The 55,951-nt window shown below is 64.7% G+C and carries 56 protein-coding genes (1 of these 56 running past the window's edge); 35 read left to right on the top strand and 21 right to left on the bottom strand.

What is annotated here, in order from left to right:
* Positions 1–38 precede the first annotated feature (38 nt).
* Entirely contained in the window at positions 39–2,522 is a 2,484-nt protein-coding gene (locus G522_RS0109000; RefSeq protein ID WP_026790757.1) for a beta-mannosidase, read from the top strand.
* Positions 2,523–2,617: 95 nt separating this feature from the next.
* Here G522_RS0109000 and G522_RS0108995 read toward each other — a convergent pair whose 3' ends face one another.
* The 4 genes from G522_RS0108995 to G522_RS26210 all read right to left on the bottom strand — a co-directional run bounded on the left by G522_RS0108995 (position 2,618) and on the right by G522_RS26210 (position 8,115).
* Positions 2,618–3,496 carry a 3-hydroxybutyryl-CoA dehydrogenase gene (locus G522_RS0108995; RefSeq protein WP_026790756.1) on the bottom strand — a complete coding sequence of 293 codons (879 nt, stop codon included), beginning with the start codon at positions 3,494–3,496 and terminating at the stop codon, positions 2,618–2,620.
* A gap of 73 nt (positions 3,497–3,569) precedes the next feature.
* Entirely contained in the window at positions 3,570–4,508 is a 939-nt protein-coding gene (locus G522_RS0108990; RefSeq protein WP_026790755.1) for an electron transfer flavoprotein subunit alpha/FixB family protein, read from the bottom strand.
* Between the two features lie 15 nt (positions 4,509–4,523).
* A complete protein-coding gene (locus tag G522_RS0108985; RefSeq protein ID WP_026790754.1) occupies positions 4,524–5,273 on the bottom strand; it encodes an electron transfer flavoprotein subunit beta/FixA family protein in 750 nt (249 codons plus the stop codon).
* A gap of 415 nt (positions 5,274–5,688) precedes the next feature.
* The gene (locus tag G522_RS26210) at positions 5,689–8,115 is read right to left on the bottom strand and encodes a TIGR02302 family protein (RefSeq protein WP_084633088.1); all 2,427 of its coding nucleotides are present in this window, start codon (positions 8,113–8,115) and stop codon (positions 5,689–5,691) included.
* Positions 8,116–8,319: 204 nt separating this feature from the next.
* Between G522_RS26210 and G522_RS26205 the strand changes: the two genes are divergently transcribed.
* The 3 genes from G522_RS26205 to G522_RS0108965 all read left to right on the top strand — a co-directional run bounded on the left by G522_RS26205 (position 8,320) and on the right by G522_RS0108965 (position 11,261).
* Positions 8,320–9,477 (top strand): D-alanyl-D-alanine carboxypeptidase family protein, encoded by a 1,158-nt coding sequence (locus G522_RS26205; protein WP_051228467.1) that lies wholly within the window; start codon positions 8,320–8,322, stop codon positions 9,475–9,477.
* A 14-nt stretch (positions 9,478–9,491) separates the two neighbouring features.
* Positions 9,492–10,688 carry a CobW family GTP-binding protein gene (locus G522_RS0108970; protein WP_026790753.1) on the top strand — a complete coding sequence of 399 codons (1,197 nt, stop codon included), beginning with the start codon at positions 9,492–9,494 and terminating at the stop codon, positions 10,686–10,688.
* 318 nt (positions 10,689–11,006) lie between these two features.
* Complete coding sequence (locus tag G522_RS0108965) at positions 11,007–11,261, top strand: hypothetical protein (protein WP_026790752.1); 255 nt, start codon at positions 11,007–11,009, stop codon at positions 11,259–11,261.
* Between the two features lie 17 nt (positions 11,262–11,278).
* Here G522_RS0108965 and tlpA read toward each other — a convergent pair whose 3' ends face one another.
* On the bottom strand, positions 11,279–11,914 hold the full coding sequence (gene tlpA, locus G522_RS0108960; RefSeq protein WP_026790751.1) for a thiol:disulfide interchange protein TlpA: 636 nt from the start codon (positions 11,912–11,914) through the stop codon (positions 11,279–11,281).
* Between the two features lie 30 nt (positions 11,915–11,944).
* Between tlpA and argH the strand changes: the two genes are divergently transcribed.
* From argH to G522_RS26200, 13 genes are all read left to right on the top strand, one after another.
* On the top strand, positions 11,945–13,324 hold the full coding sequence (argH, locus tag G522_RS0108955) for an argininosuccinate lyase (protein WP_026790750.1): 1,380 nt from the start codon (positions 11,945–11,947) through the stop codon (positions 13,322–13,324).
* A gap of 33 nt (positions 13,325–13,357) precedes the next feature.
* Positions 13,358–13,555, top strand: coding sequence for an LPS translocon maturation chaperone LptM (gene lptM, locus G522_RS0108950; RefSeq protein WP_036838615.1), 198 nt, complete (start codon positions 13,358–13,360; stop codon positions 13,553–13,555).
* Between the two features lie 10 nt (positions 13,556–13,565).
* Entirely contained in the window at positions 13,566–14,834 is a 1,269-nt protein-coding gene (lysA, locus tag G522_RS0108945) for a diaminopimelate decarboxylase (RefSeq protein ID WP_026790748.1), read from the top strand.
* Between the two features lie 95 nt (positions 14,835–14,929).
* Positions 14,930–15,799: an urease accessory protein UreD gene (locus G522_RS0108940; protein ID WP_051228466.1), complete on the top strand. Its 870-nt coding sequence runs from the start codon at positions 14,930–14,932 to the stop codon at positions 15,797–15,799.
* A 14-nt stretch (positions 15,800–15,813) separates the two neighbouring features.
* Positions 15,814–16,116 (top strand): urease subunit gamma, encoded by a 303-nt coding sequence (locus G522_RS0108935; RefSeq protein WP_026790746.1) that lies wholly within the window; start codon positions 15,814–15,816, stop codon positions 16,114–16,116.
* 4 nt (positions 16,117–16,120) lie between these two features.
* Entirely contained in the window at positions 16,121–16,372 is a 252-nt protein-coding gene (locus tag G522_RS0108930) for a DUF1272 domain-containing protein (protein WP_026790745.1), read from the top strand.
* Positions 16,373–16,383: 11 nt separating this feature from the next.
* The gene (locus tag G522_RS0108925) at positions 16,384–16,689 is read left to right on the top strand and encodes an urease subunit beta (RefSeq protein ID WP_026790744.1); all 306 of its coding nucleotides are present in this window, start codon (positions 16,384–16,386) and stop codon (positions 16,687–16,689) included.
* A 77-nt stretch (positions 16,690–16,766) separates the two neighbouring features.
* The gene (ureC, locus tag G522_RS0108920; protein ID WP_026790743.1) at positions 16,767–18,482 is read left to right on the top strand and encodes an urease subunit alpha; all 1,716 of its coding nucleotides are present in this window, start codon (positions 16,767–16,769) and stop codon (positions 18,480–18,482) included.
* Between the two features lie 79 nt (positions 18,483–18,561).
* Positions 18,562–19,788 (top strand): MFS transporter, encoded by a 1,227-nt coding sequence (locus G522_RS0108915; RefSeq protein WP_026790742.1) that lies wholly within the window; start codon positions 18,562–18,564, stop codon positions 19,786–19,788.
* Positions 19,785–20,420 (top strand): urease accessory protein UreE, encoded by a 636-nt coding sequence (locus G522_RS0108910; protein ID WP_026790741.1) that lies wholly within the window; start codon positions 19,785–19,787, stop codon positions 20,418–20,420. The genes G522_RS0108915 and G522_RS0108910 overlap by 4 nt, the downstream gene beginning before the upstream one ends.
* Entirely contained in the window at positions 20,413–21,108 is a 696-nt protein-coding gene (locus G522_RS0108905; protein ID WP_036838613.1) for an urease accessory protein UreF, read from the top strand. The genes G522_RS0108910 and G522_RS0108905 overlap by 8 nt, the downstream gene beginning before the upstream one ends.
* Positions 21,105–21,725 carry an urease accessory protein UreG gene (gene ureG, locus G522_RS0108900; protein ID WP_026790739.1) on the top strand — a complete coding sequence of 207 codons (621 nt, stop codon included), beginning with the start codon at positions 21,105–21,107 and terminating at the stop codon, positions 21,723–21,725. The genes G522_RS0108905 and ureG overlap by 4 nt, the downstream gene beginning before the upstream one ends.
* A 135-nt stretch (positions 21,726–21,860) precedes the next feature.
* Positions 21,861–23,552, top strand: a complete 1,692-nt coding sequence (locus G522_RS26200; protein ID WP_051228465.1) for a methyl-accepting chemotaxis protein — start codon at positions 21,861–21,863, stop codon at positions 23,550–23,552.
* Positions 23,553–23,641: 89 nt separating this feature from the next.
* On the opposite strand, the gene G522_RS0108890 is transcribed toward G522_RS26200, so the two are convergent.
* Both G522_RS0108890 and G522_RS29510 read right to left on the bottom strand, forming a co-directional pair.
* Entirely contained in the window at positions 23,642–23,860 is a 219-nt protein-coding gene (locus G522_RS0108890) for a SlyX family protein (protein ID WP_026790738.1), read from the bottom strand.
* 12 nt (positions 23,861–23,872) lie between these two features.
* Positions 23,873–24,289 (bottom strand): YbhB/YbcL family Raf kinase inhibitor-like protein, encoded by a 417-nt coding sequence (locus G522_RS29510; protein WP_245586625.1) that lies wholly within the window; start codon positions 24,287–24,289, stop codon positions 23,873–23,875.
* Positions 24,290–24,461: 172 nt separating this feature from the next.
* Here G522_RS29510 and G522_RS0108880 point away from each other — a divergent pair, with 172 nt between their 5' ends.
* The 3 genes from G522_RS0108880 (at position 24,462) to G522_RS0108870 (ending at position 27,550) form a co-directional block, all read left to right on the top strand.
* Positions 24,462–25,406, top strand: coding sequence for an AEC family transporter (locus G522_RS0108880; RefSeq protein WP_026790736.1), 945 nt, complete (start codon positions 24,462–24,464; stop codon positions 25,404–25,406).
* A gap of 99 nt (positions 25,407–25,505) precedes the next feature.
* Positions 25,506–26,612 carry a histidinol-phosphate transaminase gene (gene hisC, locus G522_RS0108875; RefSeq protein ID WP_026790735.1) on the top strand — a complete coding sequence of 369 codons (1,107 nt, stop codon included), beginning with the start codon at positions 25,506–25,508 and terminating at the stop codon, positions 26,610–26,612.
* Entirely contained in the window at positions 26,609–27,550 is a 942-nt protein-coding gene (locus G522_RS0108870; RefSeq protein ID WP_026790734.1) for a prephenate/arogenate dehydrogenase family protein, read from the top strand. The genes hisC and G522_RS0108870 overlap by 4 nt, the downstream gene beginning before the upstream one ends.
* On the opposite strand, the gene G522_RS29505 is transcribed toward G522_RS0108870, so the two are convergent.
* Positions 27,542–28,540, bottom strand: coding sequence for a DUF2125 domain-containing protein (locus tag G522_RS29505; protein ID WP_026790733.1), 999 nt, complete (start codon positions 28,538–28,540; stop codon positions 27,542–27,544). The genes G522_RS0108870 and G522_RS29505 overlap by 9 nt on opposite strands.
* A gap of 153 nt (positions 28,541–28,693) precedes the next feature.
* On the opposite strand from G522_RS29505, the gene G522_RS30005 reads away from it, so the two are divergent.
* Positions 28,694–29,236: a gamma-glutamylcyclotransferase gene (locus G522_RS30005; RefSeq protein ID WP_026790732.1), complete on the top strand. Its 543-nt coding sequence runs from the start codon at positions 28,694–28,696 to the stop codon at positions 29,234–29,236.
* Positions 29,237–29,254: 18 nt separating this feature from the next.
* On the opposite strand, the gene G522_RS0108855 is transcribed toward G522_RS30005, so the two are convergent.
* The 4 genes from G522_RS0108855 to ftsE all read right to left on the bottom strand — a co-directional run bounded on the left by G522_RS0108855 (position 29,255) and on the right by ftsE (position 32,512).
* Positions 29,255–30,049, bottom strand: coding sequence for a lysophospholipid acyltransferase family protein (locus G522_RS0108855; RefSeq protein WP_026790731.1), 795 nt, complete (start codon positions 30,047–30,049; stop codon positions 29,255–29,257).
* A gap of 81 nt (positions 30,050–30,130) precedes the next feature.
* A complete protein-coding gene (locus G522_RS26195; RefSeq protein WP_051228464.1) occupies positions 30,131–30,829 on the bottom strand; it encodes a YdcF family protein in 699 nt (232 codons plus the stop codon).
* Between the two features lie 61 nt (positions 30,830–30,890).
* On the bottom strand, positions 30,891–31,856 hold the full coding sequence (locus G522_RS0108845; protein ID WP_051228463.1) for a cell division protein FtsX: 966 nt from the start codon (positions 31,854–31,856) through the stop codon (positions 30,891–30,893).
* A complete protein-coding gene (gene ftsE, locus G522_RS0108840; protein ID WP_026790729.1) occupies positions 31,853–32,512 on the bottom strand; it encodes a cell division ATP-binding protein FtsE in 660 nt (219 codons plus the stop codon). The genes G522_RS0108845 and ftsE overlap by 4 nt, the downstream gene beginning before the upstream one ends.
* Positions 32,513–32,781: 269 nt before the next feature.
* On the opposite strand from ftsE, the gene G522_RS0108835 reads away from it, so the two are divergent.
* From G522_RS0108835 to G522_RS0108825, 3 genes are all read left to right on the top strand, one after another.
* On the top strand, positions 32,782–33,804 hold the full coding sequence (locus G522_RS0108835; protein ID WP_026790728.1) for a zinc-ribbon domain-containing protein: 1,023 nt from the start codon (positions 32,782–32,784) through the stop codon (positions 33,802–33,804).
* A 108-nt stretch (positions 33,805–33,912) separates the two neighbouring features.
* Positions 33,913–34,443, top strand: a complete 531-nt coding sequence (gene hpt, locus G522_RS0108830) for a hypoxanthine phosphoribosyltransferase (RefSeq protein WP_026790727.1) — start codon at positions 33,913–33,915, stop codon at positions 34,441–34,443.
* 85 nt (positions 34,444–34,528) lie between these two features.
* Complete coding sequence (locus G522_RS0108825) at positions 34,529–34,918, top strand: response regulator (protein ID WP_026790726.1); 390 nt, start codon at positions 34,529–34,531, stop codon at positions 34,916–34,918.
* Between the two features lie 85 nt (positions 34,919–35,003).
* Here the strand turns inward: G522_RS0108825 and G522_RS0108820 are convergent, their stop codons facing one another.
* From G522_RS0108820 to G522_RS0108810, 3 genes are all read right to left on the bottom strand, one after another.
* Positions 35,004–35,585, bottom strand: coding sequence for a cob(I)yrinic acid a,c-diamide adenosyltransferase (locus G522_RS0108820; RefSeq protein WP_026790725.1), 582 nt, complete (start codon positions 35,583–35,585; stop codon positions 35,004–35,006).
* Positions 35,586–35,674: 89 nt separating this feature from the next.
* On the bottom strand, positions 35,675–36,343 hold the full coding sequence (locus tag G522_RS0108815; protein WP_026790724.1) for an alpha/beta hydrolase: 669 nt from the start codon (positions 36,341–36,343) through the stop codon (positions 35,675–35,677).
* Between the two features lie 23 nt (positions 36,344–36,366).
* A complete protein-coding gene (locus tag G522_RS0108810) occupies positions 36,367–37,008 on the bottom strand; it encodes a DNA-3-methyladenine glycosylase family protein (RefSeq protein WP_026790723.1) in 642 nt (213 codons plus the stop codon).
* 105 nt (positions 37,009–37,113) lie between these two features.
* Between G522_RS0108810 and gluQRS the strand changes: the two genes are divergently transcribed.
* From gluQRS to metW, 5 genes are all read left to right on the top strand, one after another.
* Positions 37,114–38,013, top strand: coding sequence for a tRNA glutamyl-Q(34) synthetase GluQRS (gluQRS, locus tag G522_RS0108805; RefSeq protein ID WP_026790722.1), 900 nt, complete (start codon positions 37,114–37,116; stop codon positions 38,011–38,013).
* A gap of 66 nt (positions 38,014–38,079) precedes the next feature.
* Positions 38,080–39,192 (top strand): saccharopine dehydrogenase NADP-binding domain-containing protein, encoded by a 1,113-nt coding sequence (locus G522_RS0108800; RefSeq protein ID WP_026790721.1) that lies wholly within the window; start codon positions 38,080–38,082, stop codon positions 39,190–39,192.
* Positions 39,193–39,327: 135 nt separating this feature from the next.
* The gene (locus G522_RS28930; protein ID WP_051228462.1) at positions 39,328–39,753 is read left to right on the top strand and encodes a hypothetical protein; all 426 of its coding nucleotides are present in this window, start codon (positions 39,328–39,330) and stop codon (positions 39,751–39,753) included.
* Between the two features lie 137 nt (positions 39,754–39,890).
* Positions 39,891–41,102: a homoserine O-acetyltransferase MetX gene (metX, locus tag G522_RS0108790; RefSeq protein ID WP_051228488.1), complete on the top strand. Its 1,212-nt coding sequence runs from the start codon at positions 39,891–39,893 to the stop codon at positions 41,100–41,102.
* On the top strand, positions 41,099–41,734 hold the full coding sequence (metW, locus tag G522_RS0108785; protein ID WP_026790719.1) for a methionine biosynthesis protein MetW: 636 nt from the start codon (positions 41,099–41,101) through the stop codon (positions 41,732–41,734). The genes metX and metW overlap by 4 nt, the downstream gene beginning before the upstream one ends.
* A gap of 5 nt (positions 41,735–41,739) precedes the next feature.
* Here metW and G522_RS0108780 read toward each other — a convergent pair whose 3' ends face one another.
* Complete coding sequence (locus G522_RS0108780; RefSeq protein WP_026790718.1) at positions 41,740–42,498, bottom strand: class I SAM-dependent methyltransferase; 759 nt, start codon at positions 42,496–42,498, stop codon at positions 41,740–41,742.
* Positions 42,499–42,603: 105 nt separating this feature from the next.
* Here G522_RS0108780 and gloB point away from each other — a divergent pair, with 105 nt between their 5' ends.
* The gene (gene gloB / locus G522_RS0108775; RefSeq protein ID WP_026790717.1) at positions 42,604–43,374 is read left to right on the top strand and encodes a hydroxyacylglutathione hydrolase; all 771 of its coding nucleotides are present in this window, start codon (positions 42,604–42,606) and stop codon (positions 43,372–43,374) included.
* On the opposite strand, the gene yddG is transcribed toward gloB, so the two are convergent.
* Positions 43,367–44,266 (bottom strand): aromatic amino acid exporter YddG, encoded by a 900-nt coding sequence (yddG, locus tag G522_RS0108770; protein WP_026790716.1) that lies wholly within the window; start codon positions 44,264–44,266, stop codon positions 43,367–43,369. The two genes, gloB and yddG, sit on opposite strands and share 8 nt — an antisense overlap.
* A gap of 149 nt (positions 44,267–44,415) precedes the next feature.
* Here yddG and G522_RS26185 point away from each other — a divergent pair, with 149 nt between their 5' ends.
* Positions 44,416–46,551, top strand: a complete 2,136-nt coding sequence (locus tag G522_RS26185; protein ID WP_051228461.1) for a putative bifunctional diguanylate cyclase/phosphodiesterase — start codon at positions 44,416–44,418, stop codon at positions 46,549–46,551.
* Positions 46,552–46,565: 14 nt separating this feature from the next.
* Here the strand turns inward: G522_RS26185 and G522_RS0108760 are convergent, their stop codons facing one another.
* Positions 46,566–47,123, bottom strand: coding sequence for an HNH endonuclease (locus G522_RS0108760; RefSeq protein WP_026790715.1), 558 nt, complete (start codon positions 47,121–47,123; stop codon positions 46,566–46,568).
* A gap of 175 nt (positions 47,124–47,298) precedes the next feature.
* Positions 47,299–48,156: an SDR family NAD(P)-dependent oxidoreductase gene (locus tag G522_RS0108755; protein WP_036838609.1), complete on the bottom strand. Its 858-nt coding sequence runs from the start codon at positions 48,154–48,156 to the stop codon at positions 47,299–47,301.
* 102 nt (positions 48,157–48,258) lie between these two features.
* Between G522_RS0108755 and G522_RS26180 the strand changes: the two genes are divergently transcribed.
* Entirely contained in the window at positions 48,259–48,780 is a 522-nt protein-coding gene (locus G522_RS26180; RefSeq protein ID WP_245586624.1) for a Fur family transcriptional regulator, read from the top strand.
* 13 nt (positions 48,781–48,793) lie between these two features.
* Complete coding sequence (ispG, locus tag G522_RS0108745) at positions 48,794–50,050, top strand: flavodoxin-dependent (E)-4-hydroxy-3-methylbut-2-enyl-diphosphate synthase (protein ID WP_026790713.1); 1,257 nt, start codon at positions 48,794–48,796, stop codon at positions 50,048–50,050.
* A 9-nt stretch (positions 50,051–50,059) separates the two neighbouring features.
* Here the strand turns inward: ispG and G522_RS0108740 are convergent, their stop codons facing one another.
* Complete coding sequence (locus G522_RS0108740; RefSeq protein ID WP_026790712.1) at positions 50,060–50,986, bottom strand: polyprenyl synthetase family protein; 927 nt, start codon at positions 50,984–50,986, stop codon at positions 50,060–50,062.
* Positions 50,987–51,062: 76 nt separating this feature from the next.
* On the bottom strand, positions 51,063–51,566 hold the full coding sequence (locus G522_RS0108735; RefSeq protein WP_051228459.1) for an Lrp/AsnC ligand binding domain-containing protein: 504 nt from the start codon (positions 51,564–51,566) through the stop codon (positions 51,063–51,065).
* A 174-nt stretch (positions 51,567–51,740) separates the two neighbouring features.
* Here G522_RS0108735 and putA point away from each other — a divergent pair, with 174 nt between their 5' ends.
* The gene (gene putA, locus G522_RS0108730; RefSeq protein ID WP_026790710.1) at positions 51,741–54,857 is read left to right on the top strand and encodes a bifunctional proline dehydrogenase/L-glutamate gamma-semialdehyde dehydrogenase PutA; all 3,117 of its coding nucleotides are present in this window, start codon (positions 51,741–51,743) and stop codon (positions 54,855–54,857) included.
* Positions 54,858–55,276: 419 nt separating this feature from the next.
* A protein-coding gene (locus G522_RS0108725) for a biosynthetic peptidoglycan transglycosylase (RefSeq protein ID WP_026790709.1) crosses the window boundary here: on the top strand, positions 55,277–55,951 show its 5' portion. The gene runs 69 nt beyond the window's last position; only the first 675 of its 744 coding nucleotides appear in the window; it begins with the start codon at positions 55,277–55,279; the stop codon falls past the right edge of the window.

Below are 55,951 nucleotides of genomic sequence, written 5' to 3'. Positions count from 1 at the left end.
CGGAGGAGCAGCGGCTTCCAGCATCATCGGGATATCCCATGGCCGATCTCGTCAATCGCGCGTCTGCGAAAGACCTTGCAGGAAATTGGACGCTTCACGCCGCGGATGAATCGATTTCCGTGCCGTTTGTGTTACCTGGTGACGCGTTGTCGGCGCTGATCGATGCCGGCGTACTTCCCGACCCTTACGTCGGAGAGAACGAACTGGTGGTGCGCTGGCCGGCCGAGCGCGACTGGGTCGCCCGCCGCACCTTCACCATGGACGCCGATGCGCTCGCCTACCCGTGGGCGATCTATGCCGACGGCCTCGATACCGTCGCCGAGATACGGCTCAACGGCCAGCTGGTGCTTACCGCCGCCAACATGTTCCGTCCGCACCGGGTGGAGGTTGGTGACGCGCTTCGCGAGGGCGACAACGACATCGAAATCCTCTTCCGGTCCAATATCAACGCGGCGATCGAGGCGGCTGCCAAGCAGCCCTATGAACAGCCCTATAGCGCGCAGATGCAGTCGAGCCCGCACATCAATCTTCTTCGCAAGGTACAGTGCCACGCCGGCTGGGACTGGAATATCGCCATGATGCCCTTCGGCCTCTATGGCGCCATTCGTCTCGAGCGTGCCGATCTGCCGACCGTGGCCTATATCCAGCATCGCCAGCGCCATGACGCGGTGACCGGTGCCGTCGATATCGACGTCGAAGTCAGAATCCAGGCGAAGGCGGCCGGTGAAGAGCTGCTGACGGTGGAGCTGGGCGACGAGAAGGTCAGTCTCCAGGTGGTATTCTCGATCGGTACCACCGTGGCCGTGACCACGCTGCATGTCGAGAATCCTCGCCTGTGGTGGCCGGTCGGCTCGGGCGCCCAGCCACTCTACGACCTGACCGTCACTTTCGGCGGCACCACCCATCATCAGAGCATCGGCCTCCGCCGTCTCGAGATGGTGACCAAGCGCGATGCCATCGGCGTGCCGCTCACGGTGCGTATCAACGGTCTCGATCTGTTCTGCCGCGGTGCCAACTGGATTCCTGGCGACGCTCTGCCGTCGCGCATCACGCCCGAGACGGTACGGCCGCTTCTGGAAGACGCGGTCGCTGTCGGCATGAATATGCTGCGCATCTGGGGCGGCGGCCAGTACGAACCCGACTGGTTCTACGATCTCTGCGACGAGCTGGGCATTCTGATCTGGCAGGACATGATGTTCGCCTGCGCCCTTTATCCGGCCGACAATGCCTTTCTTGCCGAGGTTGACAAGGAGATCGAGCATCAGGTGCGGCGCCTGTCCCATCATGCCTCGATCGCCTTGTACTGCGGAGACAACGAGGTGATCGGCGCCCTGACCTGGTTCGAAATCGCCCGGGCCAACCGCGACCGCTATCTCGTCGCCTACGACCGCCTGAGCCGAACCATCGAACTCGCCGCCCACCGCGCCGATCCCGATCGATTGTTCTGGCCGTCGTCGCCATCGAAGGGGCCGATGGACTTTGGCGACGCCTGGAAGGCCGAGGGCTCGGGCGACCAGCACATGTGGGACGTCTGGCACGCCGGCAAGTCGTTCGCGGCCTATCGCGGGGTGCGGCCGCGCTTCGCCTCGGAATTCGGCTTCCAGTCCTTCGTGTCGCTGTCGACGCTTCGCCGTTATATCGACGAGGAGGATCTCGACATCGCCTCGCCGTCCATGGAGCTGCATCAGAAGAACGCCGGCGGCAATGCGCGCATCGTCGAGACCATCTCGCGCTACTTCCGTTTCCCGAAGAACTTCGAGAACGTCGTCTATCTCAGCCAGGTTCAACAGGGCCTTGCCATGAAGACGGCCATCGACTTCTGGCGGTCGATCAAGCCGGAATGCATGGGCGCGCTCTATTGGCAGCTCAACGATACCTATCCGGTGGCTTCCTGGTCATCGATCGAATATGGCGGTCGCTGGAAACTGCTGCACTCGATGGCCAAGCACTTCTTCGCCCCGGTCAACGTGGTGGCAATCCCTTCGGCGGATACTTCTACCGTGGATCTCATCGGGATCAACGACACGCCGTCCGAAGTGGTGGTGGCGGGCAAAGCCTTCTGGCTGGCGGTCGACGGGTCCCGTCGCCCGGCCGGGGAGTTTATGAAGACCGTGCCGATCGATCGAGCGATTCCGCTGGTCTCCATTCCGGCCAATGGCAGTCCTGACGAGGTGCTCGCCTTCACCTGGAGCGACCCGGCCGGCGAGCATTTCGATCATCATGCCGTTTCGCCCCACAAGGCTCTGCGTCTGCGCGACCCGGGCCTCGTAGTCGAGGCGACAAAGCTCGGGGCAGGCGAGTGGAGCTTCACCATCACCGCCAAAGTGCCTGCCTTCTATGTGTCGCTGGAAGCGGAGCCTTACGGCGTCTTCTCCGACAACGCGGTCCTGGTGACGCCGGATGAGCCGGTCACAATCATCTGGACGTCGCGGTCGGGCGATGTCGATCCGGTCGACGGCCTTGTGGTGCACGATCTGCACTCTAGCTATCGGCCGGACGAAATCGTCATTCGCAGAGCGTGACCGGAAGCGTTTAAAAGAAAACCCTTGTCCTTCGAAAGGAAGGACAAGGGTTTGTGCTTTCCAAGCCTGATCGGTTTCCCGGTGTCGGGTTCGCGTCAGCGCGTCGGCACCGGCGTCGCACCGCGATAGTCGTAGAAGCCGCGCTGAGTCTTGCGGCCCAGCCAGCCGGCTTCGACATATTTCACCAGAAGCGGACAGGGGCGGTACTTGCTGTCGGCGAGGCCGTCGTGCAGCACCTGCATGATGGAGAGGCAGGTGTCGAGGCCAATGAAATCAGCGAGCTGCAACGGGCCCATCGGATGATTGGCGCCGAGCCGCATGGCGGTGTCGATGGAATCCACCGTGCCGACGCCCTCATAGAGCACGTAGATCGCCTCGTTGATCATCGGCAGCAGGATGCGGTTGACCATGAAGGCCGGGAAATCCTCGGATACGGCGACCGTTTTGCCGAGCTTGGCCACGAAAGCGCGTGCTGCCTCGAAGGTCTCGTCCTCGGTGGCGATGCCGCGCACCAGCTCGACGAGCTGCATCACCGGCACCGGGTTCATGAAATGGATGCCGATGAAGCGCTCGGGCCGGTCGGTCGACGCGGCGAGGCGAGTGATGGACACCGACGACGTGTTGGTGCCGATCATCGCGTCCGGCTTCAGCTCAGGACAGAGCTGGGACAGCGCCTTGCGCTTGATAGTCTCGTTCTCGGTCACTGCTTCGATGACGAGATCGGTGTCGGAAAAACCCTCAAGATCGTTAAAGAGCTTGATGCGGGACAGCGCCTCCCGGCGTTGCTCCTCGGTGATCTTCTTGGAGGCGACCTGACGGCCGAGGTTGGCGGAAACGACATTGAGGCAAGCCTCCAGCCGATCGCGCGCGATGTCGTAGAGCCCGACGTCGAGACCTGCGAGAGCACAGACATGCGCGATGCCGGAGCCCATCTGACCCGCGCCCATGACGCCGATCGACCTGATTTCAACCATTGAAGTCCTCGAGCCTCTCGGGGCGGCGCCGACCCCCGGCGCCCCCTTGTGACAAGTATCAGAACATTCTAGCTCAACCGAGGGCTTTCGTCAGCTCCGGCACGAGTTCGAACAGGTCGCCAACCAGGCCGTAGTCGGCCACCTGGAAGATCGGCGCCTCGGCGTCCTTGTTGATGGCGACGATCACTTTGGCGTCCTTCATGCCGGCAAGGTGCTGGATGGCACCGGAAATGCCGACGGCGACGTAAAGATCCGGCGACACGGCCTTGCCGGTCTGGCCAACCTGCCAGTCGTTGGGGGCGTAGCCGGCGTCCACCGCGGCGCGGCTGGCGCCGACAGCCGCACCGAGCCGGTCGGCCAGCGGCAGCAGAACCGCCTTGAACTGCTCTTCCGAGCCAAGTGCCCGGCCGCCCGACACCACCACCCGCGCCGAGGTCAGCTCGGGCCGGTCGGCGGTCGAGAAGGCATCGCCCACGAAGGTCGAAAGGCCGGGGTCGGCAGGAACGGCCACCGTTTCGATCGGGGCCGGCGCGCGATCCTCGGCGGGCGTTGCCCGGAAGGAAGCGGTGCGGACGGTGATGAGGCGGATCGGGTCGGCGGAGCGCACGGTGAGGAGCGCATTGCCGGCGTAGGTCGGCCGCTCGAAGGTATCGGGCGCCAGCACGGCGGTGATATCGGAGATCTGCATCACGTCGAGCAGGGCGGCGGCGCGTGGTAGGGCATTCTTGAAGGTCGATGTCGAGGGTGCCAGCACGGCCGAATAGGCCGGAGCGAGCGCGACGATAAGGGCTGCGAGCGGTTCGGCGAGGCCATGGCCGAGCGCCGGCGTTTCGGCGGTCAACACGCGGCCGACGCCCTTGAGCTTGGCCGCCTCGGTGGCCGCGCCGGCGACGCCATCACCGGCCACCAGTACATGGATATCGTCGCCGAAGGCCAGCGCCGCGGTCAGCGCCTTCAGGGTGGCGTCCTTGATCGAGGCCCCGTCGTGGGCAGCGAGGAGAAGAGTGGTCATATTCCCAAGCCTTTCTCAGAGCACGCCGGCTTCGGTCTTCAGGCGGTCGACCAGTTCGGCGACCGAGGCGAGGCGACGGCCAGCCGGCCGAACCGGTGGCTCCGCGGTCTTCAGCACCGTCAGACGGGGGGTGAGATCGACGCCATATTGGCTAGCCGACCTCAGATCGATCGGCTTCTTCTTGGCTTTCATGATGTTCGGCAGCGAGGCGTAGCGCGGCTCGTTGAGGCGGAGATCGGCGGTGATGATCGCTGGAAGCGCGAGGCGTACCGTCTGGAGACCGCCGTCGACTTCACGCGTCACTTCGATGCCACCATCGCCGAGAACGAGTTTGGAGGCGAATGTACCCTGCGGCCAGCCGAGCAGAGCAGCCAGCATCTGGCCGGTCTGGTTGCTGTCGTCATCGATGGCCTGCTTGCCGAGAATGACCAGGCCGGGCGCTTCCTCGGCGACGATCGCCTTCAGAAGCTTGGCGACGGCGAGCGGCTCGATAATGCCGTCCGCCTCAAGAACGATGCCGCGGTCGGCGCCCATGGCGAGCGCGGTGCGTACCGTCTCCTGCGATTCCTTAGGGCCGATCGACACGGCGACCACTTCGGTGGCGACACCCGCCTCGCGCAGCCGCAGAGCTTCCTCGACGGCGATCTCGTCGAATGGGTTCATCGACATCTTGACGTTGGCCAGATCGACGCCGGAACCGTCGGCCTTGACTCGGATGTTGACGTTGTAGTCGACCACCCGTTTCACGGGCACGAGAATCTTCATCGGGACCATCTCTCCGGACCAATGGGACGACGGTCGAAACGGCCCGTAACGGGCCAATTTCGAGCGCGAGGCGTGACCGTAGCGACCGCGTGCGCCGTCGTCAACGGCAGGCCAAGCTGGCTTTTTTGGGCCGCCTCAGTCGCCGGCGGTGGCTCCGCCGCTTTGGCTTTCGCGCTCCGCACCGGCGCCGCTTGGCGCCGGAAGTGGTTTTCTTTCCTCAGTCGCCGGCGGGCTTCCAGCCCTTGGCTTTCGCGCTCCGCGCGGGCGCCGCTTGGCGCCGGAAGTGGTTTTCCTGCCTCAGTCGCCGGTGGGCTTCCAGCCCTTGGCTTTCGCGCTCCGCGCGGGCGCCGCTTGGCGCCGGAAGCCGCTTGCGCGGCTTCGGGGGCGTTCCGCGTGTGCGCCCCCGGGAGATTGGTCAGAAGGGGGCGATCAGCCGGCGGAGATAGTCGAGTTCAAGCGCCGGCCGGCCGGGATCGGCATAGCGGCGGCGCAGCTCCTCGAGAAGCCGGCGCGCGCGCTGGACTTCGATTTCGCCAGGCACCTTGGTATCGCCGCCAAAGTCGGGGCCGCGCCGGCCAGTCGGCCGGCCAAGCGGATCGGTCCCACCCTCGCGCACGCCGGCGGTGCCCTGTCCCTGGCCGCGCATCATCTCACGGGCGCCACGCCTCAGGGCTTCAAGGGCGGTCCCCTGGTTGCCGACTGCCGATTCGGTGTCGCCAGCGCCGAGGTTGCGCCCGGCCTCCTGCATGGCACGGCCAGCGCCTTCGAGACCGTCTTTTCCCTCTTCTCCGCCGCCCTGTTTGGAAAGGCCGGACATCAGCTCCTCAAGGCGACGCGACAGCTCGGACTGCTGACGCTGGAGGTCGTTCAGTGCCTGCTGATCGCCGCTCTGATCGCCGAACTCCTCGCCGGTATAGCCGTCGGGCGATAATTTGTGGGTCCGGTTCTGCAACTCCTGCTGCCGGCGAATGATATCGGCCAGCGCGTCGAGCGTCGGGTTACTCGCGCTGCCGGCCTGCGGCTGGGCGAACTGCAGACCGGACAGGATATCGTCGAGCTGCGACAGCAGCTCATTGGCAGCGTCGCGTTCGCCGAGCTGGCCAAGCTCACGCATGCGATCGACGAGCTTTTTGAGGTCGTCGCCGGTAATCCGCTCGCCGCCCTTTTGGCCGAGATCGCCGAGGCGGGAGGGATCGCTGGCCGCAGCGGCGGCCATTCCCTTCAGGTATTCATCAAGGGCGGCTTTCAGCTCCTCGCTTAGACGGGCGATCTCCTCGGGCGAGGCGCCGTCGGCCAGCGCCTTCTTCAGGGCATCGCGGGCGGCGGCGAGCCGCTCCGCCGCAGGTGCGAGATCACCGGCTTCGATGGCCAGCGCCATCTGCCAGAGATAGTCGAGCACCGGTTTGAGTTCGGCATCGTCGCGGGCTGCAAGAATGGTGTTGCGGGCGACACGCAGGCCAATGATCTCTCCCGGCTTGTCGATGAAGGCGGCGCCAAGATCGCCCAAGGTCTCAAAGGTGGCGGCGACCGTCTTCGCCTTGCTGGCATCGGAGGCCAGCAATCTGCGTTGCTCGACGATGGCGGCGGCAAGCGGATTATGGAAAGGGCGGGCCGGCAGGTCGATCAGCAGCGGCGGCGTCTCGGTGACATGGCCGGCATCATCGCGAGCTTCGAGAACGAGGCGGACCCGGCCGCCGGCCAGCGGGTGAGTGGTAAGGTCGGAGGTGGTCGTGGCGCGCTCCTCGCCCCGGCGCGGCAAGGTCAACGCCAAGTCGGGCAGAGCAACGAGGGGCCGCGCGCCATCGGGACTCTCAGGCGACAGGGTGGCGCGCGCGGCGGCTACCCGGTAGTCGTCGCTCATTGCATAGGCGAGGCGGAGGGCACCACGCGCCGTTGCAGCGGGCTGCTCGACCAGGCGAATGATCGGTGGCGCATCGACCCGGACGGTGATCGGCAGTTCGATCGTCGACAAACCGCTGCCGGACAGCGTCAACTGGCCGGAGGCGGTGAGACGGTGTTCGTAGGCTGTCTGGCCCTGCGCCGGTGCCCGGCCGTCCAGAGCGACCGGCGGTTTTCCGTCGGCGGCGAAAGCGACCGCCGGTGAATCGACGCCGGCGAGCCGTATGGCAAGCGTCGTTCCGGCCGGCAACGTGACCGCCGCTTGGCTGGTCGCTGGAAGCACCGCGCCATTGGCTGTTGTCACCAAGGCGCGTGGCGTAAGACCGGTGTAAGGCGGCGGATTTGCCCAGACATCGACCCGAATGTCGGACGGCGCGACGGTTGGAAGCCGGAACACGGCGGTAACCGGCCCGATATGGTCGGAAGTGGCGAAGAAGCCGACGATGACCAGCAGGAACACCGCCGCGCGCAGGGCATGTGGGTCGGCGCGGTCGAGCCGTGGGGACGGCAGGGCCGGCTTCAGCGTGGCCAGACTCACCGCGAGGCGGCGGCGGTGCGCCCGCCAGAGTGCGTCGCCAAGGGTGTCGCCGGCGGTGGCCGGGCGATCGAGAAAGGCGCTGAGGGGGCGGTGCGGTACACCGAGTTCGAGCCGCTCGGCCGCCTGCCGCCGGTTGGGCCAGGGCGTTCTGAGGAGATAGATGATCGCCGCCAGGAAGCCAGCCGCGAACAGGCCGGTGGCCGTGAGCCGAAGGACAGCCGATAGGCGCTCGAAAATGCCGAGCCAGGCGAGCGACAGAAAGGCGCCAGCTGTCGAGAGCACCAATGCAAGACGCGGCCACAGACGCTCCCAGGCGAGCGACAGACCGGACAGCATCACAGCGCGCGCGGTGACGATCGGCAAATCATCTCCCCGATCTTCAGGCCGGTGTGGTCCCTCTGTCATTGAGCCTTTCCCTCGGCGATAACGGTGCCTGTGTCGTTCCGATCACTTTAGGGGGGAAATGGGTCGAAGATAAGAGCGTCGCCGCATTCTGGCCGCCTTCAGAAGACATTCGGGGAAAGCCGGTCGTCTCGCGCCTTTGCGGAGAACACGACCTTCGGCTAAGATCACACCCGTCTGTGGACGATGTTTTCCGGGAAGAAAGCCTTGCCGACGATTTCCGGCCCGTGTGGCCGTGCCCGCCGCCTTTTCCGCCTCGCCGCTGCGCTGCCGCTGTTTCTGAATCTGGCTGGCGGTGCCGTTGCTGCTCCTTACCTTGCCGTCGATCTCGCCACCGGCGCGGTGCTGGCCGAGAATCAGAGCTTCGACCCGTGGTATCCTGCTTCGCTTACCAAGCTGATGACCGTCTACGTGACGCTTTCCGCCATCAAGGCAGGTGAGATCCGGGGCGATTCGGGCGTGTTGATGACACCGGAAGCGACGCGCGAGCAACCTTCGAAGATGGGCTTCAAACCGGGAACGGTGCTGACCATCGATACGGCACTCCGTATCATCATGGTGAAGTCGGCCAATGATGTCGCCCTTGCGCTGGCCGAACGGGTCGGCGGCAGTCTTGAGGGCTTCGTGGCCCGCATGAACGGCGCGACGCGGTCGCTCGGCATGATCAACACCCGCTTTTCCAACGCCAATGGCCTGCCGGTTCCCAACCAGTGGACGACCGCTCGCGACTATGCACTGCTCGCCCGCGCCCTCCTCAAGGATTTTCCTGGCTACCGGGATCTCTATCGGACCACGGCCCTGTCGCTCGGCGGCAAGATCATTCAGAATCACAACAACCTGCTTGAGCGCTACCCCGGCGCCGATGGCATGAAAACCGGCTTCATCTGTTCATCCGGCTTCAATGTGGTGGCGACGGCGACGCGCAATGGTCGGCAGATCCTGACCATCGTCCTGGGCGGCAAGACGGCGCGGGAGCGCGACGAACTGGCGGCCAGCCTGCTCGAAGCATCATTCCGGACGCCTGCCACCGCAGCGTCGGTGACGCTCGACCGGCTGGCGCCGCGCGGACCGGTGGCTGGCACCGTTGCCGACGTGCGCGATCTTGCCTGTCCCAAGCGCAAGAAAGGCGCCAAGGTACCGGTCGGGGAAGATCTCGGCGATGGTGACGATCAGCCGGCGAGCTATCTGGTGCCCCGCTTCAAGGTGATGGACCCCGTTCCGATCAGCCTCGGTGGCGCCAGCGACATGCCTGACCCCGTGGAGCCGCCCGTCGTGGAAGCGCAGGACGTAAAGACACCTGCCGCAAAGGCAACCGCTACGGCGGCGCCACGGCCGCATCCCAAGCCCACCGCTAAAGCCAAGTAAAAAGGATTCGTGTCTTGCCGGAAGCCGACCGCGCGCGTGGGCCAAAGCCCGCCATTCCCGTCACCGTCGTTACCGGCTTTTTGGGAGCGGGAAAGACCACATTGCTCAACCGGCTGGTGCGCGACCCGGCACTGGCCGGAACCGGCTTCATCATCAACGAGTTCGGCGAGATCGGCATCGACCATCTTCTGGTCGAGGCGGCTGACGACGGCATCGTTGAGCTATCGTCGGGCTGCCTCTGCTGCACGGTGCGCGGCGAGCTGGTGACGACGCTGGAGAATTTCCTGCGTGGGCTCGACAACGGCCGCATCGATACGCTGAGCCGCATCGTCATCGAGACGACCGGCCTTGCCGATCCGGTGCCGGTACTCGCCACGCTCACCGCCCATCCCTACCTGTCGCTACGCTATTCGATCGACGGAGTGATCACCGTCGTCGACGCGGTCAACGGGGACCGGACGCTCAATGAGCACGAGGAGGCGGTCAAGCAGGTGGCGGTCGCCGACCGGCTGGTGATCACCAAGGCCGACCTTCCCGAGGGTGCGGCCCGGCTTCCCGCGTTGCGTCGCCGGCTCGCGGCGCTCAATCCGGGCGCACTGGTTGTCGATGCCGCCACGGCCGCGCCGGCCGATCTTATCGGCTGCGGCCTGTTTGACCCCGCCACCAAGACGGCCGATGTCCGGCGCTGGCTCAATGCCGAGGCGTTTGCCCAGGCGGGCGAACACCATCACGATCATGATTGCGACGGCGGAAGCTGCGACCATCCCAGCCACCACCACGATCATGATGGCCATCATCACCATCACGACGAGGAAAGCCGGCATGACGGCGTCAACGCCTTCTCGCTGGTTTCCGATGAAGCGCTACCGGCCGGCGCGCTTGAGATGTTTCTTGAACTGCTGCGGGCTGCCCATGGGCCGAAGCTTCTGCGCCTCAAGGGTGTGGTGAGGCTGGCCGAGGATCCGGAGCGGCCGCTGGTCGTTCACGCGGTGCAGGAATTGTTTCACCCGCCGGTTCGCCTTCCCGCTTGGCCGGACGCCGACCGGCGGACGCGGCTCGTCTTCATTACCCACGATCTCCAGGAAGACGAGGTGAAACGCCTGTTCGACGCCTTCGCCGGTGTCCTCGCTCCCGACACGCCCGATCGTCGCGCCATGACCGACAATCCCTTGGCGCTGTCAGGCTTTACGCCACCGTCGCAGCGCGCCTGATTGCGGCGCGCGGTATGCGTAGTTTCACGCAAAAACCAATGCGCCCCGAAAGCTGGGAGTTCCGCTTTTCAAGCTGTCGCGCAGGGAATTAACAATTTATCCACAATTTTGTTAAAGCGGTCTTCCTGTTAAAATTAACTATATGCTTGGTCTAACTGCTTTTTTTCATTGTTGTTTTCGGTGTGCATGAATGACGGAGAACTTGCACCGCTTCGCTGTTAATGCTCCGTTAACCATATTGGTTTGATCCTTGGAACCGGAGTGGTCGGGCGCTGTGGGGGGCGCTACGAACTCCCCGACCAAGGCGGGATTGAAAACGTGCTGACCACCCTTACCAAGCCGGAGTCGTTCCTGTTTTCCTGGATGGATGGAGACCACGCTGTGGTCGTCCGTATCGTCGAGGCCTCCCATCAGCGAGCCGTGGCTCGCTTCCAGGCGATGAGCACAACCGAGCGTCGCAAGGCCACCGTCAGCCGCCTCGAAGGGAGCGACGTTGACCAGCTCCAGCGCATCGGCGAGTGGTTTGAGCGCTTGCTGCCGCGCTTCGGCTTTGCCGGCCGCAGCCACGCCTGAGAGCTTTTCGCTTCGACTCAGTCCTTTTTCGTCGCGGCCTCGATCATGGCCAGCGCGGCGGGCGAATCCCATTCGGCAGGCCCAGCCAGCGAGGCGAGGGCGCAGCCGGTGCGGTCGACCACGAAAGTGGTGGGCAGGCCAAGCACCAATCCCTTCGACTTCAGCTGGTTGAAGGCCCGCATCTCCGGGTCGCGCAGATCGACGAGCGACGTGGCACCGATCTCCTTCAGGAAGCGGGCCGGTTTGTCGGGACCGCCGACATCGACGTTGAGCGCCACCACCTGGAAGTCGGCGCGCCCGCGCTTTTCCTGCAGCGCTTGGAGGTGCGGCATCTCGCTGCGGCAGGGCACACACCAGGTCGCCCACATATTGAGGACAAGCGTCTGCCCGGCGAACTCGGTCAGCCGGCGCTCGCCGCCATCCGGAGTTCGAAGGACAAGATCGGAAAAGTCGGCCGGCGCGTCGGCAGGCAGCAGGGCGGCAAGACCGCCGCTGGCGAATGGCTTCAACGCCGCTGCTTTTGCCGTTGCCGCCGCACAGCGACCACCGCTCTCGACAGCGCCCCTCTCCGTCACGTATACCGCAGCGAAGCTGGCGGCCACCGCAACGATCGCAATCGCGGCGAAGACGCGGCGGGAAGGCTTGAACGGCATCGACCGATCCTCGTTCCTGGAGTGTACCCAATGAGCAACCGCATGTGGGGCGGCCGGTTTTCGACTGGTCCGTCCGCGATCATGGAGGAGATCAACGCCTCCATCGATTTCGATCGGAAGCTCTACGCCCAGGATATCGCCGGCTCCAAGGCGCATGCCGAAATGCTCGCCGCCCGCGACATCATCTCCGCGGACGACGCCGGCAAGATCGCCGAAGGTCTTGACGCGATCAAGGCGGAAATCGACGGCGGCCATTTCACCTTCTCGCGAGCCCTCGAAGACATCCACATGAATGTGGAATCGCGCCTCAAGGAGCTGATCGGTGCGGCGGCCGGGCGCTTGCACACCGCTCGCTCGCGCAACGATCAGGTGGCGACCGACTTCCGCCTCTGGGTGCGCGATACGCTCGACCATGTCGACGGTCAGCTTGCCGATCTGATGCGGGCGCTTGTGAAGCGGGCCGGCGAACACGCCGATACGGTGATGCCGGGATTCACCCATCTTCAATCGGCGCAGCCGGTCACCTTCGGTCATCATCTGATGGCCTATGTCGAGATGCTCGCGCGCGATCGCGGCCGCGTGCAGGACGCGCGGCGACGGCTCAACGAATGTCCGCTCGGCGCCGCGGCGCTGGCTGGTACGTCGTTCCCGATCGATCGTCACATGACGGCGGCCAGCCTGGGTTTCGACCGCCCCACCGCCAATTCGCTCGACAGCGTCTCCGATCGTGACTTCGCGCTGGAGGCGATGGCGGCGGCATCGATCATCGCGGTGCATCTGTCGCGTCTTGCCGAGGAGATCGTTATCTGGTCGTCGGCACAGTTCGGCTTCGTGCGTCTGTCGGATGCCTTCTCGACGGGCTCGTCGATCATGCCGCAGAAGCGCAACCCCGACGCTGCTGAACTGGTCCGCGCCAAGTCCGGCCGCATCATCGGCGACATGAACGCGCTGTTGATCATCATGAAGGGCCTGCCGCTCGCCTATCAAAAGGACATGCAGGAAGACAAGGAACAGGCTTTCGACTGTTTCGAAAGCCTCTCCCTGGTGCTCGCGGCCATGACCGGCATGGTCGACGATCTCGTGCCCAACGTAGCGCGCATGGCGGCGGCGGCCGGCTCGGGCTTTTCCACCGCCACCGATCTTGCCGACTGGCTGGTGCGTGTGCTCGGCCTGCCGTTCCGCGACGCCCATCACGTGACCGGCCGTCTGGTGGCGATTGCCGCCGAACGCGGCATAGAACTGTCGGACATCCCGCTTTCCGACATGAAAACGGTGCATGACGGCATCAGCGAAGCGGTCTACGATGTGCTCACCGTCGAGAATTCCGTCCGCAGCCGCACGTCGCACGGCGGCACCGCGCCCGACAACGTGCGGGCGGAGGTGAAACGCTGGACGGCGCTCCTCGGCTGAGGATAACCTCTTCGAAGCAAACGGATCGAGGACATGATGGTGCTGCGTCTCGGGATGATAATGGTGATGGTCGGCCTCGCAGTGACCGGCTGCGGCCGGAAGGGCGCGCTCGAAACGCCCAAATCAACTGCGGAGACGGCGACCCCCGCGACCAACGATCCGGGTGCGGTGAAACCTGTCGCGGAGCCGGTAAAGCCCAGCAAGCCTTTCATCCTCGACGGTCTCATCTGAGGGGGTCCGGTTGCATCATTTCAGCTATCGCGGCGGCGTGCTCCACGCCGAGGACGTCGCAGTGCCCGCTATTGCCGCGGCGGTCGGAACGCCCGTCTATATCTATTCCTCAGCCACCATCGCACGTCATTTCCGGGTTTTCCGCGAGGCGCTCGGCGATGAGCGGTCGCTGGTCTGCTACGCGCTGAAGGCCAATTCCAATCAGGCGGTGATCGGCACCCTGGCCCGTCTCGGCGCCGGTGCAGATGTGGTATCCGAAGGCGAACTCCGCCGAGCCCGCGCCGCCGGCATCCCGGCCGACAAGATCGTGTTCTCCGGCGTTGCCAAGTCAGTGCGCGAAATCGAGTATGCGCTTGCCGAGGGCATCAAGTGCTTCAACGTCGAGAGCGAGCCGGAGCTGGAGCGCCTCTCCGCCGTGGCGACCCGCCTCGGCCGTATCGCGCCGGTGTCGCTGCGCATCAATCCCGACGTCGATGCCAAAACGCACGCCAAGATTTCCACCGGCAAGGCCGAGGACAAGTTCGGCATTCCCTGGAAAGAAGCGGTGCACGTCTATGCCCGTGCCGCCGCTTTGCCGGGTCTTCAAGTTGCTGGCATCGACATGCACATCGGTTCGCAGATCACCGATCTCGACCCCTTCGATGCCGCCTTCGGCCGGCTCGGCGAACTGGTGGCAGCCTTGCGTGCCGCCGGTCATACCATCCATCACGTCGATCTCGGCGGTGGCCTCGGCATTCCCTACAAGACCGACAATACGCCGCCGCCCCATCCGGCGGCTTACGTCGAAGTGGTGCGCCGACATACCCGGTCGCTCGGTTGCGAGGTGCTGATCGAGCCGGGCCGCTTCATCGTCGGCAACGCAGGTATCCTGGTCACCGAGGTTCAGTATGTGAAGCGTGGCAAGGCGAAGACCTTCGTCATCGTCGACGCGGCGATGAATGACTTGGTGCGGCCGACCCTTTACGACGCCTACCATGAGATCAAGCCGGTCGACGAGCGGCCGGCCGGCGCCGAGCAGGAGAAGGTCGATGTGGTCGGCCCGGTCTGCGAGAGCGGCGACTACCTGGCGCGCGACCGCAATCTGCCGGTGGCCCATCCGAACGAGCTGCTGGCGGTCTTCTCGGCCGGTGCCTATGGCGCGGTCCAGGCTGGTACCTATAATTCCCGTCTTCTGGTGCCGGAGGTGCTGGTGGATGGCGATTGCTGGGCGGTGGTGCGTCCGCGTCCGTCCTACGACGATCTGATCGGTCTCGATCGCCTGCCGGACTGGCTGATTTAGCGGCGTCATTTGCCCAAGTTTTGGGCTCGCCCGTTGGCGTGCCTTTTGCCACATTGCCCAGCAGCCGTGCCGTTGGAGCGGCCTTGGGGGCAAGCTTGGCCGACGTTTCGACCGCCGTGTCGCTTCAGAAGGAAATACCCCGGCTCGAGAGGGCCGAGGGCGTGGCGCGTGTCGCCTTTGCTCTGCGGCAGATCGGTGGACGTGAGGAAACGCGGCTTGCCGACCTTTTTCAGGACGGTTCCGCCAAGGTGCGGCTGCCGAAGGTCTATGATGGCTCGGGGCCGGCCGCCGTGTTTCTTAACAGTGCCGGCGGTGTCACCGGCGGCGATCATCTCACCTTCGAGGCGCATTTCGGCGCGGGAACCACGGCCACCGTCACCACCCAGGCGGCCGAGCGTATCTACCGCCGCTCCGGTGGTGTCGGCCGACTCGACAATCGGCTGGTCGTGGAGGCCGGAGCGAGTGCTCGCTGGCTGCCGCAGGAGACCATCGTTTTCGATGGTGCAGGTCTCCGACGCCGCTTCGACGTCGATCTCCTGGGCGACGCTCGCCTCATCGCCATTGAAAGCATCGTGCTCGGCCGCACCGCCATGGGCGAGGAAGTTACTGCCGTCGATCTGACCGACCATTGGTGCGTTCGGCGCGACGGCCGGCTCGTCTATGCCGACGCCTTGCGCCTTTGCGGCGACAGTCGTGCCATTCTGTCGGGCGGCGCCACCGGGCGTGGCGCTCGCGCTTTCGCCAGCGTTCTGGTGGCCGCACCGGAAGTGGCGTCCCAGCTTGACCGCATACGGGAGCTGATCACCACGCTGGTCGGAGATGGCATCGAAGCTGGTGCCTCCGCCTTCGATGGACTGATGTCCATACGCTGTCTTGCCCTTGACGGCCGCCGCCTGCGCGCCATTGTCGAACCCCTGATCGAAACCCTCACCGGCTGGCCGCTGCCGCGCGCCTGGTCGATCTGAGACGAGGAAGAATTATGAATCTGACGCCGCGCGAAAAGGACAAGCTGCTCGTCAGCCTCGCTGCCATGGTGGCCCGCAACCGTCTCGAACGAGGCGTCAAGCTCAACTATCCGGAGGCAGTGGCTCTCATCACCGACTACGTCGTCGAAGGCGCCCGCGATGGCCGGACGGTGGCCGAGCTGATGGCCGGCGGCGCCACGGTGCTGCGCCGCGAGCAGGTGATGGAGGGCATCGCCGAGATGATCCACGACGTGCAGGTGGAAGCGACCTTTCCCGACGGTACTAAGCTTGTCACCGTCCACGAACCGATCAGGTGAGGCCATGACGCTGGAACTTCGTCCCAATTGCGAGTGCTGCAACCGCGACCTGCCGCCGGCGGCGGAAGCCTATATCTGCTCCTTCGAGTGCACGTGGTGCCCCGATTGCGCGACGGGTGTTCTGAACGGTGTCTGCCCCAACTGCGGCGGCGAACTGGTCCGCCGGCCGGTACGCCCTGCCGAGAAGCTCGCCGCCAATCCGGCCTCCACCGTCCGCGTCTTCAAGGGCGAGCGCTGTTCGCCCCGCGCCGCCTGAAAGGAACGATCATGATCCCAGGTGAAGTCATCGCAGAAGCCGGCGATATCGAACTCAACGCCGGTCGCCAGACGCTGGTGCTGGAAGTGGCCAATTCCGGCGACCGTCCCGTACAGGTCGGCAGCCACTACCATTTTGCCGAAACCAATCCGGCCCTCGTCTTCGATCGCGACAAGGCGCGCGGCTACCGGCTCGATATTCCCGCCGGCACCGCCGTGCGCTTCGAGCCCGGCCAGAGCCGGTCGGTGACGCTGGTGCCCTATGCCGGAAAGCGCGAAGTCTACGGCTTCCGGCAGGCGGTAATGGGCAAGCTCTAGACATCCAATCGTGCCTCGTTCGGTCGTGACGGGGCCAGACACCCCAGTTTCAAGCTGTTCTCTTCAGGAGACTGACAATGCCCTACCGCATGTCCCGCGCCGCCTATGCCGACATGTTCGGTCCGACGGTTGGCGACAAGGTGCGCCTCGCCGATACCGAGCTGTTCGTCAAGGTGGAGAAGGATTTCACCATCTACGGCGAGGAGGTGAAGTTCGGCGGCGGCAAGGTGATCCGCGACGGCATGGGCCAGAGCCAGGCAAGCCGGGCCGAAGGGGCGGTCGACACCGTCATCACCAACGCGCTGATCATCGATCACTCGGGCATCTACAAGGCCGACGTCGGCATCACCGACGGCCGCATCTCCGGCATCGGCAAGGCCGGCAATCCGGATGTCCAGCCCGGTGTCACCATCATCGTCGGTCCGGGCACTGAGGCGATCGCCGGCGAGGGCAAGATCCTGACCGCCGGCGCGCTCGACACCCATATCCATTTCATCTGCCCGCAGCAGGTGGACGAGGCGCTCTACGCCGGCATCACCACCATGCTGGGTGGCGGTACCGGTCCGGCCACCGGCACGGCGGCCACCACCTGCACGCCGGGGCCCTGGCACCTCGCGCGGATGATCGAGGCGGCCGAAGGACTGCCGATGAACCTTGCCTTCTCGGGCAAGGGCAACGCCTCGCTGCCGGCGGCGCTCATCGAGCAGGTCAAGGCGGGTGCCTGCGGCCTGAAGCTGCACGAAGACTGGGGCACCACGCCGGCCGCCATCGACAATTGCCTGTCGGTCGCCGACGATTACGACGTTCAGGTGATGATCCACACCGACACGCTCAACGAGAGCGGCTTCGTCGAGGATACCATCGCCGCCTTCAAGGGCCGCACCATCCACGCCTACCACACCGAAGGCGCCGGTGGCGGCCATGCGCCCGACATCATCAAGGTGGCGGGCCTTCCCAACGTGCTGCCGTCGTCGACCAACCCAACGAGGCCCTATACGCGCAATACGCTCGACGAGCATCTGGACATGCTGATGGTCTGCCATCACCTCGATGGTTCGATCCCCGAGGATGTCGCCTTCGCCGAGAGCCGCATCCGCAAGGAGACCATCGCGGCCGAAGACATCCTGCACGACATGGGCGCCTTCTCGATCATTTCCTCGGACAGCCAGGCCATGGGCCGCATCGGCGAGGTGATCATCCGCACCTTCCAGACCGCGCACAAGATGAAGGTGCAACGCGGCGCCCTGCCGGAGGACGTCGGCACCGATGCCGACAATTTCCGCGTCAAGCGCTACATCGCCAAGGTGACCATCAACCCGGCCATCGCCCAGGGCCTCTCCAAGCACGTCGGCTCGGTAGAAGTGGGCAAGCTCGCCGATCTCGTCTTGTGGACGCCGGCCTTCTTCGGCGTGAAGCCGGATCTGGTGCTGAAAATGGGCACCATCGCCGCCGCCGCCATGGGCGACCCCAATGCCTCGATCCCGACACCGCAACCGGTGCACTACCGGCCGATGTTCGGCGCCTTCGGCAAGGCGATGACCCGCTCGTCGGTGACCTTCGTGTCGCGTTATGCCTATGAGAATGGCATCAAGGAGCGGCTCGGCCTCGACCGGCTGGTGCTGCCGGTCGAAAATACCCGCGGCGGCATCTCCAAGGCATCGCTGATCCACAACTCGGCAACGCCCAATATCGAAGTCGATCCCGAAACCTACGAGGTGCGGGCCGACGGCGAGTTGCTCACCTGCGAGCCTGCCGATGTTTTGCCGATGGCGCAGCGATATTTCCTGTTCTGAGGAGGAAAGGCGTCGCGTCGTCGGCACCTTTTCGCGCTAGAACGGCACGCGGTAATACCGCGATCCGGAAACCGTCCTCATGTCCGCCTTTGCCATTTCTCTGGTTCGCCTTCGCCTTGTCGGGGTGCTTGCTGTCACGCAGGTGATCGGCTGGGGTACCACCTTCGACATGCCGGGCGTGATGGCGAGGAAGATGGCGCCCGACGTCGGCCTCAGCATCGACATGACCTTCTTTGGTCTGACTCTGATGATGCTGGTGATCGGCCTCACGGGTCCGATGGTGGGCGAGGCGGTGCGGCGGATGGGCGCGGCGCGCGTGCTGGTCCTGGGTTCGGCGACGTCGACCACTGGCCTGGCGCTGCTCGCCGCCGCCGAGGGACCGATCGGTTATTTCATCGCCTGGACGATGATCGGGGCCGCCGGTTCATTGGCGCTGTCGGTACCGGCCTATGCGGCGGCCGTCGAGCGCGAAGGGGCGGCGGGGCGGCGGACCATCGGCGTGCTGATGATCTTCACCGGTGTTTCCTCGACCATCTTCTGGCCGATCCTCGACGCCATCGACGGCGTGGTCGGGTGGCGCATCACCCTCCTCGCCATGGCCGGTCTGCATCTCTTCGTTTGCCTGCCGCTGCACCTCTTTGCCTTGCCGCCAATCGGTGCGCCTTCGGTTGAGTTGGAGGCGAACCAGCGGCCAGCCATTCTTCTCGGCCCCGACGGCAAGGTGCGCGCCTTTCTCCACATCGGTGTCATCTCGGTCGCTTTTTCTTTCACCACCTTCGGTCTGGCCGCCGCCTATCTCGAACTGCTGCGCGGAGCGGGAGCTTCGGTGGAATACGCCCTGTGGCTCGGGACCATCAGGCCGGTGGTCAGCATCGCAGCCCGCGCGGCCGATCTGGTTCTAGATGGGCGCGCCGGTCCGCTCGCCACCACGGTTGCGGCGGCATTGCTCATGGGGAGTTCCTTTGCGCTGCTTCTTGCCGGTGTCGACGGCGTGTGGCTGTTACCGGCCTTTGTGACCATCTATGCCTTCGGCGCCGGTCTTTCGGCGATGGCACGCGCGGTGCTGCCGCTGGCCTTCTTCCCGCCCGATGAATTTGCCCGGCAATCTGGCCGTCTGGCGCTGCCTCAGAATATCGGCAATGCCGTGGCACCGGTGATCTTCGTTGCTTTCATCCACCAAGCCGGTGTTGCCGCCGCTGCGTTGCTCGGTCTCGCTCTGATGGCGGCGGCGCTTGCCTCGGCAGCGCTTTTGGCTAAGCTCATCCGTCCGTCACTTCCCTCGTCCGCCAGGACCCATATGCCATGATCACCGCCACTCGCATCCTTCCCGCCGGCACCTGGTCCGGTGCCCCGGCCGATACGCTGACCCTTGAGCGCGACGATCGCCACCGCCGCCGCCTCGTCATGCGGTGCATCGGCAAGACCGTGTTCCTGCTCGATCTCAAGGAGGCCGCCGTGATGAAGGACGGCGATGCTCTTGAGCTCGAGGATGGCCGGTTGATCCTCGTGCAGGCGGTGCCCGAGCGTCTGCTTGAGATCACCGCCGCCAGCCCGGCCGACCTCGTCCGTGTCGCCTGGCATCTCGGCAACCGGCATCTGCCGGCCCAGTTCCTCGGGGACCGGCTGCGCATCCGCTACGATCACGTCATCGAGGACATGCTGAAGGGGCTCGGCGCCACGGTAACGCCTGTGCTGGCCGCTTTCGACCCGGAGGGCGGCGCCTATGGTCATGGCGAGGTCCATGGGCACGATCATGATCACGATCATGGGGAGCATGAGCATACCCACGAGCACGGACCGGAACGTCATCACCACGACCATGGCGAGGCCGACGCTCACCATCACCACGAACACGCCCACGGCGATGATTGCGGCTGCGGCCATGATCATTCACACGAGCACGATCATGCCCACGGGCATGGCCATAAGCATGAATGAACTCCCGGTCGGGGCGGTGCTGTCTCGCTTGATGACTTGGTTGTCGCCAGCCTTCCCGGTTGGCGCCTTCACCTACAGCCATGGTCTCGAATGGGCCGTAGAGGACGGCACGGTCACGTCCCCGGCGGCGCTCACTGCCTGGCTGTCCGACATTCTTCGCCATGGCGCCGGCCGTAGCGACGCCATCCTGCTGGCTGCCGCCTTTCGCGCCGCCTCCGAAGATCGGGCGCAAGATCTTTTCGATATCGCCGAGCTTGCCTATGCGCTCCAGCCCTCTAGGGAGCGGCGCCTTGAAAGCGGTGCACAGGGACGTGCTTTTGTAACGGCCATCGCCGATACCTGGGGGGCGCCGATGCTCGTCGAACTCGCACAGCGCCTTTTGCCTCATCCGATCGCCTATCCGGTCGCGCTCGCCGTCGCTGCCGCCGATCACCGTCTGCCGCTTATCGAGACGGTCGAGGCCTATCTCACGGCCTTTGCCGCCAATCTCGTCTCGGCAGCGGTGCGCGCCGTGCCGCTGGGTCAGACCGACGGGCAGCGGGTGATCCGCGATCTTGCTCCCGTCATTTCCGCCGTCGCGGCCGATGCATTGATCGCCTCGCTCGATGATATCGGCGGGGCCTGCCTACGGGCCGACATTGCTTCCATGGCCCACGAAACCCAGTACACGAGGTTGTTCCGCTCATGACCAAGACAGCCAACGGTCCCCTGCGTATCGGTGTCGGTGGTCCGGTGGGGTCCGGCAAGACCGCGCTGATGGATGCGCTCTGCAAGGCCCTGCGCGACCGCTATCAGATCGCCGCCATCACCAACGATATCTATACCCGCGAGGATGCCGAATTCCTGACGCGGTCCGGCGCGTTGCCGCCTGAGCGGATCGCCGGCGTCGAGACCGGCGGTTGCCCCCACACGGCGATCCGCGAGGACGCGTCGATCAACCTGGCCGCCGTTGCCGACATGAACGAAAAATTCCCAGACCTTGATCTCATTCTCATCGAGTCGGGTGGTGACAACTTGGCCGCGACCTTCTCACCGGAGTTGGCCGACCTGACGATCTACGTCATCGACGTCTCGGCCGGCGACAAGATCCCGCGCAAGGGCGGGCCAGGCATCACCCGTTCCGATCTCCTGGTGATCAACAAGATCGATCTGGCTCCCTATGTCGGTGCCTCGCTCGAGGTCATGGATCGAGACGCCAGACTGATGCGCAAGGGACGGCCCTTCGTATTCACGGATGTTCGTCGTGGTCACAATGTTGCGGATGTCGTCCGCTTCATCGAAGAAGAGGGCGGCCTCGTCGGCTAACTTTACCCAGCGAGTTGGGTTTAGTTCTTTTTGGCAATAATTTCGCGCCCTGAACATGTTCTGTAAGTCAAAGTTAACGGCCGCCGCCTAAACGATCATTGTCCCAGTCTGTGGGAGAATACCGCCGAGGCGCGCATGATGTTCAGCATTCACTCCGTATCCGCCAAGATCGCCGCCATCGTTCTGTTGGCGATCGCCGGGCTCGCGACGATCGGTTACCTTGGCTACGCCGATCTCCGTTCGGAGCTACTGGGGCAGAAGAAATTCGAGCTCCAGGACCAGGTCGAGACGGCTCGGTCGATGATCGAGGGTTTTCGCGACCGCGCCGCCAAAGGTGAGATGAGCATCGCTGATGCTCAGGAGGCCGCCAAGGCGGTGCTGAGGCCGGTGCGTTTCGGTCCCGACAAGAATTATTTCTTCATCTACGACCAAAACGGCCAGAACATTCTCCTTCCGGGTAAGCCTGAACTCGAGGGCAAGAGCCTCATCGACATGAAGGACCCCAATGGCAAGATGATCGTGCGCGACCTGCTGGCGATCGCCAAGTCCGGCGGCGGCAATTACGAATACATGTGGGTGAAGCCCGGCGACAAGGAGCCGTCGGTGAAGCTCGCCTACGCCTCCGGTATCGAGGGCTGGAACTGGATGCTCGGCACCGGCTTCCACGTCGCCGACATCGAGGCGTCGCTTTCCGCCAGCACCCGCCGGATTGGCCTCATCACCCTCACCTCGCTCATCATGATCGGTACCCTGTCGTTCGTGGTGGCGCGCGGCATTGCCGGTCCGCTCTCCCGTCTGACCCGTTCGATGGATCGGCTGCAGGGCGGCGATCTCGACGCCGAGATCTCCGGTGCGGCGCGCAAGGATGAAATCGGGCTGATTGGCCGCGCCGTTGCCCGCTTCCGCGATCTGCAGCGCGAACGCATCGCCGCTGAAGCCGATGCCGAGGCAGCGCGCGCCGCGGCCATGGAAAGGGCACGGCGTGATGCGCTGACCGGTCTTGCCGATGGCTTCGACAAATCGTTCCGCGAGACTTCGTCGGGCATCGAAAGCACGGCAACCGGCTTCGAACGCGTCGCCTCGGATTTGCTCGCCGTGTCGGATCACACCCGTCGTCAGGCCGAAGCTTCGGCCGAAGCAGGCCGGCAGGCAAAGGACAATGTGCAGGCCGTGTCGAGCGCTGCCGAAGAGCTCTCGGCTTCAATCTCCGAGATCGTCGCTCAGGTCGACAAGGCTGCAGCCATCTCTAGCGGAGCCGTGCGTGAGACGGCCCGGGCCACCGAAGTGATCCGTGGCCTCGACGAAGCGTCGAGCGAGATCGGCAAGGTGGTGGCGCTGATTCAGGAAATCGCCGACCAGACCAACCTTCTCGCTCTCAATGCCACCATCGAGGCGGCGCGGGCTGGCGAGGCCGGCAAGGGTTTTGCGGTCGTGGCGTCCGAGGTGAAGCAGCTGGCTGCCCAGACCTCCAAGGCGACCGACGAGATTTCCCGCCGCATCGGCGTGATCCAGTCGGCCACCGGCGAGGCCGTGACGGCGACCAGCACGGTCGAGCAGTCGATCGAGCGCGTCAACGAGGTCGCCTCGTCGATCGCCGCGACGCTGGATCAGCAGAACGCCGCCGTATCCGAGATCACCCGGGCCATTTCGTCAACGCTTACCGCCGTGGGTAGTCTTGCGAGCGACATGACCCAGTTGATGGAGAATGCCGAGGCCTCCGACTCCAAGTCGCAGGAAGTGGCGGCGCAGGCCCGTCGAATGCTGGGTGATAGCAAGGCGCTTCAGGCCGAGGTCGACCGGCTGATGCACGAGATGCGCGCCGCCTGACAGCGGTCTCATTTGTAATGGAGTCTTCCGGTGACACCCACCGGAAGACTTTTTTATTGCGTGGACTGTCTTTAAGCCGCTGATTTGATTCAGTAGTGAGGCGGCGGTGGTTCGCGGCCCGGTGTTGCCCGCGCCGCCAGTTCCATTTCCTTGACCTCGTCGAGAAGGTTCGCCACCAGGCGTCTCATGGTCTCGATCTCCTTCCATTGGTCGGTGACGGCGGTATTGAGATCGTCGATCACCTGATCCTGATAGGCGATCTTTTCCTCAAGCGCATCGATCCGCGCTTCCATGGATTGCACAGTCATGTCTCGCCTCGGTCAGTGGGGAAAAGAGCGTGTGGCCGTTGCTTCGCCCAGCGTACGGCCGAAGGTGGTGCCACGGTCCCTGGCGGTCGCCGTCCACATGTAGCGATGCGGTCCGGCCGGTGGGCACGGCCCGAGGTAACGGAAAGCTCCGGCGGGAATGGTGTCATTGCCGGCATAAGGCACCGTACCGCCCCCATGACGGAAGTCTGGCGCGTTGAGATCGGTCATCTCGAAGGCGATCACACGCGTACCGGGGGGCACGTTGGCCAATTGAAATTCCGGACTCGCCACCACAGCGGGTCGGCCGCTGTCGCAGGGCGGGGTATCGCCCCAGGCGAAGGAGAGTTCGAAGGCGGCGGCAGGCAGGGTGAAGCCCACCAGCACGGCGGCAGTGGCAAGGCATCTCAGCATGGCGATCCTCTCGAACATGCGCGGGATTTTGTCACCGGAGGTCTCCGGAGGCAAGCGAGCGAACCGATCCGCATTGCTTCGGCCTTGCGGGCGGTGCGACTGGCAGAGTAGGCAGAAAGTCTATTCCCCGCCGATCTCCGCCGCGCCTTGCAGCCGTCGGCATTTCCTCGGCCAGCGTTGGTTGCCGCCCGTGATCGCCATTGCTCTCGACGTTCTGCCGATCTTTCTGCTGATCCTGATCGGCTATCTCCTCGTCCGCTTCAGGGTGATGAAGGCGGAGGTCGGTGACGGGCTTTCCGATTTCGTCTTCACCATTGCCATGCCGACGCTGCTGTTCAAGACCGTGGCGGTGGCGCATGTCCAGGGAAGTTCGCCCTGGACGATCTGGGTGGCCTATTTTTCGGGGGTCGCCGTCACCTGGACGGCTGGCCATTTGGCGATAACCCGCCTGTTCGGACGTGACGCACGCATCGGCGTACTGGCAGGCGTCAGCTCCGCCTTTGCCAACAACCTATTCATAGGCTTGCCGCTCGTCCAGCGCATCGTCGGCGATGATGGCGTCGTGGCGCTGTCCATTCTGCTCTGCGCCCATCTGCCGGTGATGATGATCGCCGGTACCGTATTGATGGAGCAGGCCGAACGGCAGACTGGCGGTCGTTCGGCCCAATCGATTACTGCCGTGCTCCAGCAGGTTGGCTGCAATCTCGTGCGCAATCCGCTGGTGGTCGGTCTGGTGCTCGGCTCGCTGTGGCGCACGACCGGCCTGCCGCTCACCGGCGTCGTTGGCACGGTGGTGAACGATATCGGCGATATCGCCGGTTCGGCGGCGCTGATCTCGCTCGGCATGGCGCTGATGAAATACGGCATCTCCGATGGCATCAGGCCGGCGCTCGTCACCTCGCTGTTCAAGCTGTTCCTTCTGCCGGCCTCCGTTTACGCGGCGAGCCGCCTGCTCGGCCTCGACGCGACCTGGACGGCGGCGCTGGTGCTGACCTCGTCGGTGCCGACCGGCATCAATGCCTGGCTGATCGCCAACCGCTTCGGCGTTGGTCACGGCCTTGCTTCGTCATCGATCACCATCACCACGGCTGTCGGTGTGGTGACGACGACTTTCTGGGCTTGGCTGTTGGGTTGAGAATTCGCCGAAACCCAGTCTGGCTTGATTCAGCTTTTCCTTTGCGCGTCCGCGATGTGTGCCGTATGACGGGCGCCGGTATTTTCGAGGCGTTGTCCCATGTCCGATACTTCTCTCGTCCCCGTCCCTCGTAGTGGCATTCTCGATATCGACCTCTACGTTCCCGGTGGATCGAAGGCGGCGCCGGGCAAAAAGCTCTACAAACTCTCTTCCAACGAGACGCCGCTGGGGCCGAGCCCCAAGGCGCTGGAAGCCTATGGGCAGGTGGCAGGCAAACTCGAACTCTATCCGGATGGATCGTCGACCGAACTGCGGCAGGCCATTGCCGAAACCCACGGCCTCAACATCGACCGCGTCATCTGCGGCAACGGTTCGGACGAACTCCTGCACCTCTTGGCCGAGTGCTATCTGTCGCCGGATGATGAGGCGATCTATTCCGAGCACGGTTTCCTCGTCTATCGCATCTCCATCCTGGCTGCCGGCGCGACGCCGGTTGTCGCCAAGGAGACCGCCTATACCACCGACGTCGACGCGATCCTTGCTGCGGTGACGCCGCGGACGCGCATGGTGTTCCTTGCCAACCCCAACAATCCCACCGGCACCTACATCCCGATGGCCGAGGTGCGGCGGCTGCACGCCGGTCTGCCCGGCAACGTTCTGTTGGTGCTCGATGCCGCCTATGCCGAATACGTCCGCCGCAACGATTACGAGAGCGGCGTCGAGCTGGTCGCCTCGGCCGACAACGTGGTAATGACGCGCACCTTCTCGAAGATCCATGGCCTCGCCGCGCTGCGCATCGGCTGGCTTTACGGCCCCAAGGCCGTCGTCGATGTGCTGGAGCGGGTGCGTGGGCCGTTCAACCTCAATGCGGCGGCCATCTCCGCCGGTGCCGCCGCCATGCGCGACCGCGCCTTCGTCGAGGCGGCGGTCGAGCACAATTTGCGTTGGAGCGCCTGGCTGACGGCCGAACTCGGCAAGCTCGGCCTGACGGTGACGCCGTCGGTTGCCAACTTCCTGCTGGTGCATTTCCCGGAGACGGGCAAGACGGCCGACGCCGCCGACAAGGCCCTGCTCGCCGAGGGCGTGGTGGTACGCAAGGTGGGCGGCTATGGCCTGCCCAATGCGCTCCGCATGACCGTGGGTTCGGAAGAGGCCTGCCGCCGGCTCGTCGAGGTACTGACGGTTTTCATGAAGGGGGCGGCATGACCGACACACTTTTTCCCCGCCTCGCCATCATCGGTATCGGCTTGATCGGCTCGTCTATCGCCCGGGCGGCCCGCCTCAATGGCCTCGTCGACAAGATCGCCATTTCCGATCTGTCGCCGGTCATCCTGAAGCGGGCCGAGGAACTTTCGCTCGGTGACAGTTATCACGCCGCTGCCGGCGATGCGGTAGCGGACGCCGATCTGGTGATCGCTTGTGTGCCGGTGGGTGCTGCCGAGGCGGTGGCTGAGGCCATTGCGCCGCGCCTCAAGCCCGGCGCTATCGTCTCCGACGTCGGTTCGGTGAAGGGCTCCGTCGTCCGCCAGATGAAGCCGCATCTGCCGGACAACGTTCACTTCATCCCGGCTCACCCGGTGGCCGGCACCGAGTATTCCGGTCCCGACGCCGGCTTTGCCGAGCTGTTCGTCAACAGGTGGTCGATCGTCTGCCCGGACGAAGGCACCGATCCCAAGGCGCTCGACCGGCTCGTCGCCTTCTGGGCCGGCATGGGCGCCAACGTCGAGTGCATGAGCGCCGAGCGGCATGATCTGGTCCTGGCCATCACCAGCCATCTGCCGCACTTGATTGCCTACAACATCGTCGGCACCGCCGCCGATCTTGAGAAAGTCACCGAATCCGAGGTGATGAAATTCTCTGCTGGTGGTTTCCGCGACTTCACCCGTATCGCCGCATCCGATCCCACCATGTGGCGCGACGTGTTCCTGCACAACAAGGACGCCGTGCTGGAGGTGCTGGGGCGCTTCCAGGAAGATCTGTTTGCGTTGCAGCGGCAGATCCGCTGGGGTGAGGGCGACCGGCTCTATGATCTGTTCAGCCGGACGCGCGCCATCCGCCGTGGCATTCTGACGCTCGGTCAGGACGAGCCGGGGGCCGATTTTGGCCGGTCCCACAAGGCGCCACCGAAGCCCCCATCAGAATAGCGGCGCGATCCGGGCAATCTCCCGCCCATTGGCCGAGACGACGCCGTCCGCGACCTTGAGGCCGATGGAGCGGCCGCCGTCATCGGCAGCCGTGCCCATGAAAACGAAGCCCATGACGAGGCCGGCGACTTCTGGTGTCAGGCTGCGGCCGCCGGCCGCTGCGGCAATCGCCAGCGCGTTGAGATCGCGGCCCGTTACTTTCCCCTCGGCTTCCACCAGACCGGTTTCCGATACCGTGCCTTCGCCGGTGAGCGTCAGCGTGGCGCCGCCGAGTTCAGCGGCGAGCCGATGCAAGGCGAGCTTGCCGCCCGCCGCCTTCCAGCCGGCGAGCGCCGCGGGGCCAGCCGTCGCCATGTCGGCCTCGGCAAGGGTGGCGGCCAGCGTCAAGCGAACGGGAACGGGTGTCAGCGTCGTATTGCCGACGGCGACACCGAGGCCATCAATGGTGGCGGCGATGTCGGCATCATCGGGCCGTTCAGCGACGCGCGACAGCAGGAGGTCGCCGCGCCCGATGGTCAACTTGCCTTCGGTGCCGCCGGCGAGCGGTCCGGTCGCCGCGAGATCGCTGGTCTTCAAGGCGAGCCGGTTGGCCCGGTTGTTGGAAAAACCGATGCTGGCGGCGAGTTCGTTGGCGACGAGGTCAAACCGTCGACCGTCGGGCGTGGTGTAGGTGATGGGCGCAGCGAAGCGGAAATCGAGTTGCCGGGGATTAAAAACCGATCCCTCGCCATGCGCCTTTGCGCTCGTCAATTTCCCGCCGTCGGGAAGAGCGACAGCGAGGCCATCGCCGCAAGTGATGGTCAGCTGAAAAGGCCAGCCACCGATCGCCTCGTTGGGACACTCGACGGTGGTGCCGTTTGTCGCCGAAAGGTCGGCGATCGACTTGTGAACGGTATTGCCCAGCCACCAGCGGGCACCGAACCATACGCCGGTCCATAGAATGGCAATCACGACGATCGTCCAGAGGCCCCACCGTATCGTCCGATTCATGACGCTTCCCCGCGAGACACGCGTCCCCGTGGACGCACCGTTCACCTTCCTTCCACTAGAGTAATATGGCGAAAGATGGAATCGTCTTCGCCGGACGTTGCATTCGCCTGATGGGATGTTACGCATTTGGATAGGTCGGAACGGAGCTGAAGGATGGACGCGAGCATCTGGGTGTTCGGCTACGGCTCGCTGATGTGGAACCCCGGCTTCCCATATCTGAGGGCGGAACAGGCACGGATGCATGGCGTCCGACGTGCGCTGTGTGTCCGTTCGACGCATTATCGCGGCACGCCGGACAATCCCGGCCTGGTGTTCGGCCTCGATCGCGGCGGCTCCTGTCATGGCGTCGCCTTCGAGGTGGCCGAAGCGGATCGCGAGGCGGTGATCGCCTATCTCAGGGCGCGCGAGCAGATCTCCATGGTCTACCACGAGGTCGTCCGGCCGGCACGGCTGCAGAGCGGCGAGACGATTGGCGCTCTGGTCTACGTCGCCAATCAGACCCATGAACAATATGCCGGCGGTCTCGAGTTCGAGGAGATGCTCGACATCATCCGCCGGAGCGCCGGCGCGATGGGGCCGAACGTCGACTACGTCATGGCGACGCTGAAGCGATTGCAGGATATGGGCATCCGCGACCAAGCGCTTGAACGAGTGGTCGCGGCGCTCACGGAACCGGGCCCGATCCTGCCGGACTGAACTGGATCCGCGCGGCGGTCAGGCGTCCGCTCGGGCGGATGCTACGGATGCCGTGAGTTCGGCGACACGGGCGCGCGCTGTGGCCGGCAGGTCGTCGCCGCGGGCCGCCGCCTCGATCAGCAACCGATCACAGGCCGCCTCGATGCCGCTTTCGAGCTTCTGAAACATCTCGCGCGGTTTGAGGCCGGCCGGGATCGGCTCCAGGAATTCTACGACGATGGTGCCGCGCCGATGGAAGCGCGCCTTGCGCGGCCAGACTGTGCCGGCATTGTGGGCCACCGGCACCACGGGCACGTCGAGCGATTTGTAGATCTGGGCGATGCCTTGCTTGTAATCAGGCTTCGCGCCGGCTTCGGCGCGCGTGCCCTCCGGAAAGATGATCACCTGGCGGCCGGCGGCGACGGCGGCGCGCGTGCCCTCGATCACCTTTCTGAGGGCGGCGGTGGGGCTGCCGCGATTGATGGCGATGTTGCCGGCGAGCTTCAACCACCAGCCGAACACCGGAATCCACGTCAGTTCCCGTTTCAGGATGAAGGCAGGATCGGCGAGCAACGGCACCAAAGCCAGTGTTTCAAAGGTCGACTGATGCTTGGATGCCAGAATGAACCCGCCCGGCGGGATGCGCTCGAGGTGACGATATTCATGGCGCGTGCCGGTGATCAGGCTGTGCAGGCGGATCAGCGTCCACGTCCAGGATTTGACGACGATCATCACGCCCCGGTGGCCGCCGAGCGCGAAGGGGGCGCCGAGAACGGCCATAACGGCGGTCACCGAGAAGAAGGCGAAGCTGTAGAGATAGGAACGGATCAGCATGGATCGTCTTCCGGGATGAGCGGGCTCTCGTTTTACGGTTCGATAGGCCGAAAAGTCTCGCAACTTTTCAAGGCTGGCGGGTCAGCCGAAAGTCCCACCGATGACTTCGGCGAGACCGTCGACGCCGCCGAGCGACAGACGGAGGCGTGTTGCCGTATACTTCAGGTATTCCTGCAGGAGAAGCAGGATCATGCCTCGGTCCTCCGACCAATGGCCGAGTGTCAGGCCTGGCCGCATCACCGGATAGGGGATGAGGCGAATGTCCGGCATGGCATGCGACAGCTCCAGCATGGAGCGCGGCATGTGGTAGGCGGACGTGACGACGATCAGCGACAGGAAGCCGTTGCGCCGGGCCCACTTGGCCGTTTCGAGAGCGTTGCCGATGGTGTTGGCGGCGCGCCGGTCGAGATCGACGCAGCAGGCCATCATGTCCGGTTCCGCCTCGACCATCCGACCTAACCGAGATGCCGAGGTTTCAGGGTGAACGCCGGAGATCAGAAGGCGGCGTGCTTTGCCGGCGGTCATCAGCTCGATGGCGCCGGTGATGCGCTCGGCACCGCCGGTGAGCACGACGATGCCGTCGGCGGCCAACGGCGATGGCGTCTGATAATTGACGATGGTGTCGACGAAATGGAAGAAGCCGCCAAAGAAGAAGCCGCTGCCGATCAGTACGGCGGCGGCAATGATGACGCCTATGGATCGACGGGCGCGGGTGCGCTCGCCGAGGGCTTGCTGGGGGCCGCCGGCTGTCTCTCTCGTAGGAGCGGACGATTCCATCATGGCGTCATTCTAGGAAATCGGCCGACAATTGACAAATCCGGACGATCCTCCCTTCGGCTCGTTAATCGAGGGCCGATAGCGACCTTCGTACGGCAAGGCGCGAGGTCAGCGCCGTCAACAGCGCAACCGCCACGACGAGCGCCAGCACCAGGCCGTAGGCGGTTCCCGGCAGCTCGAAGCGGCCGAACAAGGCTTCAAGCTGGTCGGCGCCGGGTCGGCCGGCCGAACCGCCGATCGCCCAGGCAGCGATGGCCATGGCCAGAAGCGCCAGAGCGCCGCCGATCGCACCGCCTTCGACGCCGAACAGCAGGAAGCGGCGCTGGAACTGGCCGGCGATGAAACGGTCTTCGGCGCCGCAGAAATGCAGCACCTCGATGACGTCGCGATTTCCCGCCATGGCGGCGCGCGTGGCGAACACGACGGAGAGAACCAGCGCGACGAGCATCAGCGTCATCAGGCCGATGCCGGCGAATACCATGGAAGACGCCATGGCCGACAGTCTGTCGACCCACAGCGCGTGATCGTCGACGCTGCCGCCTCTCACCTCCTTACCGACCGCGTCGGCGAGCGCCTTGACGTCGAAAGCGGAAGCATTGTCGATCGAAACGATGACGAGGCGAGGCACCGGCAGGGCGGAAAGATCGGTCCCCGGTCCCAGCCAAGGCTCCAGGAGCCGCTGCGTCTCGGCATCGCTGAGGCCGCGGGCGCCGCCGACGCCGGGGAACTCCTGGGCCAACGCCACCGCCTTGTCGACTTCGCCATTGATGGCGACGCCATCAAGCGGCCTGACCTCGATGGTCACTTCCCGGCCGATGTCGGATGCCCAGGCGTCGGCGGCCCGGTCGATCACCGAGACGACGGCGATGGTGAAGCCGGCCAGAAAGGTCATGATGGCGATGACCAGCACCAGCGTGCGGCCGGCGATGGCCTGCGGCGGTACGATCGGCGAGGCGTTGGCCGCGTTGGCTCTCGGCCTGGCTTTTCGGGCAGTGACGGCCCTGATGTGCTTGGTGACCGCCGTCTTCATTCGTAGATCTCGAGGTGACCGCCTTCAATGACCATGCGTCGCGCGTCGAGCTGGTCCATCAGGCCGATGTCATGGGTGGCGATGAGCACGGCTGTACCGAGGCGATTGAGTTCCAGGAAAAGGCGCAACAGTCGACGGGCGAGCGGTGGATCGACATTGCCCGTCGGCTCGTCGGCCAGCAGGAACTCCGGCTTGGTGATCAGGGCGCGAGCAATGGCCGCGCGCTGCTTCTCGCCGCCTGACAGAACCGGCGGATAAACGTGCTTGCGGTCGCCGAGCCCGACCCAGTCGAGGAGGTCGGCGACGTCGGCGCGATAGCTTGCCTCGTCCTTGCCAAGCACACGGTAGGGCAGCGCCACATTCTCGTAGGTGGTGAGATGGTCGAGCAGGCGGAAGTCCTGGAAGACGACGCCGATGCGGCGGCGCAATGCCGGCATGTCGGCGCGCCTCAGCAGGGCTGTGTCCTTGCCGAAGATGGAAATCAGGCCACGCGTCGGTTTGAGATTGAGAAACAGCAGCCGGATGAGCGTTGTCTTGCCGGCGCCGGAGGGGCCGGTCAGGAATTGGAAGGAGTGAGGGGCGATCGAAAATGTAAGATCGCTCAGTACCTCCCGCCCCGTTCCGTAGCGGAGGCCGACATTTTCAAACCTGATCATCTGTCTTTTCCGCCTCAGTCGCCGGCAGGCCTCCGGCCCTTGGCTTTCGCTCCGCTTGACGTCCATCGGGGCGACGTTCGCCACGATAAACCTGCTTTGCGGCTTCTTGTCGTTGTCTCGGACCTCATAATTGATGTTGCAGTCCTTGTCCTTAACGTTTCATTAAGCATGTTGCCGCCATCCCTTGGAAAAGCCGCTATGGCGGTGCGGGAGATGCGTCGCCCACCTCTTTCGCCGAGGCCCGGCTGGCGGCCAATCGGGGGCCGAAGATGAGAATTGTCTGCCCCGCCTGTGAGACGGGGTATCAGGTTGCCGACGGCACGCTCGGCGTCACCGGTCGCAAGGTGCGTTGCGCCCGCTGCGGTACCGTTTGGCATGCCACGCCGAACGATTATCCCGACGCGCCAATGGCGACGCCCCCTGTTGCAAGAGCGATTTCCGACGGGCCCGAGCCTACTGAAGACGAATGGCGCGATGCCATTGCCGGCGATGGCCCGAAGAGCGATTTCGATGCCGAGGCATCCTCTGTGGCTGAGGATGGTCCAAACGACCAGTCGGCTATCGACGATCTGTTTGCGTCCGGTCCGAACGACGACGATGTTCCGGATGACACGGCATCCGAGCCCACGGCGAGTGGCAACGATCAGTCGGCCATCGACGACCTGTTCGCAACAGGCCCGGCTAAGGAAGAGACAGGGAAGATTGAGGCCGCTACCGAAGAGGTACCATCTCCGGTCGCAGCCGATATCTCCCCCACCATCGATGCGCCGCCGGCCGGCTTTGACAGCGGCCGACGCAAGAAACGCGGCAAGGCGGCCCGGCGGGGTTCGTCCACCATCGTCATGCTCGACCGGCACTTGTCGACGCCGGTAGCCTCGGTTTTGCTGATTGGCTTTCTGGTGCTGTTCTGCGTGGTCGCGGTGACCGGGCGCGAAAAGATCGTCGCCATCTTCCCCGATTTTGCCGGCATCTACGAACTGATTGGCCTCAAGGTAAACCTGCGCGGCCTCGATTTTCAGAATGTCACCGCCCATCAGGAGATGGATGGATCGACGCCGGTGCTGGTGGTGGATGGCGACATCCTCAATCTCGATAGCGAATCCAAAAGCTTGCCGGCCGTCCGCGTGACGCTGAAATCGTCGACCGGCCGGGATGTCTACGCCTGGAACTACACCTTGCCGCAGCTCAACATCGATCAGATGGGCAGGGTTCATTTCAAGACGCGGCTGCTCGCGCCACCAGAAGCGTCGGTGACCGTGGAAGTCCGGTTTACAGACCAGCGTCAGCCGTAATATAGCTCCGCCCGAAAGCGCCGGGGCTTTGCGACGGTTCCGGATGCGCGCCTTTTGCCGGTCCAGTGGATCGGGGCTCATCGACCGTCGCGACCTCAGGAGACCGGGATGACGGGCAGAACCATCGACGTATTGTTTTCGGAACAAGTGATCGCCGCGCGCATCGACGAGATGGCCAAGCAGATCGCCGCCAATCGGCCCGAAGATCTGATGGTGATCGCCATCCTCAAGGGCAGCTTCATGTTCGCCGCCGATCTTCTGCGTGCGCTGCACCGCGAGGGCCTTGAGCCGCAGGTGGAGTTCATGATGCTGTCGAGCTACGGCACGGGCACCACGTCGTCCGGCATCGTCAAGATCATCCGCGACATCGATACCGATGTTGCCGGCCGCTCAGTGCTGATCATCGACGATATCCTGGAGTCGGGCCGGACGCTGGCCTTCGCGCGCCGCCTTACCGAGGACCGTGGGGCCAAGGAGGTCAAGGTGGCGGTGTTGCTCGACAAGCCGGGCAAGCGCAAGGCGGAGATCGAGGCCGATATCGTCGGCTTCTCCTGCGCCGATGTGTTCGTGGTCGGCTATGGCATGGACGCCGCGCACGCCTACCGCCAGTTGCCTTTCGTCGGTGTCGTCACCGGTTAGGTGCATTGATCTGGCACCAGCGGCTTAGTTGTGTAACAATCATATCGAATTTGCTTCGAATCCAACGGAGTGCCCGGGGGTAGCCATGGCGCGCATTCTGCTGACTGAGGACGACGAGTCGGTCCGGACCTTCGTGAAGAGAGCCCTGGAACTCGACGGTCATGAGATCATCGAGGCGGAAGACGGCGGCATCGCGCTGGAAATTCTCCTTGAGCGACAAGGTAGTTTCGATCTGCTGTTATCGGACATCATGATGCCGGTGATGGATGGCATCGCGTTGGCTTTGGCGGCGGCGCGTGATTTTCCCGCTCTTCCCATTCTGCTGATGACCGGCTTTGCCGATCAGCGCGAGCGTGCTTTCGGCCTCGACACTCTGGTCAGCGACGTCATTTCCAAGCCGTTCACGCTCGCCGAGATTCGCGCCGCCGTGGACCAAGCGCTGGTAAGCCGTTCCCCTTTTGAGAAAATCGCCTGAAGGCCGAGCCGCCTAGCTCATGCAGCCGGTTCGCCGACGCTCGGCGCCAAGGGACATTGATCCCTTGGCTCGCATTCGTTCGTGCTCACTCCCGGTTCTGGCCAGGCACCCACAGCACATCACGACCACCGAGGTCATTCGCCCACCGGCTTGCCACGAACAGGAAGTCGGACAGACGATTGAGGTAGTGCACCGCCTCCGGGTTCACCTGTTCGCCCGCCGTTCGGGCCAGCGTCACCGTGGCCCGCTCGGCCCGCCGGCAAATGGTGCGTGCCATATGCAGGTGGGCGGCGGCGGCGCTGCCGCCGGGCAAGACGAAGGTCGTGAGCGGCGCAAGACCACGGTTCAGGTAGTCGATTTCCTTTTCCAGTCGCTCGACCTGGACGGCCAGGATACGCAACGGCTCGAAGGCCGGCGGCTCGACGGTGGCCGGTGTCGCCAGATCGGCTCCGAGATCGAACAGATCGTTCTGGATGGCGCCCAGCATCAGGTCGAGGTCGGGATATTCGGTGATATGCAGGCGAGCCATGCCAATCGCCGCATTGGTTTCGTCGACACCGCCGATCGCTTCGAACCGCGGGTCGTCTTTCGGCCGGCGCTCGCCGGTGGAAAGACCGCTCGAACCGTCGTCACCGGTGCGGGTATAGATGCGATTGAGCCGAACCATGCTACCTCCTGGCAAGCCACCCTCCGCATATTCGCGTAGATGGCAGGGGCGCTCAATCCGTCATTGGGTGGCGATCGTCAAGCGCGCGGTCAGTGAGCCTCACCGGGAAGATCGACGCCGAGCGCTTCGGCAATCGTCCTGAGCCCAAGGACAAGCCCCATGCGGTCGATGCCGTGACCAAGGCCGGGTGAGAGGTGCAGCGACACCGGCAGTCCGGCGGCGGTGAGGGCAGCGGCCGCGACTCGGCTGCTTTCGACCGGCAGTACCTGATCGGCTGTCCCGTGGACGAGCAGTACCTTCGGTTTCGCGGAGATCTCAGCAAGATGCTCGGCTCCCGCCAGATAGCCCGAGTAACCAACGATCAGCGCCGGCGCCACCTTGCGCCTCAAACCGACATGCAGCGCCATCATGGTGCCCTGGCTGAAGCCGACCAGCACGAGGCGATCGGCTGAAACGCCCCAGCGCTCCAGCTCGGCGTCCAGAAAGCGATCGAGGGCCGGCCCGGTGGCAACGACACCCGCCCAGCGCTCGGTGTCGTTGCGCATGGTCAACGGAAACCACTGGCGACCGCCTGGTGCCATGGGGCAGGCTTCCGGCGCATGCGGCGAAGCGAAGGCGACATTCGGCAGGAAGGGCGCCCAGCTTTCGGCGATGTCGTAAAGGTCCTCGCCGTTGGCGCCATAGCCGTGGAGTAGAACCACCAGGGCGTCGGCCTTGCCGCTTTCAGGGTCGAGGCGTGGACCGTCGATGTCAGCCATGGAGAACTCCTTCCGGGATCGGTTCAGACCGGGAGGACGTTCCTGCCCTGTCGCATCTCCTTGTAATAGGCCCAAAGCAATTTGGCCGCAACGCCACGCCAGGGCGACCAAAGCTCTGATATCGCCCGCAATTCCTTTTCGCTGGGGCGCTTTTCCAGCGACAGTGCTTCGGCTGCCGCCGCTTGCAGGGCAAGGTCGCCGGCCGGCAGTACGTCAGCATGGCGGGCACAGAACAGCAGGAAGATTTCCGCCGTCCAGCGGCCGATGCCATGGATCGCCGTCAGCTTTTCGGTCGCTGTCTCCGCCGGCTCGGCGGCGAGACCTTCGAGATCAAGGCCGCCGGCGGCGGCCTCCGCCAGGGCGTTGAGCGTCTTGATCTTGCCGCCCGACAGACCGGCGGCGCGCAATGCTTCCTCGGTCTGACGCAGATAATTCTCGGCCGTGGCTTCGCCAAGGAGCGTTTCGAACCGGCCCCAGATGGCGTCGGCGCTGGCGACGGACAGTTGCTGCCCCATGACGATGCGGGCGATGCCCTCAAAGCCGGGCGGGCGATAGCGGATGCCGACGGAGCCAGCCATCGCCATGACCGGCACAAGGCGGGGGTCGACACGCTGCAGGTAATCGAGGCCCTCGATCATGTCGGCATCGGTCAGGATGAGGCGCATCGCGGGGTCCTCCTTGGGAGCGAGACTTCAACACTGCGAACGTATACTGTCCAGTCTGCCAGAAGCCGGCAGCAGAGCCGGACAGGTTGCCAACTCTGTTGAGACATGACCGTTCCCGTCTTTCGTTTCGCGCCGTCGCCAAACGGTCCTTTGCATCTGGGCCACGCGCTGTCGGCACTGCTCAATGCCGATATGGCCGCCGCAACGGGTGGGCGCATGCTGGTTCGCATCGAAGATGTCGACGGTACCCGCGCACGGCCGGAATACGAGCGCGCCATTCTCGACGACCTCAACTGGCTTGGGGTCACTTATGAAAAGCCAGTCCGCCGGCAATCCGAGCACGCGGGCGACTATGCCGCCGCCCTTCAGCGTCTAACAGCCCTGGGGCTCGTCTACCGTTCCTTCCTGAGCCGGACGGAGATCGCCGCCACCATCGTCGCCGAGGAAGCCCGGAGCGGCCGGCCGTGGCCGCGCGATCCCGACGGAGCGCCGCTCTATCCCTCTGTCGACCGCGACCGGCCACCGGAGGAAGCCGAAGCCTTTGCCCGGGCTGGCCAACCCCATGCGTTGCGGCTCGACATGATGAAGGCGATCCGTCTCACCGGCCCACTGTCCTGGCAGGAATTCGGTGACCGTCTTGATGGGCGGGCCGAGACAGTTGTCGCCGATCCCGCTGCTTGGGGGGATGTCGTGCTGGCCGGCAAGTTCTCTCCGGCCGCCTATCATCTCGCCGTCGTTGTCGATGACGCACTGCAGGGCGTGACCGATGTGGTGCGCGGCCGCGATCTTTATTTTGCCACTGCCGTGCATCGCTTGCTGCAGACGCTGCTTGGATTGCCGGCGCCGCGCTATCACCATCACCGGCTGATCGTTGATGTCGAAGGGCGCAAGCTGTCGAAATCCCGGGGATCGGAAGGCTTGGCGGCGTTGCGGGCGGCAGGGGCCGCCGCGGCCGATATCCGGCGCATGGTCGGGCTTGGCCCGATGGGTGCCTCTACGCAGTAACACGTCTCGTTCACGCGTCTGAACAAGCTCAGTCTGGCCCGAGCAAAGTGCCGGGGGGAGGATTCCGTGGCAAAAGCGACTGTTGCCATCCTGGGCGGAGCCGGCAATACCGGCCGTCGCCTTGCTCGTCTGCTTGCACGAAATGGCAGCTATGATCTTCGCCTGATGGGCCGGAGCAAGGCCTCGGTGGACGACGCGGCAGCTCGAATCGCGGCAGAGACCGGCGCCACGCTGATTGGCATTAGCGTCGACAGCTCGGATCGCGAAGGTCTCTTGAAAGCATTGTCGGGTACCGATCTTGTTGTCTCCGCCACCTCGGCGACACGCAATGCTCCAACGGTGGCGGATGTGGCGCTGCAGATAGGAATCGATTATTTCGACATCCATCTGTCTTCGTCCATGAAGTGGCGGGCGCTCAGAACCCTTGAACCAGACATCCTGCGGCGCGGCCTGCAATTCGTCAGTGATGGCGGATTCCACCCTGGCCTGCCAGCGGTGATGGTTCGCAAGCTTTCGGCATCCGTCGATCTCACTCACGCACCGGTCTATGCCTGCTTCAACGTCGATTGGTCGCGCCTAAGCTTTGGCTCCGGTGCGGCCGATGATTTCGTAGACGAGCTAAGGGATATGAATCCAAGCGCTTTTCGCGACGGACAATGGGTTCGGTCCTGGCGCAACTATCGCGACTTTGATTTTGGCGCGCCCCAGGGGCGGCAGCAAACCATCGCCATGGGAATCGAGGAACTCCGGTTGCTGCCGGACCGCTTCCCGCACTTGCGTACCACTGGTTTCTACATCGCCGGCTTCGGACCGATCATTGACCATATCGTGCTGCCGGCTACCCTGCTGGCGGCGATGTTGCCGCCGTTACGTCATCTTGCAGCCACCGCGTTCCTGGCCGCGTTGAAACGTTGGACACGACACGAGGAATGGACAGTGCTGGTCTGCGATGGTCGGGGAAGCCGCGATGGTTTGCCCGCTACCGCGCGGCTTCGGATCAGCCACGGTGATCCTTATGAGTTGACCGCCATCGCAGCGGCCGCTTGCGTCCTGGAAATGACCCATGGCGTGCGCCGTCCATGTCTTTTGCCACAAGCTGTTTTTGTGAATCCCGAGGTTTTTCTCGGCAACCTCAGAGGTATGGGGGTGGACGTTGAGGAGAGTATTGCGCCGGCCTGATTTCCTCGGGGTCTTTTGATCGGCGCTCCCGGAAGGCGGGCAGAAGGGCGGTCTTGTGCGGCTTGCCGCGCTGGGCGAATAATCGCCTGCCGGTTGGCCGTTTGCGAGACCGGTCCGAGGCTTCGGAGCGTCTTCATGCGTGTGCTGGTTTCCGCCCTTGTCCTCCTCGTCTCCGTCGGCACTTTTTCGGTCCATGCTGCCGATGGAGTGCCGGCCTATACCGACCTGCTCGCCGATTGCAGTGTCTCACGCGACGCTGCGTGCGCCGGTCAGCAGAAGGCGCTGGCGCCGCAGTGGCCGAAGGCGCTGGCAGGCGACCTGCCGTCTCTGCGGAATTTTGCTTTTTGTCTCGCTGACGGTTGCTATGGTGCCTTCAGGCTCGATCCGGTGAGAGCCTGCGCCCTGCGGATCGTCGTCGCGGCGATCGGTGACAGGCCGCTTCCTGCCGAGGATCGCACCAATTTCGAGCGGGATTGCGGGCCGCTCGGCCCCGACGACCAGCAGGCCGCCAAAGTCTCGGCCCGCGATCTGGTCCGGGCCATCCGGCAGGGTGCGCCTTGAACGGCTCTTCCGTCGCGTCCCAGCGGCCGAGCCGCCGATTTTCTTGACATTTGGCCGCCCCGTTCCGATAGCTAACCACCTTCATGGCAACCGGCATGGCGCCTGCTGCCCGGAAGCTGCCGGATGTTCAAGAGACGATGTTGGACGCGACCCTTACCGAAACCGATGCGCAGGCCAGCCTGCGCCGCAGCGAGGCCGACAATCCTTCGAGCCTCGTCATGCGCTTCGGCACGGATGCGCCGCTCACCCTGGACGCCGGTCCGGCGATCGGTCCCTGGCAGATCGCCTACCAGACCTATGGCGAACTCAACGCCGAGCGCTCCAACGCCATTCTGATCTGCCACGCACTGACCGGCGACCAGCATGTCGCCAGCACCAATCCGGTCACCGGCAAGCCGGGCTGGTGGACGCTGATGGTCGGCCCCGGCAAACCGATCGACACCGATCGTTTCTTCGTCATCTGTTCCAACGTGCTGGGTGGCTGCCTCGGCACCACCGGGCCGGCCAGCACCAATCCGGAAACCGGAAAGCCCTATGGGCTCGATCTGCCGGTGGTCACCATCGCCGACATGGTTCGGGCGCAGGCCATGCTGGTGACGGCACTCGGCATCGACCAGCTGTTCGCCGTGGTCGGCGGTTCGATGGGCGGCATGCAGGCGCTGCAATGGGCGGCGAGCTATCCCGAGCGCGTCTTTTCGACGGTGGCGATCGCCACCAGCTATCGCCATTCCTCACAGAACATCGCGTTTCATGAAGTAGGGCGGCAGGCGGTGATGGCCGATCCCGATTGGTGCGGCGGTCGTTATCTCGAGGCGGGGCGCAACCCGAAGAAGGGCCTCGCCGTGGCACGGATGGCGGCCCACATCACCTATATGTCCGACCAGTCGCTGCATCAGAAATTCGGCCGCAACCTGCAGGATCGCGACGCGGTGGCGTTCGGTTTCGATGCGGATTTCCAGATCGAGAGCTATCTCCGACATCAGGGCATGACTTTCGTTGATCGCTTCGACGCCAATTCCTATCTCTACGTCACCCGTGCCACCGACTATTTCGACCTCGCCGCCGACCATGGCGGCGTGCTGGCCAACGTATTCAAGGGAACCAAGACGCGCTTCTGCGTGCTGTCGTTCACGTCCGACTGGCTGTATCCGACCTCGGAGAGCCGGGCGGTGGTGCATGCGCTCAACGCGGCGGGCGCGCCGGTCAGCTTCGTGGAAATCGACAGTGACCGTGGTCACGACAGTTTCCTTCTGGATATTCCGGAACAGTTCCGCATCGTGCGTGGCTTCCTGACTGGCGCGGCGCGGGCGCGCGGCATTGCCGGGCCGGCGGCGGAGGATATTCGATGACCGACCTCGCCGACCTTTCCTCCGACGTCCGCATCGACCTCAAGCTGATCGCCAACCTGATCGAGCCCGGCTCGCGCGTCCTCGACATCGGCTGTGGCGACGGCGCGCTGCTGGAACTCCTGGAACGGACGCGCGGCGTCGACGCGCGCGGTATCGAAATCAGCCAGGAAGGTGTCAACGCCGCTGTCGGGCGTGGCCTTTCGGTGATCCAGGGCGATGCCGACAGCGATCTCGTGCAGTATCCGGATCAGTCCTTTGACTACGTGGTGCTGAGCCATACCATCCAGGCGACGCGCAACGCCCGTCAGGTGCTCGACGAGATGCTGCGCATCGGCCGCCGCGTCGTGGTGTCATTGCCGAACTTCGGCCATCTCGACGTACGCTTCCGCCTGATGTTCCTCGGCCGCATGCCGGTGAGCAAGCGTCTGCCATACTCCTGGTACGACACGCCCAACATCCACTTCTGCACCATTCGCGACTTCGTCGAGTTGGCAAAGGACGTCGGCGCGCATGTCGATCAGGCAATCGTCCTCGACGCCTCCGGCAAACGGCTGCCATTCAGCCTGCCGTGGATCGTCTGGAATGTCCTGGGTGCGCAGGCGGTGTTCCTGCTGTCGCGTGGCGGCCGGTAAGGCCTTCAGGTGTTGGGACCCGTGCGGTGCGGGCTCGGCAGGCCGGCCGGCGAGGGCAGCAGCACCGGGCGGATCGCCGGCGAGCGGACGCGGCGGATCACCGGTACGCCCTGATGAAGATGCTTGGCCGCTTCCACCAGGATGACGCCGGCAAAAGCCGGCCAGAGGCGTGCGCCGATTGCCTCCCAGCGGGCGCTGGCATGCATGAAATGGCGGCGCGGTACCGGCATCACGTAGAGCGCTTCATCCCAGGCAGTGGGCGAAAAGGACGTCTCACGCAAGAGCTTGGTGATCTGGCCGCGGGAAAACGGCCGGCCATAGCCGAAGGGCGAGGTGTCGACGCGCGCCCAGAGGCCGCGCCGGTTGGGCACCACGGCCAGCACCCGGCCGCCCGGTGACAACACCCGCCAGGCCTCCTTCAGAAGCTCGGCCGGATCGTTGGCCATTTCAAGCGCGTGGACAATCAGCAGCCGGTCGATGGAGGCGTCCGGTAGCGGCAGCATGTCGTCGCAGACCAGTGCCGAGGCGGACGGGCCGCCGGCCGGCCAGTTGACCGCACCCTGCGCCGCCGGCATCAGCGCCAGCGTCCGATCAGCCTCGTCTCGGAAAGGCGCGAGATAGGGCGTTGCGAAGCCGAGACCGGCCAGCCGGTCACCGGTAACGCTCGGCCAGATCTTCCTGAAATGGTCGGTGAGGATCGGCCGGATGACGCGGCCAAGATCGCTCGAATAGAAGTCTCTGAGGTCGACCACGTCGAGAAACATGCTGAGCTCCAGGGCGCCCTTGCCCTTTCCGCCATATTGATCGACTGTCGCTCTATCGCAATGGCGACCGCTGCTTTTTTCGTAAGGGCGGTAAAGGAGGCTCCGATGGTCCCCAAGATCGACGTCATCGCCTGTCTCAGCGACAACTACGCCTATTTGCTCCATGACGAGGAAACCGGCGCGGCGGTGGTCTTCGATGCGCCGGAAGCGGCGCCGATCCTCGCCGCCGTCGAGGAGTTGGGTGGGCGGCTCGATGCCCTTCTGCTCACACATCACCATGGCGACCATATCGAAGGCGCCGCCAAGCTCGTTGAGCGCACGGGAGCCAAGCTCATCGGCGCCGCCGCCGATGCCCATCGCCTGCCACCGCTCGACCAGGCAGTGGCTGACGGCGAGACTTTTTCCGTCGGGCCGTTCGGCTTTCGCGTCATCGCAACGCCCGGACATACACGCGGTCACATCGTCTATCATGCGCCGGCGGCGCGGGCGCTGTTTTCCGGCGATACGCTGTTCTCGCTCGGCTGCGGCCGCCTGTTCGAGGGCAGCGCGGCGGATATGTGGGATTCGCTGCTGCGGCTTGCTGCGCTGCCGCCGGAGACGGCCGTCTATCCAGGGCACGAATACACCGCCTCCAACGGCCGCTTTGCACTGACTGTCGATCCAGACAACGCGGTGCTGACCGAGCGGGTTGCCGAGGTGGAAGCCTTGCGCGCCGCCGCTCGGCCAACCGTGCCGGTGACGCTCAAGCGGGAGCTTCTCACCAATCCGTTCCTCAGAGCTGGCGATCCTCGGCTCGCTGAACGATTGGGCCTGTCGGGACGGCCGGCGGTCGAGGTGTTTGCCGAATTGCGCCGGCGCAAGGATACATTCAGGTAACAGCCCGGCGGGCCTTTGCTCCGCGACGGAAGGGGAGCGCATCCCAGGCGGCGACGATGGCGCCGAGGGTGACAAGAGCGCAGGCGAGCGCCGTCGTCCAGCCGAGCGTGCCGTAGCCGGTGAGCGTCAGCAGCAGGGTCGACAACACAGGCGTGGCATAGGCGGCGGTGCCGATGAGCTGGATGTCGCCGTGCTTGACACCGTAGTCCCAGACGAAGAAGGCAAGACCGACCGGGAAGGTGCCGAGGAGCAGTATCATCAGCCACTCGAAGGGATTGGCGGGTAGCACCGTCTGTTCAAAGGCGACATGGCAGACGAGGCTGAGGAGGGCGGTGGCCAGGCAGAAGCCGGCGACGGCCTCCGAGGGCACCCCGGCAAAGCGGCGCGAGATGACCGAATACCCCGCCCAGACAACAGCGGCGAAGAAGGCGGCGAGATAGCCAAGGGCATATCCGCCATCGAGCGTCAGGGAGCGGCCGGCCGTGACCAGAAGCGCCGCGCCGGCAAAGCCCAGCACGACGCCAGCGAGATGATGAACGCGCAGCCGCTCACCCGGCAGGAAGCCGGAGAACAGCACGATCAGCAACGGCCAGAGATAGTTGATGAGGCCGGCCTCGACCAGCGGTGCGGTGCGCAGGGCCGTGAAGTAAAGCGCATGATAGCCGAACAGACCGAGTGCTCCGATGGCCCAAACCCTGAACGGCTGTCTCAGGACATTGGCTCGCCCCTTGGCGATCAGCCAGAGCGTGGCAACTGAGCCGGACAAGCCAAAGCACAAGGCATTGAGCAGGAAGGGCGGCACGGCGCCCGAACCGCCGGTGAACACGCCGAGCATCGACCACATCAAAATCGCGGTAAGGCCGACCAGGGTGGCGCGAGCACGGTTCGACATGAGTTCGCCTGTTCCAGATGTTCCGCCGTTCGCTCCCCAGGGAAGACCAGATGCCCGATCTGTATTTTTCCTGAAGATGTCAGACGAGTTTGCCAGCCTTTAACGGTATCGCTCTAAGCTGTGCAAGATTGAACTAATGGATCATTGCCTTGTTTTTCGCCAACCGCCGCTGGATGGAATTCGTCTTTGGTGTGGTCGTCCCGACCGCGCTGACGGCGCTTGCCGCGGCAGCGGTGGTCTATCTGGCCATGGCGCGCATGGCGGCCGAGGTCAACGACATCGATCGGCGTGGCATTGCGCGCGTGGTCGACGTGCTGAGAGACGAGGCGCTTACCCGCATGGGGTTTGCCGCTGCCGAGTTCGCCGCCTGGAATGGCGCCGCGCTGGATGAAAACAACGCGGCCACGGTGGGCGGCGACCTACGCCTTCCCGCCGAAAGCGGGCGCTTTTTCGACACGTTGTTGATCGCTGATGCTAACGGCGCGCCGATCCGAACCTTTCATGAGGGCAGAGCGGTGGGGCTGGATGGGATCGGCGTCAGCCAGCCCGATATTGCCGCTCTCATTGCCGCCACACGTTTGAAGCCGGATCAGCCTGCCTCCGGCTTTGTGCAGTCGCGTCTCGGGCCGTTGGCGGCGGGTGTGCGCAAAATCGAGCCGCATGCCAGCGGTGCGAGGGCCGGTTCTCCCCGCTATCTTCTGGTCGGACGACCGATGACCGGAACGGAGTTTGCCGCGATGGCCGAGGCGCTCGGCGTGCGGCACCTGACATTCGGTCCGGCCCCGGTTGGGGAAGATGCGGTCCCGCTGATGTCCGTTTCGGGCGCTTTCCTCGGTTCCATTGGCTGGGAACCGCGTGTGTCGGGCACCGAGGCAATGGAACGCGCTCGCCTGCCGGTGCTGGCAGTGCTCTTGCTGCTCTTCGTGGTGATGGGCGTTCTCGTCGTGACCATCTGGAAGATGATGAGCGGCCTGCGCCACGACGAGACGACGGCCCGCCATGCGGCGAGCCATGACCCGCTGTCCGGCCTTCCCAATCGGGCCTCTTTCCATCAGTGCCTTACCACCGCCTATGCCGCCCCCCGCCATTCGATTGCCGTGCTGTTCGCCGATCTCGATGGCTTCAAGGAGGTGAACGACACCTATGGTCATGATGTCGGCGACCGGCTGATCCGGGCAGCGGCGGCCGGCTTCCGTGCGCTGGTTGGCAGCGAAGGCGTGCTGGCTCGGCTCGGTGGCGATGAGTTTGCCGTGGTGGTCGAGGGCAACCTGGCAGTCGAGCGGGCATGCTCGCTGGGCGGGAATTTTGTTGATTTCCTCGACGAGGCCTTCGACTTCGAGGGGAGAACGGTGAAGGTCGGCTGTTCGGTGGGGGTGGCGGCTGATTTCGATGGCCGGCTGACGCCGGGCGAACTTGTGCGTCGGGCGGATGTCGCCATGTATGCTGCCAAAGCTGGCGGCAAGAACCGTGTCGATCTCTACGATGCCGCCATGGATGCCGATCGTCAGGCACGGGCGACGCTGGCGGCGGAGCTGCGCGAGGCGGTGGCGAATGATGGACTTCAGGTGCATTACCAGCCGGTCATCTCGGCAAAGACCGGCAGTATCTCCGCGGTCGAGGCGCTGATCCGCTGGATTCGCCCAGCCGGCCCGGTCAGTCCGGCGATCTTCCTCGCCGTTGCCGAGGAAGCCGGGATGAGCGATCTGATCGGCACCTACGTGCTGCGCCGTGTCGCCCGTGATGCCAAGTCATTCGGCGACCTCAAGATGGTGGTCAATGTTTTTGCCGCCCAGTTTCGCGATCCCGGCTTTCCCGACAGTCTCAGAGGAATTCTCAAGGCGGCGGGCATGTCGCCGAGCCGGCTGGAGATCGACATTACCGAAAGCTTCCTGGCGTCCGAGCCGGAGCGGGCGCGCCGCAGTGTCGAGGCGCTGCATGCGCTCGGCGTGTCGGTGGCTCTCGATGATTTCGGCACCGGCTTCTCGTCGGTTGCCTATCTGCGCCGGTTTGCCTTCGACAAGGTAAAGATCGACCGCTCCGTGGTGATCGACGTCATCCGAGACCCAGCCTCGCAGAGCCTCGTGCAGGCGGCGGTGGCGCTGGCCGAGACGCTTGGTGCCGAAGTGACGGCTGAGGGCATCGAAATGGCCGAGGAAGCGGAAGCGCTGAAGCGGGCCGGCTGTCACGAATTGCAGGGCTATTATTTCGGCGCGCCGACCGTGCGCTCGGAAATTCTGCGGCGGATTTCCCGCGAGCGGCAGGCGGTCGAACAGCTTCTGGCCTGACCCGATTTTCAAGATCAGGGATCGAGTTCGACATCCCAGTAGAGAAAGTCCAGCCAGCTTTTGTGCAGATGGTTGGGCGGGAACAGCCGGCCATTGTTGTGCAGGTCGTGCACGGTGGGCGCGAACGGCGGACCGGCCAGCGTCATGCCGACCTCGGATACCGTCTTGTCGGCCTTCCTGAGATTGCAGGCCGAACAGGCGGCGACGACGTTCTCCCAGGTGGTCTGGCCGCCTTTGGAGCGCGGGATCAGGTGGTCGAAGGTCAAGTCCTCGTGGCTGCCGCAATACTGGCATTCGAAGCGATCGCGCAGGAACACGTTGAAACGGGTGAAAGCCGGCTGGCGCGACGGCTTGACGAAGGTCTTGAGCGAGACGACCGACGGCAAATGAAATTCGAAGCTGGGGCTGCGCACCAGCACGTCGTATTCGGAAACGATATTCACCCGGTCGAGGAAGACCGCCTTGATCGCATCCTGCCAGGACCAGAGCGACAAGGGGAAATAGCTCAGCGGGCGATAGTCCGCGTTCAACACCAGCGCCGGGTGTGCGTCCGGCGAGACGGCGATCGTCACCTCACGCTCTCCTTCACCGAGGCAGGCGTCCGATCCCACCCCACGCAAGGGATACTCTACGCCGATGATGTCGCTGATGTGAAGACGGCGGCCAATGTTTTCCGCCCGTTTCGCGGGCAGCGCCAAAAATGAGGTCGGTAGGGTCCGCCGCCCTCCAAATCTCGGTCCCGTCTCGTCAATTACCGGCCCTGGCGGCGCGATGCAGCAAGGCAACGAACAACGAGGCCGGCAGGAGGTGTTTGACGACGGCTGCACCCTTGGTGAGCCAGGTTACCCGGTAGTAGGGACGCGGCCGGTCTGATTCGCAGGCGTGAACGAGACAGTCCACCACCGCTTCCGGTGGCTTGCGGAAGAAGGACGCTTCTGGCGGCCGCTGCATGTCGGCGAGCCGCTGACGGTAGCCCGCGGCGTTGGCGGAACCTTCCACGTCGATATTGTCATGAAACTTCTTCATGGCGGTCGACGAGAAGTTGGTGGCGATCGGCCCTGGCTGGATGGTGGCGACGTGGATGCCGGCGTCAATCAGTTCCAGCCGCCAGCTGTCGGCGAGGCCTTCGATGGCATGCTTGGAAGCGTTGTAGGCGCCTCGATAGGGCATCGACAGGAAACCGAGGATCGACGAGCACATGACGATGCGTCCGGCGCCGGCCTGCCGCATGGCCGGGATCAGCCGGCGCGTGAGATCGTGCCAGCCGAGAACGTTGACCTCGAAGACGTGCCGAAGCACCTCGGTGGAGAGATCCTCCAGCGCTCCGGGCTGGCCATAGGCGCCGTTGTTGTAGAGGGCGCCGAGCCGGCCGCCGGTCGCATCCAGTACCGCGTCGGCGGTGGCGGCGATCGAGGCGGGGTCGGCATAATCCATCAGGAGCGGCGTCACGCCCGCAATCGCTGCCAGGCGTTGGCGATCTTCTTCCCGGCGTACCGTCGCAAACACTCGCCAGCCGCGGCCGGCCATGATGGTGGTGGCGGCAAAGCCGATGCCGGAGGAGGCGCCGGTAATCAGGATGCTGCGGTCGACGGCTGGAAAACGCATGACGGGCCTCGAACTCGGAAAGATGAACTGGCCGGCGCGACAATCAGTCTTTCTCCGGACGGTTCGGCCGACTATATACTGTGCGGACGCTTGGAGAGAACCTTGCTCGACGATTCCGACCACGATCATCAGGTCTGCCGCAGCCGTGCCGTGGCCCGCGCCGAGGAGCGCTGCCGCGATGAGGGGCTGCGCCTCACCGAACAGCGGCGGCAGGTGCTTGAGGCGATGCTGGAAAGCCATGCGCCGGTGTCGGCCTATGAGATCATGGACCGCATTGCCGGGAAGACACGCCGTCCGAGCCCGATCTCGGTTTACCGTGCCTTGGATTTCCTGGTCGCCCATCGGTTCGCCCACCGCATCGAGAGCCGCAACGCTTTCCTTGCCTGCATCGACGAGCATGGCCATGCCGCCTCGGGTCCAGAGGCGCCCTTGGTGTTCCTGCTCTGCGAGAACTGCGGCTCGGCAACCGAGGCCGAGCCGGCCGAACTCGGCGGCTTGCTGGCCGGCATCGCGGCAGCTGAAGGCTTTTCGCCGTCGGCCTCGGTGCTCGAGGTGCGCGGCCTTTGCGCCGCCTGCCGATCGGCCGGCCACCATCACCACGTCCATTCGCACAGCCACAGTTGAGGATTTCCGACGCATGCCCAGCTCCTTCGGTCCGGCGCCGCGCCGCCGCTCGGTTCCCGTCGTCGTCGGCAAGGTGACGATCGGCGGCGACGCACCCGTCGTCGTCCAGTCGATGACCAACACCGATACCGCCGACGTCGATGCCACGGTGGCGCAGGTGATGGCGCTCGCTCGGGCCGGCTCGGAACTGGTACGCATCACCGTCGATCGCGACGAGAGCGCCGCTGCCGTGCCGCGCATCCGCGAGCGGCTCGATCGGGTCGGCGTCGACGTGCCGTTGATCGGCGACTTTCATTTCATCGGCCACCGGCTGCTTGCCGATTTCCCGGCCTGCGCAGAGGCGCTCGCCAAGTACCGCATCAACCCCGGCAATGTCGGTGTCCGCGCCAAGCGTGACCGGCATTTCAGCGATATCGTGGAAATCGCTGCCCGCCACGGCAAGGCGGTGCGGATCGGCGTCAACTGGGGTTCGCTCGACCAGGAGCTGGCAACGCGCCTGATGGACGAGAACAAGGCGAAGGGCTCGCCGATGACCGCGCAGGAAGTGATGCGCGAGGCCATGGTGCAGTCGGCACTGCTGTCGGCGGCCCGCGCCGAAGAAATCGGTCTTGCCCGCGATCGCATCGTGCTGTCGGCCAAGGTCAGCCAGGTGCAGGACCTGATCGCCGTCTATGGCGAGCTGGCGTCGCGCGGCGATTATGCCCTTCATCTCGGTCTCACCGAGGCCGGCATGGGCACCAAGGGCATCGTCGCCTCGTCGGCGTCGATGGGCTACCTGCTGCAGCATGGCATCGGCGATACCATCCGTGTGTCGCTGACGCCGGAACCGGGTGGGGACCGCACGCGCGAGGTGATGGTGGCGCAGGAGCTGTTGCAGGTGATGGGCTTCCGCAGCTTCGTGCCGATCGTCGCCGCCTGCCCCGGCTGTGGCCGCACGACGTCGACGGTGTTCCAGGAACTGGCCAAGACCATCCAGGACCAGATCCGCGATGCCATGCCGGAATGGCGGCAGCGCTATCCTGGCGTCGAGGCGCTGCAGGTGGCGGTGATGGGCTGCATCGTCAACGGCCCTGGCGAATCCAAGCATGCCGATATCGGCATCTCCTTGCCCGGTACCGGTGAGAATCCGGCGGCGCCGGTGTTCATCGACGGAGAGAAGGCGGCGACGCTGCGCGGCCCGACCATCGCGCGCGATTTCCAGACGCTGGTGCTCGACTATATCGAGCAGCGCTTCGGCGACGGCGCCAACCGTAAGCCGGCGGCGGAATAAGCTCTGGGATCAGCGTCGCCTCTCGGCGACGAAGTGCGCGGCGGCGGCGAGCGTCTCGGAGCGAGCGCCCCAGGGCGCGAGCAGGTCCGTTGCTTCCGCAACGAGCCGGTCGAGTTCCGAACGCACGGCACTGATGCCAAGCCGCGCCACCAGCGTTCCCTTGCCATGGGCGGCGTCTTTGGCCACGGCCTTGCCCATCTCGCTCTCGGTGGCGGTGACGTCGAGCAGATCGTCGGCGAGCTGGAAGGCAAGGCCCAGGATGTCGCCGAAGCGGCTGAAACGCCCGATCTCTTCCGCTGTGGCGCCGCCGAGCCGGGCGCCCATCACCGTGGCGGCGCGGATCAGCGCGCCGGTTTTCATGGCCTGCAATATGCGGATATCGGCCTCGTTGGGGGCTGCGCCGTCGCCGAACCGGCCTTCCGCCGCAAGGTCGAGCATCTGGCCGCCGACCATGCCACCGAGGCCGCCGGCGCGGGCGAGATCGAGCACCAGCGCCGCCCGCACCGCCGGATCGGCGTGGCAGGCAGGATCGGCGAGCAGATCGAAGGCGAGCGTCAGCAGGGCATCACCGGCCAGAATGGCGGTTGCCTCGTCATAGGCGACGTGGACGGTGGGGCGACCGCGCCGGAGCGCGTCGTCGTCCATGGCCGGCAGGTCGTCATGAACAAGCGAATAGCAGTGCAGACATTCGATGGCCGATGCCGCCGGCATCAGCGCTGCGACGGTCAGGCCAGGATTGAGAAGGCGCGCCACTTCGACCAGCAGAAATGGCCTGAGGCGCTTGCCACCGGCGAGCACGGCATGCCGCATGGCTTCAACAAGCCGTGCCGGTCGGGCGATTTCGCCGGATTGGGGCGCCGTGTCCAGGCGTGCCGCAAGACCTGCCTCAAGTACGGAGGCAAAGTCGGCGAGGGCGGTCTCGAAGGCGGCGGTCATCGGGGCTCCGGTCGGGCAATAGACGGTCGCTGTGGTAGCGCCGGCCCGACAGGTTGGTCAAGCTGCCGAAAGTGCGTCACACCGGTAGCATGGTGGTGTTTTTCACCTCCTCCATGACCGGATAGGTGTGAGTTTCGCGCACACCCGGCAGCGTCATCAGCACCTCGGACAGGAATTCGCGATAGGCTTCCATGTCCCGGACGCGCGCCTTGACGAGATAGTCGAAGCCACCGGCAATCAGGTGACATTCAAGAACCTCCGGCGCCTTTTTCACCGCCGTGGCAAAGGTGGTGAATACCTCGGGGTTCATGCGATCGAGCTTGATCTCGACGAAGACCAGAAGGCCACGCTGGAGATGCAACGGGTCGAGGCGCGCCGTATAACCAATGATGAAACCGTCGCGCGATAGTCGTTTAACGCGTTCGGCAGTGGCTGTCGCAGACATGCCGATCTTCTCGGCGAGTTCCAGATTGGTGATCCGGCCGTCTTCCTGCAACGCGGCAAGGATCCGGCGGTCGATGCGATCGAGGCCCGGAATATCCTTGCCGTGATGAGAACGGTCGCTCCCTGCTGCCGCCATTGCAAGCCCCCTCAAGACAGGCAAATCCGGATGATTCACGGAAGCGAACGGTTCATTCCGCGAATAGCCCCGATTCTATACCTCAATAAGGAGACTGTCACCGAAAGGCTGCTGCTATCCTGCGGATTATAAACAGAAGCCGCCGTATCAAGGTAGCAACCTTCCGGAGATCAGATGTCCGCAGTTCTTTCCGAGCCCCTCCGGGCTCCGCGCTTTTCGCCGCCCTATGCGGAAGACGAGGCCGTTGTGGTTCGCCGTCTCCTGGCGACCCGACCTGAGGATCCAGAAGCGCGGGCGCGTGTCGACGCGCACGCCAGCCGCCTCATCACCGCCATTCGCGACGGCAAATCGGCGATCGGCGGCGTCGAGGATTTCCTGAAAGCCTATTCGCTGACGACGCGCGAAGGCCTGGCCATCATGGTGATGGCCGAGGCGTTGCTCCGCGTGCCCGATGGCGCCACGGCCGACAAGCTGATCGAGGACAAGCTCGCTTCGGCCGCCTTCGGCTTCCATGGCAAGGGCGAGGACCCCTGGCTGGTCGCGGCGTCCGGCTGGGCGCTGGGCGTCACCACGCGCGTGCTGCAGCCGGGCGAAACGCCGGAGAACGTTTTCACCGGCCTCGTCAAGCGCCTGGGCATGCCGCCGGTGCGCGCCGCCACGCGGCAGGCTATGAAGATCATGGGCCATCAGTTCGTGCTGGGTACCTCGATCGAGGCGGCACTTGCGCGCGCCCGCAGTCTTGGCGGCAAGGGCTACCGCCACTCCTACGATATGCTGGGCGAGGGCGCCCGCACCGCTGCCGATGCGGCACGCTATTTTGCCGATTACGCCATGGCGATCGAGGCGATCGGTAAATCGGCAGGCTCAGAACCATTGCCGGCCCGGCCGGGTATTTCGGTCAAGCTGTCGGCGCTGCATCCGCGCTACGAGGCGCTGAATGCCGAGCGGGTGATGGCCGAACTGGTGCCGAAGCTCTTGGAGCTGTCGCGGGCGGCGAAGGCTTACGACCTCAACCTGACGGTCGATGCCGAGGAGGCTGACCGCCTGAAGCTGTCGCTCGACGTGATCGCCGCCGTCGCCAGCGATCCGTCGCTCGCCGGCTGGGATGGCTTCGGCCTTGCCGTGCAGGCCTATCAGAAGCGGGCGCCGGCGGTGATCGACTACATGATCGATCTCGCCGAAAGCCTGAACCGCCGCTTCATGGTCCGCCTCGTCAAGGGAGCCTATTGGGACACCGAGATGAAGCGGGGCCAGGAGCGCGGCCTTGCCGACTATCCGCTGTTCACCCGCAAGGCGTCGACCGATCTTTCCTATCTCGTCTGTGCCGAGAAGCTGCTCAACGCCCGACCTCGCCTCTATCCCCAGTTCGCCACGCACAACGCGCTGACGGTGGCGGAAGTGTCGGAAATTGCCGGAACCAACCGGCATTTTGAGTTCCAGCGGCTGCATGGCATGGGCGACACGCTCTACCGCGAAGTGACGGAGAAGGACGGCCAGCCCTGCCGCATCTATGCGCCGGTCGGCGGCCACAAGGATCTTCTCGCCTATCTCGTTCGCCGCCTTCTGGAAAATGGCGCCAACTCATCCTTCGTCGCCGCCGTCGGCGATGCCAAAGTGGAGATCTCGACCTTGCTCAAGCGTCCCGCCGACGTTCTGGCTGGCGGCGACCGCGCCCGTCATGCCCGCATCCCGCTGCCTGCCGACCTGTTCGGTGCGCGCCGCAACTCGCGTGGGCTGGAGCTCGCCGACGAACAGGCGTTGGAACCGTTGCTGAAAGCCATCGCCATGGTGGGCAGCCATTTCGGCACAGCCGCCTCGATCATCAATGGCGACGATGCGGCGGGCGCGTCGCGCGGTCTCTTGTCGCCGATCGATGGCAAGACGGAGATCGGCCGGGCTATCGACGCCGATGCCGACGTCACCAGGAAAGCAATCGCCTCGGTGGCTGACGGCTTCCGCGCATGGTCCGAGACGCCGGCCGAGATCCGGGCGGGTGTGCTCGAGCGGGCAGCCGATTTGCTTGAGGATCGCCTCCCGGCATTTCTAGCCGTGCTGGCACTCGAAGCGGGCAAGACACTGGCTGACGGTATTGCCGAGGTCCGCGAGGCGGTCGATTTCTGCCGCTATTACGCTGCCGAGGCCCGGCGTCTGTTCGGGGCACCCGTCACCATGCCCGGCCCGACCGGCGAGGAAAATCGGCTCGGCTATCGCGGCCGCGGCGTGTTCGCCACCATCGCGCCCTGGAACTTCCCGCTGGCCATCTTCGTGGGCCAAACCGCAGCGGCGCTCGCCGCCGGCAATGCCGTGGTGGCCAAACCTGCCGAGCAGACGCCGCTCATCGGCGCCATGGCAGTGAAGCTGCTGCACGAGGCCGGCGTGCCGGTGTCGGCGCTGGCGCTTCTGGTTGGCGACGGCACGACCGGCGCGGCACTTACCGCCGATCCGCGTATTGCCGGCGTCGCCTTTACCGGCTCCACGGACACCGCCTTTGCCATCAACCGGGCGCTCGCCGCCAAGCGCGGGCCGATCGTGCCGCTGATCGCCGAGACCGGCGGCCTCAATGCCATGATCGTCGATGCCACGGCGCTTGGCGAGCAGGTGACCGACGACGTCATCACCTCGGCCTTCCGCTCGGCCGGCCAGCGCTGCTCGGCGCTTCGCCTGCTGTTCGTGCAGGAGGACGTTGCCGACCACATGATCGGCCTCGTCACCGGCGCGGCGGCTGAACTCAAGGTCGGCGATCCGCGACGGCCGGAAACCGATGTCGGTCCGATCATCGATCGCGAACAGACGGAAAAGCTCGCCGTTCACGTGGCAGCCTGGCAGGGTAAGGGAGGGGTGCTGTTCAATGGTGAAACGCCGGAGGGCGCGCTAGCCGACGGTACCTATTTCGGGCCGACCGTCATCGAACTCCCCAATGCGGCGGCGCTTGATCGGGAAGTGTTCGGACCGGTCCTGCACATCGTCCGCTACAAGGCGAAGGACCTCGACAAGGTGATCGAGGGTATCGCAGCGAGCGGCTATGGCCTGACGCTCGGCATTCACTCCCGCATCGAGGCGACGGTGAAGCGCATCGTCGATCGGCTGCCGGTCGGCAACGTCTATGTCAACCGCAACATGATCGGCGCGGTGGTCGGCTCGCAGCCCTTCGGTGGCTCGGGGCTGTCCGGCACCGGTCCCAAGGCGGGCGGTCCCAACTACCTTACCCGCTTCGCGCTGGAACAGGTGGTGTCGATCAACACGGCGGCGGCCGGCGGCAACGCGACGCTGGTTGCCATGGGCGATGACTGACAGAACATAATGGTGGGGGGCGAAGGGAAGGCCGAGGAGTAATCCTCGGCCTTTCTCTTGACGACCGCAGCGCACGGCTTCCGGGGGGCAAGGCGCAAAAAAACAGGCCGGGGTTACCGGCCTGAGTTCTGGGAGGAAAGCTGGAGAGCCACGTGGATCAGGAGGAAGATCCAGACGGAAGACCGACGAAGCAGCGCTCACAAGTCAAAGGTCTCATGTTGCCTCAATTTGCGCCATGTCAAATTTATAGCATGTTTGTGCAAATAGCGGGCATTTGCCGCTTTGAGCGGCTTTTCACCGGTTAGTCCTGGAAGTCGGACAGCTGGAGTTGACGATCGTCGTCTCCCATTGCCGTCTTTTCCCTTGTTTGCCCGGCTGACGCCGTTGGTTTATGAGAAAACGGACAGGGCGGGTGGGGCATGAGCGATCTGAGCGAGGCGGTAGCCGAAGGCGAGCCGGTGGCGTGCGACGAGGAGGCGGCGGCTGTGAGGCGGGCTGGCTGGCGGATCTGGCTCAAACGGCTTTCCCTCGCCGCAGCGGTGGCGGTTGTCCTGCCATTTGTGCTGACGCCGATCTATCTGTTCGTCCGGCCAGTTTCGACGTTGATGGTCTGGGATCTCCTGACCTTTCAGGGCTACAGCCGTCAATGGATCGATCTCGACGATATTGCGCCCGGCATGAAGCAGGCCGTCGTCATGAGCGAGGACGGTCAGTTCTGCTTCCATGATGGTGTCGACTGGGCACAGCTCCGTTCAGTCCTGAGCCGGGATGGTGGCCCCAACCGTGGCGCCAGCACCATCACCATGCAGACGGTGAAGAACGTCTTCCTGTGGCCGTCGCGCTCCTACATCCGCAAGGGGCTGGAAATTCCGCTGGCTCTCTACGCCGACGTCGTCTGGTCGAAGCGACGGACGCTGGAAATCTATCTCAACATCGCCGAGCTCGGTCCCAACGTCTACGGCGTTGAGGCGGCGGCGCAGTATTATTACAAGAAGTCAGCTTCGAAGCTGAACCGGCATGAGGCGGCGCTGATTGCCGCGGCCTTGCCTAACCCGGCCATCCGCAACCCACTGAAACCAAGCCGGGCCCAGAAG

This window comes from Pleomorphomonas oryzae DSM 16300 (assembly GCF_000422965.1).
GTDB classification, from domain to species: domain Bacteria; phylum Pseudomonadota; class Alphaproteobacteria; order Rhizobiales; family Pleomorphomonadaceae; genus Pleomorphomonas; species Pleomorphomonas oryzae.
Note: the sequence above shows the minus strand (reverse complement) of the source record. Positions and strands in the feature narration are given on the sequence as shown.

Bases quoted from the DNA above. Each gene is read 5' to 3' on its own strand.
- metX (WP_051228488.1), top strand. From the start codon at position 39,891: ATGTTGGACGCGACCCTTACCGAAACCGATGCGCAGGCCAGCCTGCGC.
- G522_RS0108995 (WP_026790756.1), bottom strand. From the start codon at position 3,496: ATGGTTGAAATCAGGTCGATCGGCGTCATGGGCGCGGGTCAGATGGGC.
- G522_RS0108910 (WP_026790741.1), top strand. From the start codon at position 19,785: ATGATCACCGCCACTCGCATCCTTCCCGCCGGCACCTGGTCCGGTGCC.
- G522_RS26200 (WP_051228465.1), top strand. From the start codon at position 21,861: ATGATGTTCAGCATTCACTCCGTATCCGCCAAGATCGCCGCCATCGTT.
- G522_RS30005 (WP_026790732.1), top strand. From the start codon at position 28,694: ATGGACGCGAGCATCTGGGTGTTCGGCTACGGCTCGCTGATGTGGAAC.
- G522_RS0109000 (WP_026790757.1), top strand. From the start codon at position 39: ATGGCCGATCTCGTCAATCGCGCGTCTGCGAAAGACCTTGCAGGAAAT.
- G522_RS0108845 (WP_051228463.1), bottom strand. From the start codon at position 31,856: ATGAAGACGGCGGTCACCAAGCACATCAGGGCCGTCACTGCCCGAAAA.
- hpt (WP_026790727.1), top strand. From the start codon at position 33,913: ATGACGGGCAGAACCATCGACGTATTGTTTTCGGAACAAGTGATCGCC.
- G522_RS26195 (WP_051228464.1), bottom strand. From the start codon at position 30,829: ATGATGGAATCGTCCGCTCCTACGAGAGAGACAGCCGGCGGCCCCCAG.
- yddG (WP_026790716.1), bottom strand. From the start codon at position 44,266: ATGTCGAACCGTGCTCGCGCCACCCTGGTCGGCCTTACCGCGATTTTG.
- G522_RS0108835 (WP_026790728.1), top strand. From the start codon at position 32,782: ATGAGAATTGTCTGCCCCGCCTGTGAGACGGGGTATCAGGTTGCCGAC.
- G522_RS0108890 (WP_026790738.1), bottom strand. From the start codon at position 23,860: ATGACTGTGCAATCCATGGAAGCGCGGATCGATGCGCTTGAGGAAAAG.
- ureG (WP_026790739.1), top strand. From the start codon at position 21,105: ATGACCAAGACAGCCAACGGTCCCCTGCGTATCGGTGTCGGTGGTCCG.
- hisC (WP_026790735.1), top strand. From the start codon at position 25,506: ATGTCCGATACTTCTCTCGTCCCCGTCCCTCGTAGTGGCATTCTCGAT.
- G522_RS0108870 (WP_026790734.1), top strand. From the start codon at position 26,609: ATGACCGACACACTTTTTCCCCGCCTCGCCATCATCGGTATCGGCTTG.
- metW (WP_026790719.1), top strand. From the start codon at position 41,099: ATGACCGACCTCGCCGACCTTTCCTCCGACGTCCGCATCGACCTCAAG.
- ispG (WP_026790713.1), top strand. From the start codon at position 48,794: ATGCCCAGCTCCTTCGGTCCGGCGCCGCGCCGCCGCTCGGTTCCCGTC.
- tlpA (WP_026790751.1), bottom strand. From the start codon at position 11,914: ATGCCGTTCAAGCCTTCCCGCCGCGTCTTCGCCGCGATTGCGATCGTT.
- G522_RS0108855 (WP_026790731.1), bottom strand. From the start codon at position 30,049: ATGCTGATCCGTTCCTATCTCTACAGCTTCGCCTTCTTCTCGGTGACC.
- gloB (WP_026790717.1), top strand. From the start codon at position 42,604: ATGGTCCCCAAGATCGACGTCATCGCCTGTCTCAGCGACAACTACGCC.
- G522_RS0108755 (WP_036838609.1), bottom strand. From the start codon at position 48,156: ATGCGTTTTCCAGCCGTCGACCGCAGCATCCTGATTACCGGCGCCTCC.
- G522_RS0108915 (WP_026790742.1), top strand. From the start codon at position 18,562: ATGTCCGCCTTTGCCATTTCTCTGGTTCGCCTTCGCCTTGTCGGGGTG.
- G522_RS0108825 (WP_026790726.1), top strand. From the start codon at position 34,529: ATGGCGCGCATTCTGCTGACTGAGGACGACGAGTCGGTCCGGACCTTC.
- G522_RS0108740 (WP_026790712.1), bottom strand. From the start codon at position 50,986: ATGACCGCCGCCTTCGAGACCGCCCTCGCCGACTTTGCCTCCGTACTT.
- G522_RS0108780 (WP_026790718.1), bottom strand. From the start codon at position 42,498: ATGTTTCTCGACGTGGTCGACCTCAGAGACTTCTATTCGAGCGATCTT.
- ureC (WP_026790743.1), top strand. From the start codon at position 16,767: ATGCCCTACCGCATGTCCCGCGCCGCCTATGCCGACATGTTCGGTCCG.
- argH (WP_026790750.1), top strand. From the start codon at position 11,945: ATGAGCAACCGCATGTGGGGCGGCCGGTTTTCGACTGGTCCGTCCGCG.
- gluQRS (WP_026790722.1), top strand. From the start codon at position 37,114: ATGACCGTTCCCGTCTTTCGTTTCGCGCCGTCGCCAAACGGTCCTTTG.
- G522_RS0108735 (WP_051228459.1), bottom strand. From the start codon at position 51,566: ATGGCGGCAGCAGGGAGCGACCGTTCTCATCACGGCAAGGATATTCCG.
- lptM (WP_036838615.1), top strand. From the start codon at position 13,358: ATGATGGTGCTGCGTCTCGGGATGATAATGGTGATGGTCGGCCTCGCA.
- G522_RS0108925 (WP_026790744.1), top strand. From the start codon at position 16,384: ATGATCCCAGGTGAAGTCATCGCAGAAGCCGGCGATATCGAACTCAAC.
- G522_RS0108905 (WP_036838613.1), top strand. From the start codon at position 20,413: ATGAATGAACTCCCGGTCGGGGCGGTGCTGTCTCGCTTGATGACTTGG.
- G522_RS29505 (WP_026790733.1), bottom strand. From the start codon at position 28,540: ATGAATCGGACGATACGGTGGGGCCTCTGGACGATCGTCGTGATTGCC.
- G522_RS0108820 (WP_026790725.1), bottom strand. From the start codon at position 35,585: ATGGTTCGGCTCAATCGCATCTATACCCGCACCGGTGACGACGGTTCG.
- G522_RS0108810 (WP_026790723.1), bottom strand. From the start codon at position 37,008: ATGCGCCTCATCCTGACCGATGCCGACATGATCGAGGGCCTCGATTAC.
- G522_RS0108990 (WP_026790755.1), bottom strand. From the start codon at position 4,508: ATGACCACTCTTCTCCTCGCTGCCCACGACGGGGCCTCGATCAAGGAC.
- G522_RS0108985 (WP_026790754.1), bottom strand. From the start codon at position 5,273: ATGAAGATTCTCGTGCCCGTGAAACGGGTGGTCGACTACAACGTCAAC.
- ftsE (WP_026790729.1), bottom strand. From the start codon at position 32,512: ATGATCAGGTTTGAAAATGTCGGCCTCCGCTACGGAACGGGGCGGGAG.
- G522_RS0108815 (WP_026790724.1), bottom strand. From the start codon at position 36,343: ATGGCTGACATCGACGGTCCACGCCTCGACCCTGAAAGCGGCAAGGCC.
- G522_RS28930 (WP_051228462.1), top strand. From the start codon at position 39,328: ATGCGTGTGCTGGTTTCCGCCCTTGTCCTCCTCGTCTCCGTCGGCACT.
- G522_RS0108935 (WP_026790746.1), top strand. From the start codon at position 15,814: ATGAATCTGACGCCGCGCGAAAAGGACAAGCTGCTCGTCAGCCTCGCT.
- putA (WP_026790710.1), top strand. From the start codon at position 51,741: ATGTCCGCAGTTCTTTCCGAGCCCCTCCGGGCTCCGCGCTTTTCGCCG.
- G522_RS29510 (WP_245586625.1), bottom strand. From the start codon at position 24,289: ATGTTCGAGAGGATCGCCATGCTGAGATGCCTTGCCACTGCCGCCGTG.
- G522_RS0108930 (WP_026790745.1), top strand. From the start codon at position 16,121: ATGACGCTGGAACTTCGTCCCAATTGCGAGTGCTGCAACCGCGACCTG.
- G522_RS26210 (WP_084633088.1), bottom strand. From the start codon at position 8,115: ATGACAGAGGGACCACACCGGCCTGAAGATCGGGGAGATGATTTGCCG.